This window comes from Flavobacterium azizsancarii (assembly GCF_027980145.1).
Classification (GTDB): domain Bacteria; phylum Bacteroidota; class Bacteroidia; order Flavobacteriales; family Flavobacteriaceae; genus Flavobacterium; species Flavobacterium azizsancarii.
Genome location: NZ_JAMZNK010000031.1, coordinates 1 through 57,671 on the forward strand (window position 1 = coordinate 1; position 57,671 = coordinate 57,671).

Annotated in this window: 47 protein-coding genes (1 of these 47 running past the window's edge); 21 read left to right on the forward strand and 26 right to left on the reverse strand. The window is 34.4% G+C overall.

What is annotated here, in order from left to right; translation table 11 throughout:
- The coding region (locus NJT12_RS16640) for a hypothetical protein (protein WP_271337058.1) at positions 1-272 on the forward strand (272 nt) is incomplete at its 5' end.
- Positions 273-389: 117 nt separating this feature from the next.
- On the opposite strand, the gene NJT12_RS16645 is transcribed toward NJT12_RS16640, so the two are convergent.
- The 3 genes from NJT12_RS16645 to NJT12_RS16655 all read right to left on the reverse strand — a co-directional run bounded on the left by NJT12_RS16645 (position 390) and on the right by NJT12_RS16655 (position 4,788).
- Positions 390-2,195, reverse strand: coding sequence for a T9SS type A sorting domain-containing protein (locus NJT12_RS16645; protein WP_271337059.1), 1,806 nt, complete (start codon positions 2,193-2,195; stop codon positions 390-392).
- A gap of 174 nt (positions 2,196-2,369) precedes the next feature.
- A complete protein-coding gene (locus NJT12_RS16650) occupies positions 2,370-3,338 on the reverse strand; it encodes a TerC family protein (protein WP_271337060.1) in 969 nt (322 codons plus the stop codon).
- Between the two features lie 433 nt (positions 3,339-3,771).
- Complete coding sequence (locus tag NJT12_RS16655; protein WP_271337061.1) at positions 3,772-4,788, reverse strand: glutamine synthetase beta-grasp domain-containing protein; 1,017 nt, start codon at positions 4,786-4,788, stop codon at positions 3,772-3,774.
- A 425-nt stretch (positions 4,789-5,213) separates the two neighbouring features.
- On the opposite strand from NJT12_RS16655, the gene NJT12_RS16660 reads away from it, so the two are divergent.
- The 12 genes from NJT12_RS16660 to NJT12_RS16715 all read left to right on the forward strand — a co-directional run bounded on the left by NJT12_RS16660 (position 5,214) and on the right by NJT12_RS16715 (position 17,109).
- The gene (locus tag NJT12_RS16660; RefSeq protein ID WP_271337062.1) at positions 5,214-7,403 is read left to right on the forward strand and encodes a glutamine synthetase III family protein; all 2,190 of its coding nucleotides are present in this window, start codon (positions 5,214-5,216) and stop codon (positions 7,401-7,403) included.
- A gap of 396 nt (positions 7,404-7,799) precedes the next feature.
- A complete protein-coding gene (locus NJT12_RS16665; RefSeq protein ID WP_271337063.1) occupies positions 7,800-8,651 on the forward strand; it encodes a hypothetical protein in 852 nt (283 codons plus the stop codon).
- 70 nt (positions 8,652-8,721) lie between these two features.
- Positions 8,722-9,243: a hypothetical protein gene (locus NJT12_RS16670; RefSeq protein ID WP_271337064.1), complete on the forward strand. Its 522-nt coding sequence runs from the start codon at positions 8,722-8,724 to the stop codon at positions 9,241-9,243.
- An 8-nt stretch (positions 9,244-9,251) separates the two neighbouring features.
- Positions 9,252-9,656, forward strand: a complete 405-nt coding sequence (gene csgH, locus NJT12_RS16675) for a curli-like amyloid fiber formation chaperone CsgH (protein ID WP_271337065.1) — start codon at positions 9,252-9,254, stop codon at positions 9,654-9,656.
- A 23-nt stretch (positions 9,657-9,679) separates the two neighbouring features.
- On the forward strand, positions 9,680-9,982 hold the full coding sequence (locus NJT12_RS16680; RefSeq protein ID WP_271337066.1) for a CsgE family curli-type amyloid fiber assembly protein: 303 nt from the start codon (positions 9,680-9,682) through the stop codon (positions 9,980-9,982).
- A gap of 15 nt (positions 9,983-9,997) precedes the next feature.
- The gene (locus NJT12_RS16685) at positions 9,998-10,402 is read left to right on the forward strand and encodes a curli production assembly/transport component CsgF (protein ID WP_271337067.1); all 405 of its coding nucleotides are present in this window, start codon (positions 9,998-10,000) and stop codon (positions 10,400-10,402) included.
- 1 nt (position 10,403) lies between these two features.
- Positions 10,404-11,765 (forward strand): CsgG/HfaB family protein, encoded by a 1,362-nt coding sequence (locus NJT12_RS16690; RefSeq protein ID WP_271337068.1) that lies wholly within the window; start codon positions 10,404-10,406, stop codon positions 11,763-11,765.
- Between the two features lie 61 nt (positions 11,766-11,826).
- Positions 11,827-13,311: a carboxypeptidase regulatory-like domain-containing protein gene (locus NJT12_RS16695; protein WP_271337069.1), complete on the forward strand. Its 1,485-nt coding sequence runs from the start codon at positions 11,827-11,829 to the stop codon at positions 13,309-13,311.
- Positions 13,312-13,476: 165 nt separating this feature from the next.
- Positions 13,477-14,655, forward strand: a complete 1,179-nt coding sequence (locus tag NJT12_RS16700; protein WP_271337070.1) for an AIR synthase related protein — start codon at positions 13,477-13,479, stop codon at positions 14,653-14,655.
- Between the two features lie 363 nt (positions 14,656-15,018).
- Positions 15,019-15,375, forward strand: coding sequence for a hypothetical protein (locus NJT12_RS16705; RefSeq protein ID WP_271337071.1), 357 nt, complete (start codon positions 15,019-15,021; stop codon positions 15,373-15,375).
- Between the two features lie 28 nt (positions 15,376-15,403).
- A complete protein-coding gene (locus NJT12_RS16710; protein WP_271337072.1) occupies positions 15,404-15,937 on the forward strand; it encodes a hypothetical protein in 534 nt (177 codons plus the stop codon).
- A 569-nt stretch (positions 15,938-16,506) separates the two neighbouring features.
- Complete coding sequence (locus NJT12_RS16715; RefSeq protein WP_271337073.1) at positions 16,507-17,109, forward strand: GNAT family N-acetyltransferase; 603 nt, start codon at positions 16,507-16,509, stop codon at positions 17,107-17,109.
- Between the two features lie 153 nt (positions 17,110-17,262).
- Here NJT12_RS16715 and NJT12_RS16720 read toward each other — a convergent pair whose 3' ends face one another.
- A complete protein-coding gene (locus tag NJT12_RS16720) occupies positions 17,263-17,886 on the reverse strand; it encodes a M949_RS01915 family surface polysaccharide biosynthesis protein (protein ID WP_271337074.1) in 624 nt (207 codons plus the stop codon).
- 178 nt (positions 17,887-18,064) lie between these two features.
- Here NJT12_RS16720 and NJT12_RS16725 point away from each other — a divergent pair, with 178 nt between their 5' ends.
- The 3 genes from NJT12_RS16725 to NJT12_RS16735 all read left to right on the forward strand — a co-directional run bounded on the left by NJT12_RS16725 (position 18,065) and on the right by NJT12_RS16735 (position 21,418).
- Positions 18,065-20,392: a GH92 family glycosyl hydrolase gene (locus NJT12_RS16725; protein WP_271337075.1), complete on the forward strand. Its 2,328-nt coding sequence runs from the start codon at positions 18,065-18,067 to the stop codon at positions 20,390-20,392.
- Positions 20,393-20,503: 111 nt separating this feature from the next.
- Positions 20,504-20,863, forward strand: a complete 360-nt coding sequence (locus NJT12_RS16730; RefSeq protein WP_271337076.1) for a hypothetical protein — start codon at positions 20,504-20,506, stop codon at positions 20,861-20,863.
- 111 nt (positions 20,864-20,974) lie between these two features.
- Positions 20,975-21,418 carry a hypothetical protein gene (locus tag NJT12_RS16735; protein WP_271337077.1) on the forward strand — a complete coding sequence of 148 codons (444 nt, stop codon included), beginning with the start codon at positions 20,975-20,977 and terminating at the stop codon, positions 21,416-21,418.
- 182 nt (positions 21,419-21,600) lie between these two features.
- Here the strand turns inward: NJT12_RS16735 and NJT12_RS16740 are convergent, their stop codons facing one another.
- The 15 genes from NJT12_RS16740 to NJT12_RS16810 all read right to left on the reverse strand — a co-directional run bounded on the left by NJT12_RS16740 (position 21,601) and on the right by NJT12_RS16810 (position 35,158).
- Complete coding sequence (locus tag NJT12_RS16740; protein WP_271337078.1) at positions 21,601-23,460, reverse strand: M61 family metallopeptidase; 1,860 nt, start codon at positions 23,458-23,460, stop codon at positions 21,601-21,603.
- 100 nt (positions 23,461-23,560) lie between these two features.
- Positions 23,561-23,839 (reverse strand): DUF2805 domain-containing protein, encoded by a 279-nt coding sequence (locus NJT12_RS16745; protein ID WP_213297686.1) that lies wholly within the window; start codon positions 23,837-23,839, stop codon positions 23,561-23,563.
- Positions 23,840-23,959: 120 nt separating this feature from the next.
- Positions 23,960-24,787: a sterol desaturase family protein gene (locus NJT12_RS16750; protein ID WP_271337079.1), complete on the reverse strand. Its 828-nt coding sequence runs from the start codon at positions 24,785-24,787 to the stop codon at positions 23,960-23,962.
- Between the two features lie 143 nt (positions 24,788-24,930).
- Positions 24,931-25,173: a GlsB/YeaQ/YmgE family stress response membrane protein gene (locus NJT12_RS16755; protein WP_271337080.1), complete on the reverse strand. Its 243-nt coding sequence runs from the start codon at positions 25,171-25,173 to the stop codon at positions 24,931-24,933.
- A 32-nt stretch (positions 25,174-25,205) separates the two neighbouring features.
- Entirely contained in the window at positions 25,206-25,913 is a 708-nt protein-coding gene (gene aqpZ, locus NJT12_RS16760; RefSeq protein ID WP_271337081.1) for an aquaporin Z, read from the reverse strand.
- 30 nt (positions 25,914-25,943) lie between these two features.
- Complete coding sequence (locus tag NJT12_RS16765; RefSeq protein WP_271337082.1) at positions 25,944-26,300, reverse strand: DoxX family protein; 357 nt, start codon at positions 26,298-26,300, stop codon at positions 25,944-25,946.
- A gap of 87 nt (positions 26,301-26,387) precedes the next feature.
- Positions 26,388-27,284, reverse strand: a complete 897-nt coding sequence (locus NJT12_RS16770; RefSeq protein ID WP_271337083.1) for an EamA family transporter — start codon at positions 27,282-27,284, stop codon at positions 26,388-26,390.
- Positions 27,285-27,496: 212 nt separating this feature from the next.
- A complete protein-coding gene (locus NJT12_RS16775) occupies positions 27,497-28,639 on the reverse strand; it encodes a peptidylprolyl isomerase (RefSeq protein WP_271337084.1) in 1,143 nt (380 codons plus the stop codon).
- 41 nt (positions 28,640-28,680) lie between these two features.
- Positions 28,681-29,760 carry a peptidylprolyl isomerase gene (locus tag NJT12_RS16780; RefSeq protein WP_271337085.1) on the reverse strand — a complete coding sequence of 360 codons (1,080 nt, stop codon included), beginning with the start codon at positions 29,758-29,760 and terminating at the stop codon, positions 28,681-28,683.
- A 16-nt stretch (positions 29,761-29,776) separates the two neighbouring features.
- Positions 29,777-30,430 (reverse strand): gliding motility-associated peptidyl-prolyl isomerase GldI, encoded by a 654-nt coding sequence (gldI, locus tag NJT12_RS16785; RefSeq protein ID WP_271337086.1) that lies wholly within the window; start codon positions 30,428-30,430, stop codon positions 29,777-29,779.
- Positions 30,431-30,436: 6 nt separating this feature from the next.
- Complete coding sequence (locus NJT12_RS16790) at positions 30,437-31,441, reverse strand: DHH family phosphoesterase (RefSeq protein ID WP_271337087.1); 1,005 nt, start codon at positions 31,439-31,441, stop codon at positions 30,437-30,439.
- A gap of 452 nt (positions 31,442-31,893) precedes the next feature.
- Positions 31,894-33,129, reverse strand: a complete 1,236-nt coding sequence (locus tag NJT12_RS16795; protein ID WP_271337107.1) for a voltage-gated chloride channel family protein — start codon at positions 33,127-33,129, stop codon at positions 31,894-31,896.
- 132 nt (positions 33,130-33,261) lie between these two features.
- A complete protein-coding gene (locus NJT12_RS16800) occupies positions 33,262-33,648 on the reverse strand; it encodes a RidA family protein (RefSeq protein WP_271337088.1) in 387 nt (128 codons plus the stop codon).
- Positions 33,649-33,939: 291 nt separating this feature from the next.
- Complete coding sequence (locus NJT12_RS16805) at positions 33,940-34,245, reverse strand: chaperone modulator CbpM (protein ID WP_271337089.1); 306 nt, start codon at positions 34,243-34,245, stop codon at positions 33,940-33,942.
- Positions 34,238-35,158 (reverse strand): J domain-containing protein, encoded by a 921-nt coding sequence (locus NJT12_RS16810; RefSeq protein WP_271337090.1) that lies wholly within the window; start codon positions 35,156-35,158, stop codon positions 34,238-34,240. Before NJT12_RS16810 ends, NJT12_RS16805 begins: the two co-directional genes overlap by 8 nt.
- A gap of 305 nt (positions 35,159-35,463) precedes the next feature.
- Here NJT12_RS16810 and NJT12_RS16815 point away from each other — a divergent pair, with 305 nt between their 5' ends.
- Positions 35,464-36,180 carry a hypothetical protein gene (locus tag NJT12_RS16815; RefSeq protein WP_271337091.1) on the forward strand — a complete coding sequence of 239 codons (717 nt, stop codon included), beginning with the start codon at positions 35,464-35,466 and terminating at the stop codon, positions 36,178-36,180.
- A gap of 375 nt (positions 36,181-36,555) precedes the next feature.
- Here NJT12_RS16815 and NJT12_RS16820 read toward each other — a convergent pair whose 3' ends face one another.
- The 3 genes from NJT12_RS16820 to NJT12_RS16830 all read right to left on the reverse strand — a co-directional run bounded on the left by NJT12_RS16820 (position 36,556) and on the right by NJT12_RS16830 (position 40,824).
- Positions 36,556-37,815, reverse strand: a complete 1,260-nt coding sequence (locus NJT12_RS16820) for an MFS transporter (protein WP_271337092.1) — start codon at positions 37,813-37,815, stop codon at positions 36,556-36,558.
- A gap of 166 nt (positions 37,816-37,981) precedes the next feature.
- Positions 37,982-39,718, reverse strand: a complete 1,737-nt coding sequence (locus NJT12_RS16825) for a thiamine pyrophosphate-dependent enzyme (RefSeq protein ID WP_271337093.1) — start codon at positions 39,716-39,718, stop codon at positions 37,982-37,984.
- Positions 39,719-40,296: 578 nt separating this feature from the next.
- Positions 40,297-40,824: a hypothetical protein gene (locus tag NJT12_RS16830; RefSeq protein WP_271337094.1), complete on the reverse strand. Its 528-nt coding sequence runs from the start codon at positions 40,822-40,824 to the stop codon at positions 40,297-40,299.
- Positions 40,825-41,114: 290 nt separating this feature from the next.
- Here NJT12_RS16830 and guaA point away from each other — a divergent pair, with 290 nt between their 5' ends.
- The 4 genes from guaA to NJT12_RS16850 all read left to right on the forward strand — a co-directional run bounded on the left by guaA (position 41,115) and on the right by NJT12_RS16850 (position 47,194).
- Complete coding sequence (gene guaA / locus NJT12_RS16835; protein WP_271337095.1) at positions 41,115-42,644, forward strand: glutamine-hydrolyzing GMP synthase; 1,530 nt, start codon at positions 41,115-41,117, stop codon at positions 42,642-42,644.
- Between the two features lie 61 nt (positions 42,645-42,705).
- Positions 42,706-44,616, forward strand: coding sequence for a lytic transglycosylase (locus tag NJT12_RS16840; protein WP_271337096.1), 1,911 nt, complete (start codon positions 42,706-42,708; stop codon positions 44,614-44,616).
- A gap of 98 nt (positions 44,617-44,714) precedes the next feature.
- The gene (locus NJT12_RS16845; protein ID WP_271337097.1) at positions 44,715-46,793 is read left to right on the forward strand and encodes a LysM peptidoglycan-binding domain-containing protein; all 2,079 of its coding nucleotides are present in this window, start codon (positions 44,715-44,717) and stop codon (positions 46,791-46,793) included.
- Positions 46,793-47,194: an OsmC family protein gene (locus tag NJT12_RS16850; RefSeq protein WP_271337098.1), complete on the forward strand. Its 402-nt coding sequence runs from the start codon at positions 46,793-46,795 to the stop codon at positions 47,192-47,194. The genes NJT12_RS16845 and NJT12_RS16850 overlap by 1 nt, the downstream gene beginning before the upstream one ends.
- A gap of 58 nt (positions 47,195-47,252) precedes the next feature.
- Here NJT12_RS16850 and NJT12_RS16855 read toward each other — a convergent pair whose 3' ends face one another.
- From NJT12_RS16855 to NJT12_RS16870, 4 genes are all read right to left on the reverse strand, one after another.
- Positions 47,253-49,112, reverse strand: coding sequence for a glycoside hydrolase family 35 protein (locus NJT12_RS16855; RefSeq protein WP_271337099.1), 1,860 nt, complete (start codon positions 49,110-49,112; stop codon positions 47,253-47,255).
- A 277-nt stretch (positions 49,113-49,389) separates the two neighbouring features.
- Complete coding sequence (locus NJT12_RS16860; RefSeq protein WP_271337100.1) at positions 49,390-51,510, reverse strand: M1 family metallopeptidase; 2,121 nt, start codon at positions 51,508-51,510, stop codon at positions 49,390-49,392.
- Between the two features lie 204 nt (positions 51,511-51,714).
- Complete coding sequence (locus NJT12_RS16865) at positions 51,715-54,810, reverse strand: DUF5107 domain-containing protein (RefSeq protein WP_271337101.1); 3,096 nt, start codon at positions 54,808-54,810, stop codon at positions 51,715-51,717.
- Positions 54,811-55,279: 469 nt separating this feature from the next.
- A protein-coding gene (locus NJT12_RS16870; RefSeq protein WP_271337102.1) for a glycoside hydrolase domain-containing protein crosses the window boundary here: on the reverse strand, positions 55,280-57,671 show its 3' portion. The gene runs 614 nt beyond the window's last position; only the last 2,392 of its 3,006 coding nucleotides appear in the window; its start codon lies beyond the right edge, outside the window; its stop codon occupies positions 55,280-55,282.

A 57,671-nucleotide genomic window follows, 5' to 3' on the forward strand; every position in this document is an offset into this window, starting at 1 on the left:
GCCTGATTGCTATTGCTCACAACTTTTCTAAATGGATCGCTAAAATCCGTTTGGGCAATTTTAACCTCATTTTTGATCTCGTAGAAGCTTTAGAAAAGTTTATAGAAGACCCCATTTTAGCCCAAATTTACATTTTTCAAGAAACACTCTGTAAATCTACTAGTATAATAAAAGAAAGAGGTCGTCTTTTCAGACAACCTCTTTTGTTAAAGTTTTACTGGTCTCAGATCACGGCGAACTCTTGCAGTACTTTAGTAATGCGTAAAAAATAAAACATTAACTTTTCAATTAACTTAGACTAGTTTTTAAAATTGCTATTGAGGTTTTAAAATAGATAGACTTTTAGTCTCTCCTCAAACAAACCTCTGCAATTTCAGTGCATAGTTTGTTTAGTGTTTTATAAATGTACTATTAAAATTGTCTCTAGTATCAATACTGATGAAATATGTACCAGTTATTAATTGTGAAACATCTATGCTAATTAAATTTGAATTTATTATTGAGAAATTATAGTTAGATGTAATTCCCATAATATTTGTAATTCTTATTTTTGCATTTGAAATATCTTGCATACTTTGAATATTTAAAGTTGATGATGTAGGATTTGGGTATATTTTTGTGTAAGGCTCATTAGCGCTTCCTGTTAAAGATGTTTCATTGCTGTAGCTTGAAAGAGTTCCATAAATCCATTTTGTATTAAATACTCTATATTGAATTATTGCTATTCTTCTAAAATTAAAAGAAGATTCAAATTTAAAGGCAGAAACACCTCTACGTCCTCCATTGCTGATTACTTTTAGTGAAGATGATGGAGGAAGATAATCTTTTGATGTTGCACTAGGGATATTCGACCAAATAGATTTTCGATTTTCAGTTGTTTGGCTTTGCCATTGATATGAAATAGATGTGATCAGAAAATCAGTTCCAACAATATTTATATTATCTACTATGGGAATTGAGCCAGTTATTGTAGCAGGACTTTCGTATTCAGTAAGAGAGGATATTTTTAAAGTCTGGTCGCAACATATAGTATTCTCATAACGCACCCCTCTCATTAAAACTTTTAGGGGCTCACTTACTCTTGTTATATTTTTGTAAACTGCAATTCTTCTTATTAAGTAATAATTATCTTCTAAACTAGAATCTTCTAAAGGAATTCTAAAATCTAAACTACCAGAATTTTCGTTTGGTATGGTAATCCATGTTCTGTGTCCTCCAAGTGCTATATTTGTTTTGGTATACTCCCATTTATACGCGTCTACATTCACAATATTATCAGTTCTTCCAGCAATATGATATGGATCCTGTAAAATATTTAAACTTACTGATGAGCTAGTTCCATCAATACTCAATTTCTTTACACTTGACAATTCAATGAATCCATCTGAGTTTAAAGGTTCATTAGTAAAAATGTTAGTTTTAAGGATTGGATTAGGAACTACAGTAATAGTTATAGTATTACTTTTGTTTGGGTATTCATTATTCCCTTTATATCCTAATTCTCTTGTTACTGTTATATTTTTGAGTTCTGTTGTGTAATCTAAGTATAAAGTTTTAGTATTATTATCTAAATTTAAAACACTAGCATTGGCAGCGTTCCATCGACTATTTATACCATATATGTAGTTTTCATAAGGATCTAAATATTGAGAACCTGTAATAGGTGCGGGTCTGTCTCCCTGTCTTATGGTTTGATTACAACATAAACTATTCGGTATTTTTGAAGGGTTAAGAGCATCTGCAGGCGGGTTTACAACTCCTCCACCTATTGTCGCATTTTTTATAACAGCAATATAACCACTTTTATAAGTAACACTACCACTTGTTTTGTATTCTGCATAAATAAAGCCTCCTGAAGTAGGAAAGTCACCCCAGTTTAAGTTTACTACAAAACTTCTCGAAGCTACATTGCCTTCGTTAAAAATTAGAGATCCGCCATTACCTCCAGCAACGACATTGGCATTTAGTCCATTTAAAGAATAGATGCTAATGGTTCCGGTATTACCAGGAATTGACGGCATCTCAACTCGTATGCCTAATGAAACGGTCGAATAAGGTGTGCCTCCTAAATTAATTGGTCCGCTACTGCTTACACTTGCTCCATTTACTGCTGTGGGTGTTAGGATAACTTTTTGCGCGAATATTCCTGTATTGAATGCAAGTAATAGAACGAGATAAATGTAATTTTTTCTCATGATAAAAGGCTTTTAAAAGATTTATAATGAGTTAAATATATTTATTATAAAGGTATAATCTTAATTTTTAGTGTTAAATAATAAGATTATATTTATTTTTATTTAATTTGCTTATAAAAAAAAAGGAAATCGTAATGATTTCCTTTTTTTTATGAATATATCTTTCTAATAAACTTACTCGTCTAATTTCTGAGTTTCCTCATTATTCTTTCCATATTTCAAAGAAACCAAAATCCCCACTAGAAGCGAAAGAGCAATAAAACCTAATGAAACCCATTCCGGTACCTGGATAAAATCGTGGAGAATCATTTTTAATCCCACAAAAGCTAAAATAGCAACTAGACTGTATTCTAAGAAACTGAATCTTGCCAGCATATTGGCTAAGAAAAAGTACATAGAACGTAACCCCAGAATTGCAAAGATATTAGAACTGAATACCAAAAAAGGATCAGATGTAATTGCTAAAATTGCAGGAACACTATCTACGGCAAAAAGAACGTCCATAACCTCGATAACAATCAAGGCAACAAATAAAGGTGTTGCGGTTCTTCTCGCAGTTTTTGTACTAATAAAAAACTTTTCACCATCCATTTCAGCAGTGATCGGAATAATTTTTCCAAGTGTTTTGTATACAAAAGAATCTTTGGGCTGAAAGTCATCATCATCGCCGGAGAATAACATTTTTAAGGCAGTAAAAATCAAAAATGCACCAAACAAATAAGTCGTCCAGGCAAATTTATGGATCAGCATTACACCAAAGAAAATCATTAATCCACGAAAGACAACTGCGCCTAAAATTCCCCAGAATAAAACACGGTGCTGGTATTTTTGAGGTATTTTGAAAGACGCAAAAATAATCGCAATTACAAAAATATTATCGACACTTAAGGACAGTTCAATCAAATAACCTGTAATGAACTTCATCGAAGCTACGGCTGGTTTTAGATTATCCGGATTCTCAATATAATCTGTAGTATAAAGCCAATAAATGACTCCGGAAAACAGGAAGGATAATGTTACCCAAATAAGAGTCCACTTACTTGCTTCTTTAGTACTGATAATATGTGGGTTTTTATTAAAAACACCCAAGTCTAAAGCAAGAATCAAAACAACACCCAATAAAAACAAAGTCCAGACTATCATAATGCTTATTTTAAATGATTTACAAAGATAGTTTTTGAAGTTTAACGTTAAAAATTAATTATCGAAAAGTTGACTTTTTAATTGATATAGTTTGTTACATTGAGCGAAGTCGAAATGCTTGCGATGACTGATTTTGTTCAGGCACTATAAAGGTTCTCGACTCCGCTCTAACTGACAATCGGGATTTGATTGTTTTTTTGCTTCTGAGAACGTTCTGTCCCATTGAGCGAAGTCGAAATGCTCGCTACGATCGACTTTATTGAAAACAATGAAAATTCTGGATCCCGCCCGAACTGACAATTGGCTTTCTAAGGTATGTTTTGTAACCCGACAGGTTTTTAAAACCTGTCGGGTTTGAACCTGATACATGATTAAACAAAAAAAAGTGCCATCAATTAAGAGGACACTTTTAAGATATAATATAAGCTTTAAATTATAGCGCTGATTTTACAGTTTTGATAATTCTTGCAGCAATTTTGTATGGATCACCGTTTGAAGCTGGTCTTCTGTCTTCAAGGTATCCTTTCCATCCTTTTTGAACTGTGTATAAAGGAATTCTGATTGAAGCTCCTCTATCAGATACTCCATAAGAGAAATCGTGAATAGAAGCAGTTTCATGTTTACCAGTTAAACGTTGGTCGTTGTAAGCTCCGTAAACTTCAATGTGTTCTTTAACAACAGGACGGAAAGCTTCACATATTTTTTCGTAAGTTTCTTTAGAACCACATGTTCTTAATATCTCATTAGAGAAGTTAGCGTGCATTCCAGAACCATTCCAGTCAGTATCTCCAAGTGGTTTTGGGTGGTATTCGATATAGTAACCATATTTTTCAGTCAAACGATCTAATAAGTAACGGGCAACCCAAATTTCGTCTCCGGCTTTTTTAGCACCTTTAGCGAATAATTGAAATTCCCATTGTCCGCAGGCAACCTCTTGGTTAATTCCTTCAAAGTTAAGACCAGCAGCAATACATAGGTCAGCATGTTCTTCTACTAATTTTCTTCCGTGAGTGTTTTTTCCACCTACAGAGCAGTAGTACATACCTTGTGGAGCGGGATATCCTCCAACAGGGAAACCTAATGGCAATAAAGTTTTAGTATCCATGATGAAATACTCTTGTTCGAAACCAAACCAAAAATCATCATTATCATCATCAATTGTAGCTCTACCGTTAGAAGGGTGTGGTCTTCCGTCAGCAAACATAACTTCTGACATTACCAAGTATCCGTTTATGCGAGTTGGATCAGGATAAATAGCAACAGGAACTAATAGACAGTCTGAAGATCCTCCTTCAGCTTGTTTTGTAGATGAACCATCAAATGACCAATTTCCAAGTTCTTCTAATGTTCCTTTGAAATTTTCATGCTCTTCAACTTTAGTTTTACTTCTAAGATTTTGAGTTGGTTCATATCCATCTAACCAAATGTACTCTAACTTAATTTTAGCCATAATAATATAAATTAATTTTTTTGTTTTTTTCGTTGGGTCAAATATAGATTTATTTTTTTAGCCGTAAAAATTAGGGGGCTGTTTTGTTTAGTGGACTATTATTTTTTAGATAAGCGCAATTTTGAGAGGGGTATATTTTTAAAAAAGCAATTTTTAACACCTTTAAAAAATAAATTCGTAAAAATTACTCTTCTTTGCCGGGATTTAGGGTTAAGGAATTATGAAAAAATGTTTATTTAATGAAGAATACTAAGCTATTTTGTTATATTTCTTAAAATCAAATTCATTATTCTTTGTGAAAAGCTTCTAACGTTGAAAAATCATCGAAGAAAATTCTGAAATTTATCTTTTAAACAGGGTTTTTATTTGTTTATATTTGTTCTTCTTTTTTACTAAAAACTATTATAAATTTTAAACTTAAATACATGTCAACATTACGTTTCCAAGCTTTACAAGAAGCTTCTACAAGAAAGCCAGTACATTTTGAAGAAATAGACAGAAAATCTAACATTTTTGGTTCAAATGTATTTAATGAAAAAGCGATGAAGCAGTTTTTGACTTCTGATGCTTTAAAAGGAGTTAGAGATGCAATTCAGCATGGAACTAAAATAGACAGAAAACTGGCAGATTATATTGCCATGGGAATGAAAGAATGGGCATTATCTAAGGGTGTTACACATTATACACACTGGTTTCAGCCTCTTACAGGAACAACCGCAGAAAAACACGATGCTTTTTTCGAAGTTTCATATGACGGGAGTGATCCTGTAGAAAAATTTGGCGGAGCACAACTCGTACAACAAGAACCGGATGCTTCAAGTTTCCCGAATGGCGGAATCAGAAATACATTCGAGGCCAGGGGTTATACAGCATGGGACCCAACTTCTCCTGCATTTATTTACGGAACAACTTTATGTATTCCAACCGTTTTTATTGCTTACACGGGTGAGGCTTTAGACAATAAGATTCCGTTATTAAGAGCGCTTTCTGCAATAGATGAAGCTGCTACAGAAGTATGTAAGTATTTCGATAAAAATGTAAAAAAAGTAACGGCAACTTTAGGTTGGGAACAAGAATATTTCCTGATTGATAAAGCACTGGCAAATTCTCGTCCTGACCTGATGATGACCGGAAGGACTTTATTAGGACATACCTCTGCAAAAGGACAACAATTAGACGACCATTATTTTGGATCAATCCCAACTCGTGCCTTAACGTATATGAGAGATCTCGAACAGGAATGTATGTTGTTAGGAATTCCGGTAAAAACGCGTCATAATGAGGTGGCACCCAATCAATTTGAGCTGGCACCAATTTTTGAAGAAACGAATCTTGCCGTAGATCACAACTCTTTATTGATGGATGTGATGCAGAAAGTGGCAGAACGTCATGATTTTAAAGTATTATTTCATGAGAAACCTTTTAAAGGAGTAAACGGTTCAGGAAAACACAATAACTGGTCGTTGGCAACAGATACAGGAGTTAATTTATTGAGTCCGAGTAAAACGCCAATGAGTAATTTGCAATTTCTTACTTTCTTTATTAATACCATAAAAGCAGTTAATGATTACGAAACTTTATTAAGAGCTTCTATTGCAACAGCAAGTAATGATCACAGGTTAGGAGCAAATGAGGCACCGCCGGCAATTATTTCTGTTTTTATTGGAGCACAACTAACCAAAGTTTTATCTGAGTTAGAAAGCGTTACAACTGGAAAATTATCTCCAGAAGAAAAAACAGATTTAAAACTGAATGTTGTTGGGAAAATTCCGGACGTATTATTAGACAATACAGACAGAAACAGAACATCGCCTTTTGCCTTTACAGGAAATAAATGGGAGTTTAGAGCTGTGGGTTCAAACGCCAACTGTTCAAACGCGATGACAACTCTTAATGCAATTGTAGCAAAACAATTAAAAGACTTTAAAATGGAAGTAGATTCTTTAATCGACTCGAAAGACATGAAAAAAGATGATGCTATCTTTAATGTATTAAGAGAGTATATCAAACAATCTAAAAAAATACTTTTTGAAGGTGACGGATATAGCGAAGCTTGGGAGAAAGAAGCAGCAAAAAGAGGTTTAAGTAATTTTAAAACGACTCCGGAAGCTATAAAAGCCAAAGTTTCTAAACAGGCATTGGATTTGTTCTCTGAATTAGGAATTCTAAACCATGTTGAAGCCGAAGCGCGTTACGAAATAGAATTAGAAGAGTATACTAAGAAAATTCAGATCGAAGGAAGAGTTTTGGGAGATATCGCAAGAAACCATGTTATCCCAACAGCAATTCGTTACCAAAATACATTAATCGAAAACGTAAAAGGATTAAAAGAGATTTTTGGTAAAGAGTTTGAAACGATTGCAAAAGAGCAAATTGTTTTAATAAAAGAAATTTCTGGTCATATTGAAGGAATCAATTCTAAAGTATTGGCCATGACAGATGAGAGAAGAACGGCAAACCATTTAACCGATGCACAAAAAATGGCAGAGGCTTATTGCAATAAAGTGAAGCCTTATTTTGAAGATATTCGCAACCATTGTGACAAATTAGAGCTATTAGTTGACGACGAAAGTTGGACATTAACTAAGTACAGAGAGCTATTGTTTACAAAATAAATAATAATTTAACAGTTCTACCAAGCCCATCGAATTAAGGTGGGCTTTTTTTTGCTTTAATGTTAAAATAAAGCACGATCAATATGTTTTTTAACAGATCTAATGGGGTAATTGTAAATAAATTGCAATAATAAAGTAATTTCCTACTTATGTTTTTGCAGATGTTAGTAGTTCGTCGAGATAGTTTTACAGTTCATCGAAAAGTGGTTATGATATTGTAAAATAGGTATTTATACTTGATTTGATTTTGGATAAGTTTTCTAATTTTGGTCATGAAGAAAGAAAATAAAGGGTTGTAATTTTATTTTCGAATGAAAATTTTTGATGCGATGATTTCCCCAAATCACACTGACCTACATAATAAGTTGTATTAATAACCAATTAAATATATCTATTATGAAAAAAGTAATTTTAAGCGTCTCAGCGATGCTATTTGTAGGGGCAGCGGCTTTTGCACAGGGAAACACATCATCAGTAAATCAAGTGGGTAACACTGACACTGGTATTGTAAATCAACACGGAACAACAAATGGTTCTACTGTTGATCAATTAGGAGATAATAACAAATCAGAAGTTTATCAGGGAATTCAGCCAGGGCTTTATACAGCTGTAAGCAATTTAGCTGATGTAAAACAAAAAGGAGATCACAATGGTGCATTTATTTCTCAGAGTAATCATGATAACAAAGCGTATCAAACTCAAACAGGAGATTGGAACAAAGCTACAGTTTGGCAAGATCAAATAGCTGAAGCTTCTCATCCTTCTGCACTTGGAGGGCATGATACTGCAACTCAAACTCAAACAGGAAATAATAACACTGCTACCGTTGACCAGGGTACAACAGGAAATGAGAAACCAACAGGGCTTCCTTTCAATGCTACTCAGTTAGGGCATGTTGCAGGAGTGCTTGTTCCGTTTGGACCTCATAGCGAGAACTCAGCAACTCAAATTCAAAACGGAGATAACAATGTAGCTTATGCAAGTCAGGGAGGGGTTAAAAATGTTTCTTTACAAACTCAAACTTCTCCAAGCGGTACAACTGCAGCTGATAAAAACACTTCGAACCATTATCAATATGGAGATGAAAATAATGCAACATCAACTCAAAACGGTACTAAGTTAACTGAAGATGTATTACAAATAGGTAATAAAAATATTGCAACTATTTTACAAACAGGAGCTTCTCACAGCAGTATTGCATTTTCAAAAGGAAATACAAATACAATAACTGTTACTCAAAGTAACTAATACTGTAAAAAAACAAATGAGATAGTTGCAGAACGTAACTATCTCATTTTTTAATTTTAAATAAATAAAGATGAAGGCTTTCATTTTAAATAGTATAATTCTGTTACTTTTTTTGCCAGTGCTCAATGCGCAGGAAAAAGAGGATGATTCAGATTTTAAAAACTATAGTTCGGCTGTTTTTAATTCAAAACAAGTCGCATTTAGTGTCGTTTCCTCAATGGATAAAAAAGCTCAAAATGATTTAAATCAAAAAATCCAATCCGGTATTAACATACAGCAAATAGGAGATTTAAATACAGTGACAGCATTTTTAAAATCAAAAGAAACCAAAGTTGCTGTCAATCAAATTGGAGATAGTAATCAATTACTTTTAGATAAAAATGCTAAAACAATCACGCAAAATGTAGTGCAAAGAGGAGATAATAACAAAATTTCAGATTTTACATTGTATACCAATTATAATGTAAATATGGAAATGATCCAAAAAGGAGACAATCAAAACATTCAAAATATCGGAACCAATTCAATGTCTAAGAATATGAAAATTACCCAGACAGGAAATGGAGCTTCGATAATTCTTATCAATAAATAAATTTAAACATGCGTTTTCTATACCGACATATTATTTTCTTATTTCTGTTTTTTACTGCCATACTATATGGTCAGGTTCCCCAGGACAAAATAAAAGCAAAACTGGAAATAGAGAAAATCGAAGGCAATGTAAAAATTACAGGTACTGCTGAAAATCTTACAGATGTAATCAGAAGTGCTGCCTATAAAATGTCTGTTATAAAAAACAATAGTAAAAGTAATAATCAGTCTAATAATGACCAAGTTGGTGTTTTTACCTTACAGCCCAATGAACGACAAAAGCTATCAACCTCACAAATCAATCTTTCAGAAGATGATGAGGTAATCGTTTTATTATTGTTTTATGATGAAGACAAGCAAATAATAGCAAAAGATCGTGTAGTTCTGGGTGAGGAAAAAAAAAAGCCGATGTAATAGTTCTTCCTGTTGACGGATTTGTGTTAAGAGGAATTGTTACGGATGACACCAAAACAAAAATTGGTAAAGATTTTTATGATCGGTATTATTACAGGTACAATGATATTGGAATAAATGCTGAAAAGATAGTAACAATAGGTGAAGAATATAGTTTTGCAAGAAATACAGCCATAACAATAACCATCGATAATGAGGTTATTTATGAGTTTTTAGCCAGACCGGATGACGAATTTTTAGACGCCGTTGCAGAGGAATCTGTAAATGCCACCTTTACTTATTTTAAAGAAAAAGAAAAACAGCGAAAATATTTCACTCAGTATTAATTTATTATTAGCGTCATGAAATTTATTATAACCCTCGTAGTATCGCTACTACTTTCTCCGTTTATAAACGCGCAGGCTTTAGTTTATAAACCGGTAAATCCGGCTTTTGGAGGCGATACATTCAATTATCAATGGCTCTTGAGCAGCGCAGAAGCTCAAAATAAGCAGAAAGATAAAACTGCCGTAACCACACCACAAACTGATTTAGAACGATTTAAAGCAAATTTAAATGCCCAGTTATTAAGTCAGATTTCCAGTTCTCTCTACAAACAACAATTTGGTACTGATGGTATTAAGGAAGGTTCCTATACTTTTGGAAGCTATTCTGTAGATGTTTACCCATCTGCAGACGGACTCACACTAAATATTTTAGATACCAATACAGGAGAACAAACCCAAGTCATCATCCCAAATAAATAATATGAGATTACATCACTACTTACTTATTCTATTCGGATTTCTTTTTTCGGGTTGCGGTGCCTATTTTAATCAGCCAACCGGAGTCGAAAAAGCAATTTTAGGAGAAGGAACTCCTGCTACTTCATTGCTAAAAGATTTGCCAAAACCAAAAGAACCCGTTGTCGTTGGTGTCTATAAATTCAGAGACCAGACAGGACAATATAAACCTCAGGAAAACGGAAGCAGTTTTAGTACTGCCGTAACTCAGGGCGCAACATCAATATTAATAAAAGCGCTTGAAGATTCGAAATGGTTTGTGCCTATTGAGCGCGAAAATATTGGTAATCTATTACAGGAACGAAATCTGATTCGGGCAACACGTCAGGAATATGTAAAAAACGCCAATCCTAACGAACCCCAGTTAACACCTTTATTATATGCCGGAGTTTTATTAGAGGGTGGAATCGTTTCGTATGATTCTAATATTATCACCGGAGGTTTTGGGGCCAGATATTTTGGAGCCGGGGCTTCTGTAAAATACCGTCAGGATCGTGTTACGGTTTATTTAAGAATGATCTCAACATCGAACGGAAAAATTTTAAAATCAGTCTATATCTCCAAAACCATTTTGTCTCAGGCAATTGATGAAAGTTTATTCAGATATGTAAATTTTAAAAGATTGCTAGAAGTTGAAACAGGATATACTACAAACGAACCTGTGCATATGGCAGTAACAGAAGCAATCGAAAAAGCTGTTGAATCTCTTGTTTTAGAAGGAATAAAAGATAATATCTGGCAGGCAGATGCACCAAAATGGGAAGTTGATAATTTGCTGAAAGCTTATGCTGAAGAAACTAAAACTGCCGATGTTACATCACTTTACGGACGAGAATTAGAAAACAGAAGAAGTAAATTTGCTATCGAAATTTCAGGTGGGGCAACATTGATGGACGGAGATTATCAGGATCCGCTTTTAAGACCTTTTGGGCGGGGAGCTTTAAAATTCTTTATAACGCCCGGTTTTAATATCAGTGCATCTACAAATGTGGTCAATCTCGCCAATAAAAATTTACTCGACGTTGGTTATATCACCTATGATCTTAATCTCGAATGGCTTTTACTCCCTAAAGATCGTTTTACACCTTATTTGTATGGCGGAGGAGGATATGCCACAAATAGAAAATTTGAAAATGGATATAGTAAAATTCAATACGGTTTAGGTCTTGAATATCTGGCCTCAGATAAAATAGGAGTAAAGTTATTTGCAGAGCAAAATATTAATTTTAGTGATAACGTCGATTATATAAAGGCAGGAACACGAGATGATTACTATTATAAATTTGGGATAGGACTTACTTATTATTTCGCAAAAAAGAAAAAATAAAAGTCTCAAGACTAAATTTTAAGATATAACTAAAGATTTTAAATTTAAAAACAAATTAATAATGAAGTATTTATACAAAATAGCAAGCGTACTTTTTTTATTGTTTTTGGTTTCATGTAGCGAAGAGAAAATAGGAGAACTGGGATATGGTACCGTTAGCGGAAGAGTCGTTAATGCAGATACCTTTGAACCTATGGAAAATGTAAAAATACTCTCGAGCCCAACTACAAGTACAGTTTTTACAGATGCTGAAGGGAAATTTACGGTTTCCAACGTAAAAGTGGGAGAATACTCCTTTCAGGCTCAAAAAGATGGTTTTGTGGCAAAATTTGAAGCCACAACCGTTACAGCAAACAATACTTCAGAAATTGTTTTTGAACTTAAAAAAGCTACAGCTAACAACAAACCACCAACAGTTCCCGTATTGGTAAGTCCAATTGATAATAGTACAGCCCAGGCAGTATCATTAGATCTAACATGGACAGCTACAGATCCGGATAAAGATGAATTAACTTTTAAAGTTACTCTTAGAAATGATAGTAACAGCGATATAAAAGTTTATGATGCCATAAAAGGACCAAAATTAACCCTGACAGATTTAATTTATGGTACAAAATACTATTGGCAGATTGAAGTTACTGATGGAGTAAATACTCCTGTTTTAAGCGTTGTAAGTTCGTTTACTACCCTTGCTTTTCCGGCAACCAGATATTTGTTTGTCAAAAATATAAACGATAACAATGTCATTTTTACTGCTGATGATGCCGGTAAACAATATCAATTAACAAGTGCTGCTAAAAACTATTGGCGCCCACGAAGAAACAATCAGGCAAAGAAAATTGCCTTTATAGGAACAAATGGTTCTCAAAATGATATCTATACAATGAATTTTGACGGAACCGAAGTTAAGAAAATAACAAATTCTGTTCCTGTTGCGGGTTTTAATTCAGATTATATAGGCTATTCCTGGAATGCTTCAGGAAGTGAAATTATCTATCCTAACTTCGACAAATTGTACAAAATTAATAATGACGGAAGTGGTTTGACTAAAGTATTCCAAACACCTAATGGTAAATTTATATCCGAATGTGATTGGAGTGCCGATGGATCAAAAATTGCTTTAAAAGTAAATGATGCCAATGGTTATAATGCTGAAATTTATATCATAAATCCATCAGGAGTTGTAACAGCTACAATTTTGTCAGGACAAACAGGAGCGGTTGGCGGATTAAATTTTTCAGTTACCGGACAAAAGTTAGTTTATACCAGAGATGTAGCAGGCTTCGAAAACTTAAACTATCGTCAGCTGGATTCTAAAATTTTCGAATATAGTTTTGGATCCGGAGTTTTAACTCAAATCCTGACAGAAAAAACTTTAGGAACAAATGATCTGGATGTTCGCTATTCTCCAAACGAATCAGAATTAATTTTTACTAATACATCAAATGATGGTCTTTCGACAAAAAGCATCGTAAAAACGACGATAGGAGTTGTCAATTCCAGAACAGTCTTGTTCTCTGGAGCGGCAATGCCAGATTGGGAATAATTTATAGTAACCAAAATTTTAAACCGGTTTTACTTAAGAAATTCGGCAGCGTTATCTAACCTGCCGAATTTTTTTATGAATCAAAATATTCAATTTTAAATAGTATAGTCCAAAGAATTAAAAAAAGGGATTATCTTTGCACCACATCAACACAAACTAAGTTTCATGAGTTCAGATTCTAGCAAAAGGTACGCACAAAGAGGTGTTTCGGCATCAAAAGAAGACGTACACAACGCCATAAAAAATATCGATAAAGGTTTATTTCCTCAAGCATTTTGCAAAATCGTTCCGGATTACCTTACCCAGGACGAGGAATATTGCTTAATCATGCACGCTGACGGAGCGGGTACAAAATCGTCTCTGGCGTATATGTACTGGAAAGAAACAGGCGATATTTCGGTTTGGAAAGGAATTGCTCAGGATGCTTTAATCATGAACATCGACGATTTATTATGTGTTGGCGCAACAGATAATATCTTACTTTCATCAACAATAGGAAGAAACAAAAACTTAATTCCTGCCGAAGTTATCTCGGCAATCATCAACGGAACAGAAGAATTAATCAACGAATTAAAATCTTTTGGAGTAACCATTCATTCAACTGGCGGAGAAACTGCTGATGTTGGGGATGTTGTTCGTACTATTATCGTAGATTCTACCGTAACGGCCCGTATGAAACGCAGCGATGTTGTAGACAATGCAAATATCAAAGCTGGCGATGTAATTGTTGGTTTGACATCTTTTGGTCAGGCAACTTACGAAAAAGGCTATAATGGCGGAATGGGAAGTAACGGATTAACATCTGCCCGTCACGACGTTTTTGGAAAATATTTAGCAAAAAAATACCCTGAAAGTTTCGATGCCCTTGTTCCGGAAGAATTAATATATTCAGGTCAGGTAAACTTAACTGATGAGGTAGAAAATAGCCCAATAAACGCAGGTCAGTTGGTACTTTCTCCAACAAGAACCTACGCGCCAATTATCAAGAAAATTTTAGACACTTATACGCCAAACGAAATTCACGGAATGGTGCATTGCAGTGGAGGAGCACAAACTAAAATTTTGCATTTCGTACAAAATTTACATATTATAAAAGACAATTTATTTCCGGTTCCGCCATTGTTCAAATTAATCCAGGAACAATCAAAAACAGATTGGAAAGAAATGTATCAGGTTTTCAATTGCGGTCACCGTATGGAAATCTATGTTCCTGAAAACATTGCACAAGACATTATTGCGATTTCAAAATCGTTCAATGTCGATGCACAAATCGTAGGTAGAGTAGAAGCAGCAGATGCTAAAAAACTTACTATTACCAGCGAATACGGAACATTCGTATATTAATATTTTAAAGGTTCTAAGGTTCTGAGTTGCTAAGATTCTAAGTTATAAAGATTCTGATCTCTATTAAAACAAAAATTAGAATTTAATCATCATCTAAGGTGTAGAGGCGCACAGCAGTGCGTCTCCCTCAAAGTTGATAGAAAACTATGCGAATTCAAATGCCGAATGTCAGGCTGAGCGAAGTCGAAGCCCTCGAAATCCATTTTCAGTCTTCAATTTAGTTAAGATTAAGAATGATTACGTTATAAAAATAATAACCATTAGCTTTTTTAGGAGCTAATCCCGCTATCCGTTACAATCTTTCGTGCCGAACCCCGGCACAAAAGGATTTTCACTACTATCGGGGCTAAAAAACACCAGGCTATGTACGAATTACTTTTTTGGAGATATTTAGAAGAGGTTTACCTAAACCATCAGGAAGTTTATGAAGCTCTTGTAGAAAAAGAACACGTTGAAGGTCTTGAAACGCTTCCGGTTGAGGTGATCATGAACAGAATCGCTTCGGTATTCTCTAAATGGGAAAAAGTCGATGAAAACAGCTGGCAAAATACTTCAGGAAAAGGCGCTTTTCAGGTAATCACAACACCTCAAAGTGTCAAAATCGACTGTTACGGAACCGAAGGCAAAACCATGAATAAATTGGTAGAGGTGATGGAAGAATTCAAATGTCCGTTATATGATCCGCAAGTTCCCGAGCGTTATGATGAAATGAGTGAATAAGTAATCTTGATATTATACTATTTGTAAATTGATAAAAAAAACACTCGTATTTATAACTTCTATTTTCCTGAGTATTATCATTGCAATGTTTTATGGTGCAATTCACAATCAATTTACATATTCTGTTTCTAATGAGTTTTTTACAGAAGTATTGTTTGAAAGATTTGGCTTTGTTCAATATGGTCAGGACACTCCGCGATTAACAGCTTCAATAATTGGTGCCTGGTCAACTTGGTGGATGGGATTAATCTCAGGTCTTGTATTTACCATTATAAGCTTATTTTATTCAAATATCAGGCAAATGATAAAAAGCATAAAACAGGCAACTTTAGTTATCTTAGGGACATCAATTACATTTGGTTTGATAGGATTATGTTATGGGTTTCTTGGTTTTTCAAGATTATATTCGACTTGCTGTTTTCCACTTCAAATTCATAATGTAAAAAGTTTTATTGCAGTTTCTGAGATGCATAGTTTTAGTTATTTAGGAAACGCAGTGGGATTATTTCTGGGAATCCTTTGGCAAATTAAAGGCATTAAGGATAATAAACGATTTCATTAATTTGATGTATAACTTTACGAATCTTTGAGTATTTTTTTTGATATTAGTGAAATAGTTATAATACATAACATAAATATTTTATAGATTAGTAAGTGTAGTCCCTACGGGACAATTTTACGGATCCTCCTTTTGTTTTCTACCAATATATAACTCCTATCGGAGTAAGTATTTTGTTAAAGAAAATATCAGGTAATTAAATTTAAATTAAATCCACGAATATGTCAATAAAAGTAAACATATTGTAGAAATTAGATGTCGCTAAATCTAGATCAACGAAATATACCAAACAAAATAATTATATCTTAGAGATTAGATATTGGGAGATGTAAATCAACGAAATATGACAATCAAAGTAAAATATATCGTAGACATTAGATGTTGTGGAGATGTAGATCAACGAAATATACCAAGCAAAATAATTATCTCGTAGAGATTAAATATTGGTAGAAACATATTTTACGAATTCCTCATTTGTGCCGTAGGGACAACATTAGTAAACCAGAAAACACTAACATTAAAGTTTTTTTTAATCTTTAAAATCAATTTTATCTGTCGCAAAAAATAAAAAAATGAATATAAATTTCAATTTCTCAGACAATATAATCCTGGAAGACGAACAAGTTTTATTACGTCCATTACAAGAATCCGATGTCTATAATCTATTAGAAATTTCGATCAATGAACCCGAAACCTGGAAATATTCATTAGTTGGAGCAGACGGAAAAGAAAATCTGATCAAATACATTCAATCGGCAATAAAAAACCGAGAAGATAAAAGAGAATTTCCGTTTATTGTCTTCGATAAAAAAACTCAAAAATACGCGGGTTCAACGCGATTTTACGATATGAATCTGGAGTTCAAAACCCTTCAGTTAGGATTTACCTGGTATGGTTCAGCTTTTAGAGGAACCGGACTCAACAAACATTGCAAATATTTATTACTTCAATTTGCTTTCGAAACACTTGGAATGGAACGCGTAGAATTTCGTGCTGATAACGCTAACGAACGAAGTATTGCCGCCATGAAAAGTATTGGCTGTAAAGTCGAAGGCGTTCTAAGAAATCATATGCCAACAATAAATAAAGAAATACGCCGTGATTCGATCGTTTTAAGTATTCTTAGAAACGAGTGGTTCGATGAGGTAAAAGAAAACCTAAAACAAATACTCTAACAAAGAACCGCAGCTTCGATCCATATTATAGGGCTGGACTTTAGTCCAGTTTAGATATAAATAATAAATAATGATTTGGCCATTCCCATTCCCATTTCCATTCCCATTCCCATTTTGGAATTTGGAATTAAAAAAATTGAAATTTAATCTTTGCTATCCATCCTGCAAAATAAGACCTTGTTCTTTTCTCATTTTTACAACTAAATTATCAATGTGGGTTTTTATTTTTTGAGGTAATAAATTCCAGTCTTTATCTTTTTTGAAATTTCTGCAGTAATCCAGGTCACATTCTACAGCCCGTATTACATATTTTTTGTTTTTATAGACAGTAATAATTTTAACGCGTCTTATTCCTCCATACTCCGTTTTTGTTCCGTACACAATTACAGGATCTATGTAGCCATCGCCATCAAGATCTTTTGTGTTGCAATATTTTGTCCAGAACCAAATCGTAGTTTCTTTTGGATCAGTGGGTTCAAGCAGATCGTTGATTCTCCATTTTTCAAGAAAACCCCCATGATCAGCCATGACACATATTGCCTGAATTTTAGTGTTTAAAGTGTCATTTTGAGTAATATTCTTTTTGTTTTCACACAAAAGCAATTCATACACACCACTTTTATCATCTAATTCAAATGCTTTATAAATCGGGAAATCAGAAAGTTGATTGAGCTCCTTTTGATTGATTTCTTGTTTTGTCAATCTGTAACTGTCTGTTTTTTGCGAAAAACCAAATGTAGTATAAGAAAGCATTAGAAATAAAATGTAATTTTTCATATATAAATGATGTTTTTGGATAGTTCAAAGATATTTAAAAGCATTTTAGTCTGGAACAATTTATATTTTTTAAAAAGCATATTTTATTGTAATTTTCTATCCTGAAATTATTGGTAAATCGTTTTAGTAAATATCTGATACAGCTTTTAGGCAAAAAACAATGATTAAAAAATATCTTATGAATAGAATAAATTGCAAAAGTTTTCTTTTTGGATTGTCATTTTTGATGTTTGGTTATGGTGCAAATGCACAGAAAAAAACAATCGGGAAACGCAATCTGATTCAGTACGTTGATCCCATGATTGGCACGGCAAAAATGGGGCACACTTACCCTGGAGCAACGGTTCCGTTTGGGAGTGTGCAGTTAAGTCCGGAAACCGATACGATTGCTTACAGTTTAAACGGAAAATACAATGGCGATGTCTATAAATTTTGTGCGGGATATCAATACGAAGACAAAACGATTGTGGGATTTAGTCACACCCATTTTAGCGGAACAGGACATTCTGATTTAGGAGATTTTTTGATTATGCCCACAACCGGAAAACTGCAATTGAATCCGGGAGTAGCTTCAAAACCATTATCGGGTTATCGATCTGCGTTTTCACATACAACCGAAAAAGCAGAGCCTGCATATTACAGCGTCTTTCTTGAAGATCATAAAATTAAGGCTGAACTTACGGCAACAACGCGAGTTGGAATGCATCAATATACGTTTCCAAAGTCAGATGAAGCGCATATTATTCTCGATTTGACCTCCGGAATTTACAATTACGATAAAAAGAATGTCTGGACATTTGTTCGCGTTGAGAACGATACTCTGATTACAGGATATCGCCAGACTAATGGTTGGGCGAGAACCAGAACAGTTTATTTTGCCATGTCTTTTAGTAAGCCAATTAAAAGCTACGGACAAGCGCCTCTTGAAAAAAGTGTCTACAAAGGTTTTTGGGGAAGGTTTGATCAAACCAAAAACTTTCCAGAAATGGCAGGTCAGAACCTGAAATTGTTTTTTGATTTTAATACTGAAGAAGGAGAGAAAATCAAAATAAAAATGGCTTTATCTCCTGTAAGTTCTGCCGGAGCATTGGAGAATATGAAAAAGGAAGTTCCGGGTTGGGATTTTGAAAAGGTAAAAAAACAAAGTCAGGAAGTTTGGAATAACGAATTGAATAAAATTCAGATTGAAACTATTCAGAAAGAAGATTTAGTCAATTTCTATACATCAATGTATCATGCCTTTTTGGGTCCAACAGAATACATGGATTTAGACGGAAACTATAAAGGTCTGGATATGAACGTTCATAAGGCGGAGAACTTTAAAAATTATACGAGTTATTCTTTGTGGGATACTTATAGAGCTTTACATCCTTTATTTAATTTGGTTCAGCCCGCCCGAAACTCAGATATGATCAGTTCGATGTTGGCGCATTCAGATCAAAGTGTGCACAAAATGCTGCCAATCTGGTCGCATTATGCCAATGAGAATTGGTGCATGATTGGTTATCATTCTGTTTCAGTAATTGCTGATGCGATTGTAAAAGGGAATGGAAATTTTGACAGAGAAAAAGCACTTCAGGCTTGTGTTAATACGGCTAAAGTGCCTTATTATGACGGGTTAGAGTATTATATGAAAATGGGGTATGTTCCGGAAGATAAAAACGGATCTTCGGTTTCTAAAACCTTAGAATATGCTTATGATGATTGGGCGATTGCTCAGGCAGCAAAAAAGTTAGGGAAAACCGATGTTTATAACGAATTCATCGAAAGATCTAAAAATTATAAGAACGTTTACGATTCTAAAACTGGTTTTATGCGTCCTAAATTAAATGACGGAACTTTCAAAAAAGAGTTTGATCCATTAGACACGCACGGACAAGGTTTTATCGAAGGAAATTCATGGAATTATAGTTTGTATGTTCCGCAGGATCCTACCGAAATGATCAAAATGATGGGAGGAAATGATAAGTTTAACGTAAGATTAGATTCTTTGTTCAGTATGCATTTGCCGGATAAATATTTTGAAAACACAGAAGATATTACAAGAGAAGGAATCATTGGGAACTATGTTCACGGAAATGAGCCTTCGCATCATGTAGTTTATTTATACAATTGGACAAATTCGCCCTGGAAAGCACAAGACAAAATCAGAATGATCCTGAAAAAAATGTACCGAAATGGTGCTGACGGTTTAGGCGGAAATGACGATTTTGGGCAAATGAGTGCCTGGTATATTTTTAGCAGTTTAGGATTTTACCCAGTTGCGCCGGGTTCTGATGAATATGCATTGGGAAGTCCGTTGGTAAAGAAAGCTGTTTTTAATTTAGATAACGGAAAAACTTTTGAAGTTGAAACCGTAAATCAATCGGATAAAAATGTGTTTGTGAGTAAAGTACTTTTGAACGGAAAACAATTAGACAAACCTTTCTTAAAACATGCAGATGTTATTAATGGTGGGAAAATTACGTTTTATATGAGTGCCAAACCGAATAAAAAGAATTATTAAAATTAAAGTTTGCCCACGGATTTATCGGGCTAAACGGATTTATACTGATTTCATTTTAGTGTCACCCTGTTCATTCGGCCATTTAGAATTATTAGCAAGTTAAATTTTGATATGAAAAAGAACATAATAATTGAAAATGTAGGTGTTTGTATGGATGGTGGGACTCTTATATTAGAAATAAAAAAGAATCAATCAACCTTTTATGAAGTTCAATTTGTACAAAAAGTTATTTTTTCAAGTCGGGCTTTGAGGGAGCAATTACCAGGCAGTCTGGTTTTGAATGAAAAGGAGGTTGAAATAAGATCAGAATTGGAAAAAGAAATACTTTCAGAGATTAAATCTGCTGAATTTGGAACAAAGATATCTGAAAAAGAAAGAGGTTCTTTAAAACAAATAATTTCAGAGCACATAGATTTTGTTGAATCTGAAGATTATATAAAAGTTGCTAAAAAAGTTGGACGAATAAAATAACAATATAATTCGTAATTAAGTTTTTTAGTTTTAGAATAATTGATAAAAAGTAAACAATATGGTTTAGTTTGCAAAAACTTCCCGAAATTTGCACTTTAAATAAAAGTAAATATGAAAATAAATCTAAAATCAGGAATTGATAAATTGCTTTTCGGAATGAAGCAAAATGATGTAACGGCTGCTTTGGGAAAACCGGACAAAAATTATGTAGACGAAGATGACAATGTGATTTTTGTATACAATGCACACAAAATCAGATTGACATTTTATCAGGAAGAAGACTTGAAATTAGGTTATTTAGTAGCTTCAAGCAATGATCTTGAAGTTTTCGGGTTCAAGTTAATCGGAAGAAAAATTGCGGATGTAAAGAAAGATTTGGCAACAAAAGAAATTACAAAATACACTCAGGAAACTTTTGATACTTTCGAGAACTATTTCAATGAAGACAATTGGTTTATTCTTCAAACAGAATTCGACGAAGTGGTAAAGTTCGAAATCGGTGCGATTATCAACGGTAAAGACGAGTTTGACTGGAAGTTTCCGGTGAAGAAATAAGCATGATTTTGTCAGAGTGAGCGAAGGGAGAAATCACACGCGTAAATCGACAAAGATTGGCGAACTACTTTGCGGAATTTCTAGTGTGATTTCTCCCTTCGGTCGAAATGACAAATAGGACTTAAATAAACAAAAAAACCGACAATCACTTGTCGGTTTTTTTATGTTCAGATGAAAAGAAATTATCCTTTTAACCATGCATTTTTAAGTTTCTCTTTTGAAGCATCAGTTGCTTTAAAAGTTTCTTTTTCTTCAAATGGTACTTTCACGGTTCCTTTTACAGTTTCTTCTTTACCATTACGTTTTATTTTAAGCGTAATCGGATCGTTTTCTTTCCAGTTTTCACTTTCAGAAATCAAGTCGTAAATGTTATCTAAGTTGTATGTTTTTCCGTTTACAGCAACGATTACATCGCCGGCTTTAAGCTTTAAGTTCGTAAAGAATACATTCAGGTCAACATCAGGACGTACGCTTATTATTTTAGTCGCCGGATCAACACCAATATAAGGAGTTTGTCCTTTGATGAAAATTGATGCCGGAACTTTTTCAGACGCTTTTGTAACGCCCACTTTTGCCAAATAAAAATCGTATGGAATTGGCGTTGTTCCTGCTACATATTTATTTAAGAATTCGCCAACTTCAGGATAAGTCAATTCTGTAATTTTAGCAAAAAGTTCATTGTCATTAAATGGTTTTTCAACACCATATTCGTTTGCTAATTTATGCATCAGGTCCAGAATACCTCGTTCGCCATTACTTTTTTCTCTGATGATAATGTCAATACACATCCCAATTAAAGCTCCTTTTTGATACACATTTAAGTATTGGTCTTTGTAAGGCTGTACCAATACGTTTGCACTCATTTTGGTAAATGACATGGTATCGTTTAACGTTTTTGCTTCTTCGATTTTGCCTGCAATACGGGTATAGAATTCGTTTTCATCAATTAAACCCTGATTGATTTGAAAAAGATTCGCAAAATATTCTGTTACACCTTCATACATCCATAAATGCTCAGACATTTTTGGTGCGTTATAATCAAAATACTGAATCTCTTTTGAGTGCACAGTAAGTGGAGTCACAATATGAAAAAACTCATGAGAAACGACATCTTTCATCGATTCTATCAGTTTTTCTTTTGGCATAGATTCCGGCAGAACAACTGTAGTTGCTGTAGGATGTTCAAGAGCTCCAAAACCGTGTGCATCATCTTTTGCCATACTTGACAAATACAATAAAACGGTATATTTTTTAGTTGCATTTACTTTGCCTAAAAAGTTTTTTTGCGCCGTCATTATGGTTTTCATTTCCGGGGTAATACTTTCAGCAGTAAATTTTCCGGTAGGAGAGTAAACAGCGATCAGGATATCCATCCCGTTTACGTTAAAAGTGGTGTAATCCGGTTTAGAATACATGATTGGGTTTTCGACCAGAACTGCATAACGAGGTGTCGTAAAAACGTCGCTTGTATTGCTGGCATCTTCATCTGTCATTGAAGTTGCTCCCCAAAGTGTTTCAGGGTGGGTAATGGTAACTTTGTACGGAATATCTAATTTATCCTGAAAGTAACCTACAAAACCGTGTGTATTGATCATGAAGTTAATTCCTGCATTAATGTTGGTTCCGGCTGGCGAAAAAATATCGTCATTACCAAATCCCGTTCCTTTTTCAGTATCAAAAGTATCATTTACTAAGTAAGTGATTTTTTTTAATTTTTTTGCATCAGAAATCGACCATGAATTATCATCGATTCTTTTTACTGTCAAAGGATTTCCTTTAGCATCAAAAGCTTTAAAATCTTCTGAATTTTTACCGTAGTTATCTGTAGAATAGGTGCCCGGAACTGTTTTAGGGATACTATAAATTATTTCGTCGGTTTTGATTTGTGGAGGCGTAACAGTTACCAAAACTTTATCGTCTTTTACATCGATAAGATTAATGGTAACATCTACAACATTGCTTTTTGCAGCGCCGGATGAACTTCCTGTTTTACAGCTCCAAAGTGTTACTGCAAGAACCAAGGTATAAAGTATTTTTTTCATTTGTTTGCGTTTAGTTATTTGTATTTGACTTGTAATGTCTGAAAAAGTTACATTGACATTAAAAATATAAAAAAAACTCCTGAATTTCAGGAGTTCTGTCTTAGTCTAGTTTGTTTTTTATATAATATTTACCATCCAAATCTTCATCAAAATCATCTATTTTAACGGGTTTTGGTTTTGGTTTATTTGCAACTGCCTTCTTTTTCCACATCTCAAATTTTTCAAGTGGCATCTTCTTTTTCATGATTTCCAGAACTTCTTTTTCTGCCAATCCAAATTCCTTTTTAATGATCTCAAATGGATTTTTTTCTTCTAAGGCTAACGAAACAAGTTTTTCGGTTTGTTCCCAATTCAATTCTTTACGGTTACTCTTTTTCATCACGTGAAAATTAATTCAAAATAGGTGTTAATGATTAATAGATTGATTTTCAATTTAAGTATCAATATTAATAAAAAAAATAATTAGTTGGTGCGATGTGGGAGTTTTTTTTTAATGATTTTAACTGTTTTTTATGGATCTTGATTTTTGAAACGGAATTTGCAATAAATTTTTCAATTTATTGTTCTCTTCGGCTGTCATGTGAGTGTCTAATCCATAAATTAATTCTTCTTTTGGCAAGGTGGTAAAAGTGCCAAAAAGACGATCCCAAACCGAAAAAATATTTCCGTAATTGCTATCTGTGTAGGGCAGCACATAATGATGATGAACTTTATGCATATTGGGAGAAATGATAAAATAACTTAAAAAAATATCTAATTTATTGGGTAAAGAAATATTCGCATGATTGAACTGCGAAAAAATAACAGATAAACTTTGATATAAGAATACCATCCACATTGGGCTTCCTACTATTAATACACCCAGAGTTGTAAAAACGAAACGAATGACACTTTCTCCGGGATGATGTCTGTTGGCAGTTGTTGTATCAATCCAGGTATCAGTATGATGTACAATATGAAACCTCCATAAAAATTTTATCTTGTGCTGAACAAGATGTGCTAAATAAGCTCCAATCAGGTCTAATAAAAGTAATCCGATAATGATGTAAAGCCATATTGGTATTTGAGGCAGCCAATTCAGGATTCCAAAATGATTTTTAGTTGCCCAATTTGCAGTTTGAATCAGGATGAAAGCAAGAACAAAATTGACAATTATAGTGGTAAATGTCAGAAAGAAGTTAATTCCTGCGTGCTGCCACTTTTGATATTTCATTTGAAACAATGGGAAAGTGTTTTCTATTAACCAAAACACAGTGATTCCGCCAACCAAAATTAAGCTTCGGTGCAAAGACGGGATCGTACTAAAATATGCTGTAATATCATTCATAAATTAAAAAAATTAGATTAATAAAGTTTTAATCTGTTTGTTATGAGTAGATTGTTCTGAATTATTGGCATATAAAAAAGAGAAAACCAAATATAAATATATTCGATTTTCTCTTTAAAATGTAAATTATAGTGTGAAATATTTTATGATTTTTTAATGAGGCTTATTATAAACAATAATACCCAGGCGCCTCCAACAGCAATTAAAATTTGCCAAAGAAGACCTCCGCCTCCAATACCAAGATTACCGGCGATCCAGCCACCAATAACTCCGCCAACAATTCCAACAATAATATTACCCAGCAGTCCAAATCCTGCTCCTTTCCAGATCTGACCAGCCAGCCATCCGGAAATTGCTCCTATAAGTAAAAAATACAAGAATGCCATATGATTTTTTTTTAAGTTACAAGTAGATTTGATTAAGCCGGATCGTGATTCTGTAATAATGTTTTATACAGAAAACCGGCTACAATTGCTCCTAAAATTGGTGCAACCCAAAATAACCAGACTTGAGACAATGGTTGTCCACCAGCAAATATCGCTTGCGATAAAGATCTTGCAGGGTTTACAGAAGTATTCGTGATTGGAATACTGATTAAGTGAATTAAAGTTAGTGCTAAACCAATTGCAATACCGGCAAATTTGCCATTAGCAAACTTATCTGTAGCACCAAGAATGACCAATAAGAAAAATAAAGTAAGCACAAATTCAGCTATAAAAGCAGATTGCAATGAATAGCCATCAGGAGAAAAATCTCCGTATCCGTTCGAGGCAAAGACTCCGGCTTTTGTATTGTCGATTGCATGGCCAGCTTTACCTGTCCAGATAATAAATAACGTTCCGGCAGCAGCAAGAGCGCCAATACACTGCGAAATAATATAAGGTAACAAATCTTTTGCAGGAAATCTTCCTCCGGCCCATAAACCAAATGATACGGCAGGATTAAAATGTCCGCCCGAAATGTGTCCAACGGCATATGCCATTGTTAAAACAGTTAAACCAAAAGCCAGCGCAACACCAGCATATCCAATTCCTAACGTAGGAACTCCAGCGGCAAAAAGAGCGCTTCCACAACCTCCAAAAACTAGCCAATAAGTTCCAAAAAACTCTGCAAATAATTTTTTCATAATAAAATAATTTTAATTAATAGTTGATTGTTAAAGGGTATATTGGTATGCCCAAAAAATCAAAACGATCTGTAGGGGCAAGCGTACAAATAAAATCCACTTTGGTAAACTAAAACTTGCTTTTTTATTTTGATACATGAAAAGATTGGCAGGAAATACAGCAATTAACAATGCTATAATTCCCCATGCAGCAAAATGCATAGTAAAGGGAACAATTAAAAGGATGCCTAATATAAATTCGGCACCTCCGCTTAAAATATTTATTAATTTGGGGTTTGAAAAAAAAGGCGGAATGATTTTTATGTACATTCCGGGGTTTCGAAAATGATTTAGTCCGGCAATAATATAGAGCAGTGCCATTAAATATAAATGCCAGGGTAAATTCATGATATGTAATTGTTTATCACGAATTTATAAAAAAATTAACAATTATTACATTACAAGTAGTTTTTTTTTAACAACACATAAAATAAGTTAATTTTTACGCTTGAAATTTACATTCATAATAATGATGGCAAGAATAATTAAAACGATCCCAATCCATTGAGAAAGAATTACTTGTTCATCTAATAATACATAAGCCATCATTACAGAAACAGGAAGTTCAAGTGCAGAAACGATACTTCCCAATCCAATTCCGGTTAAGGGAAAACCTGCAGTCATTAACATTGGAGGAATAATAGTTCCGAATAAGGCAAGGATAATTCCCCATTTCATAAAAATCTCAAAGTTAAAAGGAGTAACCTGAGTAGCAATTGCAAACGAAAATACAATTATGGAACCTCCTAAAAGCATGTATAAACTTCTTTGTGCAGACGAAATCTCTGTAGCAACGCTATTTGCAGTAAACATAGTTGTAGTAAAAGATGCAGCTGCCAAAACTCCCCATGCAAGGCCGCGCCAGTCCAGAACTACATCATTATGAATGATATTGGTGGCTAAAACGGTACCAACAAGCACTATAAGTACAGCAATTACTTTTTGTTTAGAAGGCAGTTTCTTTTCTAAAATCATTTCAAGTAATACACCCATCCAAACGGTTTGCATTAATAAAACGATACCAATCGAAACCGGAATATATTTTACGGCTAAGTAATAAAACAAACTTGTCATTCCTAACGAAGTTCCTGCAATCATTAAGCTTAAAATATTTTTTTTGGTTGCTTTTTTAACTTTGTCTTTGTGTTTAATTTTCTGGAATGCATTGATTATTAAAATACCAATGATTCCTAATATGAATTGAGATGTAGTTACTTCGGCAGTGGTGTATCCTTCTGTATAGGCCATTTTTACAAAAGTGGCTAACATTCCGTAAGTTGTAGCGCCTATTGCTACTAAAAATACTCCCTTTAATACGTTGTTTTGTGACATCTTAACTTGTTTGATTAAAAAATTAAAGCCGGCAAAGGTAAGTTATTTTGTTTAGGATTTAATAAAATATGAGTACAAACATTATTATGCATTTAGTTTTATACTTGATTTCTATTGTATAATTATGAATTTGACAGGATTACATGAAAATAAGAAACCCATCAAAAAATTATATTTTGATGGGTTTGACTTTCTATGATAAGGTAAAAAAACTATTTTGCGGCAGGTTGAGTCTGATATGTTTCGATTTCGAAAATCAAAGTCGAATTTGGCGGAATTACACCTCCGGCACCTTTTTCTCCGTAAGCTAAGTTTGAAGGAAGAAAGAAAATTGCTTTTTCTCCGTCAGTCATCATATCTAATGCTTCGATAAAACCAGGAATCATTCCGTCTTTTTTACCTACAGAAAACGGAAAAGCCTGATATCCTTTTTGGGCATCACGGTTTGCATCGTATTTACCATAAGCTTTTGCTACGCTTGCTATACTGCTGTCAAAAAGATTTCCATCTTCAAAATATCCTGCATAGTGAAAATAAATGTTTGATCCTTCAGCTCCTTTTATACCAGTTCCTTTTTTAGTAATTACATATTTTAAACCAGATGCAGTTGTTGTAGCTTTAGCTTTATTAGCAGCAAAATAAGCAAGTTTTTCAGTCACTACTTTTTGAGAATCAGCTTTTTTAGCTTCTTGTTTTTTTGCATCATCTGCTAAAACTTTTACGGCATTGAATTTTTTAGCGGCATCACCTTTTCTGGTAATGGTAATTTTTGTCATAATATCATCCTGCACAATTTTGTTTACATTGTCCATTCCTGAAACTACATGACCAAAAATAGTATGTTTTCCGTTTAACCATGGGGTTTCTTTGTGCGTGATGAAAAACTGGCTGCCGTTTGTAGCAGGCCCTGAATTTGCCATAGCAAGAACGCCTCCTTTTTCAAATTTAAGTTCTTCTACGAATTCATCTTTAAAAGCAAATCCCGGGCCTCCTGAACCATTTCCGTCCGGATCTCCACCCTGAATCATAAAATCATTGATTACCCTATGAAATTTTAAACCGTCATAAAAAGGCTTGCCTTTAAGTTTTTCTACTTTTACATTAGGATTATTTCCTTCTGCCAAAGAGATAAAGTTAGCAACGGTTACAGGAGTTTTTACATACTCTAAAGATAAAACGATGTCGCCTTTTGTAGTTGATATCGTGGCAAAAATACCATCGTTAGGATTTGTAGCAGGTGCTGCTTTTGCTGCAGTTTTAGCTGCCGGAGCCTTTGGTTTTGCCACAGGCTTTTTTGTCTGAGCCTGAATATTTACTACTGCCAGGCAAAATAAAAATAAAAATTTAAACTTCATTATGTTAAGGATTTACGTTTATGTTAATCTTTTATATATAATTATTGTGGCTTTTCTAATAATTGTATTTCGAAAATAATGTTCGCATTTGGCGGGATAACTCCTCCGGCTCCGGTTGTTCCGTAAGCTAAATGAGAAGGAATAAAAAGAATCGCTTTATCTCCAAATGAAAGTTGTTCGATTCCTTCAATAAATCCGGGAATCATACCGTCTTTACGGCCTGCCTGAAACGGTATTGGCTGGTAACCGTGTTGTTCTGCTCTTGCTGCATCAAATTTTCCAAAAGCTTTATTAACGTCTTCAACGCTAGAGTCAAACAAAGTACCATCTTCAAGAAAACCTGAATAGTTAATGTATAATTGAGCTCCTGCAGCAGGTTTTTTACCTGTTCCTTTTTCGGTAATTAAATATTCTAAACCTGAACTTGTTTTAGTTGTTTTTGGTTTCACAGAAGCAAAATAGGCTACTTTTTCTTTTTGAGCTCCGCTATATTTACCTTTTTCTTTAGCAATTTCTGAAAAATAATCGCTAAATACTTTTACTGAATCAAACTTTTTAGCAGCTTCTCCATTTCTTATAATAGTTACGGCAACAATAGTATCACCTTGTTTTACCTGATTTACAACTTCCTGACCTTTTTCTACAACATGGCCAAAAATCGTATGTTTTCCGTCTAACCACGGAGTCTCAACATGTGTGATAAAGAATTGACTGCTGTTGGTTCCCGGACCATTATTAGCCATTGCTAAAACACCCGCTTTGTCAAATTTTAAATCTGTAATCTCATCTTTAAACTTATATCCTGTATCTCCTGAACCAGTTCCTTCTGGATCTCCGGTCTGAATCATGAAATCCTCGATAACTCTATGAAATTTTAGTCCGTTATAAAAAGGTTTATTTTTTAAGTAATCCTTTGCAACAAACTCATTTTTACCTTCGGCCAAGGTTACAAAATTGGCCACTGTTACAGGTGCTTTTTTATAATCTAATTCTACAATAATATGTCCTTTATTAGTTTCAATATCAGCATATAAACCATCAGGTAAGTTGCTGTGCTCGTCCTTACAAGAATATAATGAGCTAACAGTAACAGCTAGTAATAATAAAATACTCTTTTTCATTTTTAAAATGTTGTTTTTATGGGTTTATTGTATCTTTTTTCGTTGGGGCTGCAGCTTTTGGAGCTACGGTTTTTGGTGCTGAATTTTGAACTTGTCCTGTTGCAGGTGCAGTTTTTGCTGTTGGGTCCGGTACAAAATTACGAAGCGTAACAGTACAGATCAAAGACTGATTTGGACCTATTTTTTTGTTATCTCCATGATATCCGTAAGCAATATGCGAAGGAAACAGGAATGTTACAGTTTCATTTTTATGCATCATTTTAATACCATCACGTAATCCCATCATGATATCTTGCTTGTCTACATAATAAGTCTGCGGACCAAGATCAGCTTCAGAGTAAATAATTTTACCGTTTATGTCTTTTACTTCCAGATTAAAATAAGCGATATCTCCTTTTCTTGGTGTTGCAGTATCTGTCGTATTTTGTTCGTCATAATACAGCCAATATCCCTTTCTTGTGGCGTAATATTTTATCTTGGGATTACTTTTGATTATTTTTTTAATCACATCCTCTTCATTGGCTACCAGTTTTTTATTACGGTCAGCCGATTTTTTCATAAAAATACCGGAAGCTTGAGAAATAGGGCGTCTCGCTTCTTCGTGTTGTTTACAGCTTACCAATAAAACAGCAAAAAACAGGGTATAGATGCTTCGTTTTAAGTAGTTCATATGAGGTTATATTTTTAGTTTATTTACTAAATCTTCAAACTTCTTCAGGGTTTCTTCCATCGAAACTTCTGATCTTCCACCAGCAGCATTGCTATGTCCGCCACCATTAAAGTGATCTCTTGCAAATTGGTTTACATCAAAACCTCCTTGCGAACGGAAAGAAATCTTGATGATCTTTTCGTCTTTATTTTCGATAAAAATAGCAGTAAAAACAATACCTTTTATACTAAGGCCATAATTTACGATGCCTTCAGTATCACCTTTTACATAATTAAATGAATCCAGTTCTGCCTGAGTAAGCGACATATATGAAGTTTTATGTGCTTCCAGCACTTTCATATTCTGTAATGCGCGACCCAATAATTGCAAACGGCTGTATGAACTGTTATCGAATAATAAAATTGGAATCTGTGTATTTTCAACTCCCAGATCAATTAATTCAGCAATGATCCTATGCGTGTTTCCCGTTGTTCCCGGAAAACGAAATGAACCAGAATCAGTTAATATTCCAGTATAAATGCATGTTGCAATAGTTTTGTCGATATCTTCTTTTTTTCCTAAAAAAGAAATGAAGTTATAAACCATCTCGCAAGTCGATCCAAATGAAGTATCAGAATACGTATAGGCAGCATAATCATCCGGTTTTTGATGATGATCGATCATAATAAACGGAGCCGTAAGCTTCGTTAAAGTATGTTCCATTTCACCCGTACGATGAAAAGCATTAAAGTCGAGTGTAAAGATTAACTCAGCTTCTTCTAATATTTTGGTACAGTTTTCAGTGTCTTTTTCAAAGATTTTTACCGTTTCAGAACCTGGTAGCCAGGCTAAAAAATCAGGGAAATCGTTTGGCGCAATCACAGTTGGATGATGATTGTTTTTTAATAAAAAATGGTATAAACCTAAGGTTGAACCCATAGCATCACCGTCAGGACCTCTATGCGGAATTATGGCGATTTTCTTTGGGGTTGCGAGTAACAATTGTATCGCTTGAATATCTTGTATTTTCATAGTGTGCGAATTTACATTTTTTTAATGTAATGTTGAAATCATTTTACAGATTAACACACTTTTATGTCGGTTGTGAATTGTAAGATGTAAATTGTAGGTTTTGAAATTTTATTTTGCAGAGATTCTCAAAGAAATCGCAGAGATTCAAAAAAGAAATGGAAAGAAGATTAATTTGGTTTCTTTTGGAATTTGGAATTTAATTTTTGGAATTTAAATTGGTACGCGGATGAAACAGATTCGCTAAAGCAAAAACGCAGATTTAAACGGATTTTTTAGTGCTGGATTTATTTTGTTAGAAAATTATAAATCCAAAATATTCAATTGATTGTTTGGTGTTTAATGTGTTGAAAATATAAAATGATTCGTTGAGTTTGCACTGAAAACTGAGACTGTAACTATGACTAAGAAAGAGACTGAGACTGAAAACTGAAAACTGCGGCTAAAAAACTATATTAAAACCATTTCTGGTACAACTTATATTTTGCTCCCTTAACAATTTGTGATTTATAAATTCCCACAGAACCTGAAGAAAAATAAGCGATTGTACAAGCGATAGCAATGAAAATCCCGGGTTGAATGCCAAAAAGTTCCATACCCATAATCGTGCAGGCGATAGGAGTGTGGGTAGCTCCTGAAAAGACAGCTACAAAGCCTAAACCAGCCAGGAATGCAATTGGCAGCGGAATAATTAATGACAAAGCACTTCCTAAAGTAGCACCTACAAAAAATAAAGGAGTTACTTCTCCGCCCTTAAAACCTGCTCCTAAAGTAAATCCGGTAAACAAAATCTTAAGCAGGAAATCATACCATGGGTTGGCATTTGAAAAGGAATCTACAATTACCGGAACGCCTAATCCGGCGAATTTTGTAAACCCAAAACCTGCAATCGCAATCGCTAAAATAATTCCGCCAATAAATGGGCGTAATGGGGGATATTTAATGTTTTTTGAAAAAATAGAACTCCAAAAGTGAGTACTTCTCGAAAAGAGCAAAGCGGCCAAACCAGATAAAAAGCCAATTATAATCACATAAAATAAAGTGGTCGGGCTAATTTCTGGAACGACAGGAATGCTGTAATGCGTATGTTTTATCTGCCAGAATTCGACAGTAAAATAAGCTGTGTACGCCACCAGAAAAGATAAGATAATACTTTTTAGATTGATTTTGCTGAAATATAAAACTTCTAAGGCAAAAATAGCTCCAGCGATAGGAGTTCCAAAAACGGATGCGAAACCAGCACTGATTCCAAGGATAATTAAAATTTTGCGTTCAGCATTGTCTAAATTAAAAAGTCTGGTAAACTGGTCAGCAATTGCGCCGCCCATTTGTACGGCAGTTCCTTCACGACCTGCAGAACCTCCAAATAAATGTGTGAGTAAGGTTCCTAAAAGTACCAGAGGAGCCATCTTAAACGGAATAACTTTTTTGGGCGTTTCATATTCTTCCAATAATAAATTATTTCCCTTTACAACAGATTCGCCCCAATAATAGTAACTCAGCCCCACTAATAATCCTCCAAAAGGTAAAAGCCAGATAATCCAGTCGTGGTGAATTCTAAATTGTGTAACCCATTCCAGGGCAACTAAGAAAAACGCAGACGCAGATCCTGAAAAAACACCTATAAAAATGCATATCAAAATCCATTTGAAAGTGGTCAGGAATATATCTTTTAGTTTTGAAAATACCATTAATTGTAAAAAGTTTTTTGCCACGAATTTCACGAATTTTCACGAATTAAAGCCTCTTAATTAAAAAAAAACCAAAAAATATTTTTAAATCTTTTAATCTGTGGCAAAAAAATATTCGCAGCAAAAAAAAAATTATCCCTGCACTACAGCTGTAAATTCAATTTCAACTAAATATTCAGGTGCCACCAGTTTACTGATTTCATAAAAACCCGTTGTAGGTTTTATATCTTTAAAAAATGAAGCGTGAGCTCTTGCCACTTCTTCAAAAGAAGTGATATCCGTTGTAAAGATTCTGGTTCTGATGACATCTTTCATTCCAACATTCAGATCTTCCAAAACTTTTTCAACACGTTCCAGGATGTTATAGGTTTGAGCATAAGCATCGTCAGCTTTTACTTTTTCGCCATCAACAATTGCTACAGTTCCAGAAACTTCGATGATATTGCCAATTCTTACCGCACGGCAATATCCCATTTTGTCTTCCCAAGGTGATCCTGTTAAGATATTTTCTCTTTTCATTTCTTCTATTTTATAGAATTTGTTTTATTTCTTTAAAATCAAATTCAGGTTAGTTAATTTCGCTGCAATTTATAAAATATGAGGATGAAAAGGAGTACGATTCATTTGAAATCCCTTCGTAAATCATTCTTTTTTGTGATATTTTTTGGGGACAGAATTATTTTTCTTCGCCTGTTGAGCGTAATGCTAAAAAAATGTTTTAACACATAGAAATATAGATATAACGCCTCTTTTACACCAACAATAGCTATGTTTCTATGTGTTAAAATTAATTTGAACAAAATATCTTCCTTATTCTATTTGATAGTGTTCATAAAGGCGAAGTTTATTTTGAGTAGCTGTAAGATTTTGTTGCAGGACTTCGATTTTATTTAATAAGTTGGCGATCGCGTCAATACCTTCTAAGTTAATTTTAAGATCATAATGAAGGCGGATCATTTTCTCGACAGCTGGCAATTGTTCAGGTTGTAGATATTCGTCTTCTTCGAGAATAATAATTTGCACCAACCCATAATTGTGTAAATCTGTTATAAACGTATTGTCAATTTCGTGATACAGACAAAACTGTTTTATTTGAATTAAGTTTTTACTATTCATGATTTCTTAATTTAGCTAATTCCTGGAATAATTCTTTTTCTTTTGCGGATAAGTTTGTTGGGATTTTTATGGTATACGTGATGTATAAATCTCCAAATTGATTTTCTTTTTTATAAATAGGAAAACCTTTTCCCTTCAATTTAACCTTCGTTCCCGGCTGAGTTTCCGGAACTACTTTTATTTTTACTTTTCCATCAAAAGTATTTACATAGATTTCTCCACCTAATATTGCGGTGTATAGATCAAGATCAACATCGGCGTATAAATTATTGCCTTCTCGTTTAAAATCGGAGTTATTTTCAATTGAAAAAGTAATGTATAAATCGCCATTAGGTCCGCCGTTTGCTCCCGGTGCACCATGATTTGGAATTTTTATAATTTGCCCGTTTTCAACTCCTGCCGGAATTGTAATTCGGATATTTTTACCGTTTACAGTCAGGTTTTGTTTGTGAGTTGTATAAGCAGCTGTAAGATCTAATTGTAATTCGGCATTAAAATCCTGTCCTCTGTATTTTGCCTGTCCTCTTGAGCTCCTTCCTGCAGAACCATACATAGAATTGAAGAAATCAGAAAAATCGCCACCGGCAAAATCGCCTCCAAAATCTGAATAACTCTGACCTCCGTCTTGTTGTTGTCTTGAATATTGTTGCTGGTTAGGATCGTAACCAGCTTTTTCGAACTCATCAGCATGTTTCCAGTCTTTTCCGTATTTATCGTATTTTTTGCGATTTTCAGGATTACTCAAAACTTCATTTGCTTCATTTATTTCCTTGAATTTTTTCTCGGCTTCCTTATCATTCGGATTCAAATCAGGATGATATTTGCGGGCTAATTTTCGATATGCTTTTTTGATCTCAGCTTCTGTAGCTGATTTCATGATTCCTAATGCTTTATAATAGTCAATGTAATCCATTTGCTTGTGTTTTAATAAAGATAAATTAAAGCCTTGAAGTTAAGGAATAAGTTGCTAATTATCAAAATCATGAAGCTCTTTTTAATATAAAAAATCGGATAAAAAAATCGGATGCTGTTTTTGGTAATATTTGATTTTAATTTGGGCTTCTTGTTTTTTGGCAGGTTTTTTGATTCCAAAAAATTGCCTAATATATTGTTATAATAGTCTTAAAGTTGTAGAGCCAAACTAAATTATGCTATTTTTGTGATGCTATACTTTGATTTTATAAAAATTATAAAAGCCGATTCGATAATACTTTTTCAATGAAGCACATTTTATTTTTCATATTATTTTTTACAGCTGTCACCGTATCAGCTCAAACTGAATTTAGTACTAAATTCAAGAGTATTCCGGCACCTAAGTTTAGTGCAAAACCCAAAAAAGTGCCTTTGCCGGAAGTCAAAGATCCTCAGGCTGATAATATGGATATGCCAAGTATTAAGACGCCAAATGTTTTTGAACATACCAGTATTACTCCCAAATCTCAATTGCAGGTAGGAGCAGAGAAAAGTAAATTTACCATGTCTACAGAAACTGAATTTGCCAATCCGGGAGATCGTTTTGTACCTAAAATGGAGAAAGATCTGGACAAAGCATTAAAAGATGCCGGACTAAAAGAAGGTCGTGGACAATTGGTGAGGCGAAATATTTCGTTAGGAGATTTTAGAACAAAATCGAAATTTTTTATTGTGAAACTAAGGGATTTTGGTGCAATCGATGGTGACCTGGTAAAAGTATCTTCTAATGATAAAGTGATTAAAGACCAGATATTTTTAGAATCCAATTTTAAAGAAGTCAAGATTATGCTGGACAACGGCTTTAATAAATTAGATTTTGAAGCGTTAAATATTGGTTCCCTTGGTGGAAATACTGCCGAAATCAGGGTTTATGATGACAAAGGACAATTGGTTACCAATGATTATTGGGACAATCTTGCAGCAGGTTTTAAAGCTTCGATAGTAGTTACTAAAGAAGAATAAAACAGCTAATTGCTTTTACATAAAAAAAACATAGTCCCTGGGCTTTGGTCAATGTCATTAATTTAAGCTTTTTTAAGGCAATTATCACCAACCAATTTTCAAACAAATAGTCGCTTGATTTTTAATCGTTTAGTTTATTTACTAGTATTGAATACGCGTAATAAGATGGCTTTAGCCAAATCAAGTATTTTTGGTTAAAGCCATTCAGATTGATATTATATTAACTCCAGCTAAAGCTGGAGCCAATTCAAAAAAAACTTAACTTAATGAAATCGAACGTCGGGATGGGATGTATTATAAATAAGCGAATCGTCTGGTTTTGGGTTTCAAATAGCTATGTTTCTATGTGTTTCAATTGTATTTTCTGTCTCTTGCTTATTCTTTTGCAATGACAAGTTCATTTTTCTCTTCACCGGTTTCTTTCAGCATAAAACTTACTATAACAGCAATTGAGATTCCTATAATCCAGAATAAACCTGCTTGCTGAAAATGAAGCGTTTTATCAAGATTACTTGCAAGGGTTTTGCCAAATAGGTGACTGAATAATGGACTTAAAAGTGTTGTAACTCCAAAAGTTATAAAGTTAATAGCTCCTGTAGCACTTCCTTTTACATGATCGGGATTCGCTTCTTTGATTATAGAATAGGGAATCATTGCGGCTCCGGAAGCGACGCCTAATAAAAACATACTGATTTTTACAGGAAGCACGTCCGGGAAATACAATAGCTGGACGAAACTTAAAATCATCATTACTGCACCAAATATTAAGACGGGTTTTCGTTTTTTTATCTTATCTGTAATATATCCCAATAGCGGACATCCGAATACCCAGCCAAAAGCTACCATTGCACTAGAAATTGTTGCCGTATGAAAATCTAAAGCTCTGTCTTTCTGAAAAAAGTCAACGGCCCACGTCATGGCAAAGATAGTTGTAGGCGCAAATAATAATCCTGAAACTATACCGCATAACCATGATTGCGGATTACTAAAAACAATTTTGTAAGGACTTAATATGCCTTGTTTCTTTTGATCGGGTACTGTCTTTTCTTCAATTCTGTTTGCAGGAGTTATAAACCAAAGTCCAAAAGCAACAATGATAGTAAAGATTCCAACGGATAACCAAAAGGTATTAATATCCATTCCTTTTTCAATCAAAGGCCCTACAACAAATTGTCCTGCTGAGCCTCCAAGCATTCCAAAACATTGTGTAAATCCAATTGCAGTCGCCAAAGATTTTGCCGAAAAACCTTTACTGGCAAGATATACACAACCGGGAAACGCAAAGGCACATCCGGCGCCCTGAAATAATCGTCCTGTTACACCACTAAATTGACTTGAAATCATGAATAGTAAACATCCACTTCCTAAAATAAGCGCTCCGGCAAAAAGCGAGTATTTTGCTCCAAAACGATCCAAAGCAATTCCTGCAATTAAACTACAGGTAGAATAGGTGTAATAATAAGTTCCAATTATGGTTACCAGTCTTATCTCACTGACAGAAAAACTATGAGAAAGCTCCGGGAGCATTACTGCAGGAGCAGAGCGTATTACATAATCTAAAAAATAGAAAACCAAACCAAATACCCATGCGATCACGTAATATTTGGTGTATGATTTATTAGTATTGATATCCATAAAATATATTTCTTTTTATTTGAGGTGTAGGTATTAAAATGAACACGAATTTCATGAATTTGCACAAAACTAAATGGAGAAATTTTGTTTGTGAAATTAATTCTACAAATTGAATTTCACAAATTGAATAAGTGAAAATTAGTGAAATTCGTGTTTAAATCTGTTTTTAAATGCCTTCTTTCAGGTGTTTGTAATTGGATTTAACAGTGTCGAAAACTTCATCCATTTTGCCGCCAAGCATTAATCTCGTCATTGATTTTGCCATACCTACCACTTGTTCCCATTCTACTTTTGGAGGCATTGCAAGGGCATTTGGATTAGTAAAGATATTCAGTAAAACAGGACCGTTATGCAGGAATGCATTTTCAATTGCTCCCTGAACCTCTTCGGGTTTGTGAACATTTACACCCTGAAAACCCATTGCCTGAGCAATCAGTCCAAAATCAGGATTGACCATATCAGTTTCGTTATCTGGCAGTCCGCCAACTTCCATCTCCAGTTTTACCATCCCCAAAGCACGATTATTAAAGACAATAATTTTAATGGGAATATTATATTGTTTAATGGTTGCTAAATCTCCTAAAAGCATCGACAAGCCGCCATCACCACACATAGCAATAACTTGTCTTTCAGGGTGTGCGAGTGCTGCACCAATCGCCATTGGCATTGCATTGGCCATCGATCCGTGATTAAACGAGCCCAGCATTGTTCGTTCTCCTGTGCCTTTTATAAAACGGGCTCCCCAAACGCAGGTCATTCCGGTATCAACCGTAAAAATGGCATCTTTAGTTGCTAATTTATCGATAATATGTGCCACATATTCCGGTTGAATGGTGTCTTCTCCGCCGTTATCTTTAATATAGATGTTCATGTTTTCTTTTACACTGGCATAAAATTTAAGTTGTGCCTGTAAAAAACTATCATCTGTTTTGTTTTCTAATAATGGTAATAAAGCTTCAATGGTATCGCCCACATCACCGCATAATCCCATATAGAGATTGGCTCTTCGTCCTAAACGTTCCGTGCTGGTGTCGATTTGAATGATTTTATTATCTGTAGGCATGAATTTATCATAGGGAAAATCAGTTCCTAATAATAAAACCAAATGAGACTCATGCATGCTGTGATAAGCAGAAGGCTGCCCGAGTAAACCTGTCATTCCTATTTCGTTAGGATTATTGGGTTGGATGCTCATTTTTCCTCTAAAAGAATATCCTACAGGCGCTTTGATATGTTGTGATAATTGTACGACCTGATCGTGTGCTTTGTCAGAACCAATTCCGCAGAATAAAGTGATTTTTGTACTTTCGTTTATAGCTTTTGCTAAATGTTGTAATTCCTGATCAGAAGGTCGGATAACGGGATTACAATGAAAATACTGAGTCGAAATATTGCTTTCAACCGCTTTTAACTCAGAAACATCTCCGGGTAAACCAATAACAGCGACACCTTTTTTGCCTAATGCATGTTGTATGGCGGTTTGTATAATTCGCGGGGCTTGCTCAGCAGTCATAATCATTTGATTATAGTAACTGCAATCGTCAAAAAGTTTGATTGTGTTTGTTTCCTGAAAATAATCCATACCCATTTCGTGGGTATTTATGGTGGATGCGATGGCTAACAAAGGCACATGTGAGCGATGTGCATCATATAAACCATTTATTAAATGAACATGTCCGGGACCGCAACTTCCGGCGCAAACCGCAAAACCATCCAATTCAGCTTCGGCAGCTGCGGCATAAGCGCCAACTTCTTCATGCCGAACATGAATCCATTTTATCTTTCCGTTTCTTCGTATTGCATCATTAAAATGATTTAAACTATCGCCGGTAACCGCATAAACGCGTTTTACACCAGCTTCTACCAACATGTCAACTAATTGTTCTGCAACTATTTTACTCATGGATTATATTTTTAAAATTAATATTAGATCGTATAAACATTGGTTATGGTTTACTTTCTTAATGATTACTTTTTAAGATAAACTGGGTTATGATGTAAAAATGATTTGGTATGGTTTTATAAATTTAAGGATTTTTTTTGAAGATTCTGAGAGACTAAGGTTCTAAGTTACTAAGTTTTTTTTTGAAGGCACAAAGCGACAAAGGTTCAAAGGGACAAAGTTTTTTTTTTTAGGTTCAAAGCAACAGAGGTTCAAAGGGACAAAGTTTTTGCACTTTGTTTACCTCTGTCCCTAAACTTCGGGATTGTTGCTTTGCAACTCAGTCCCTACGGGCAATGTCATTAAGTTAAGGGGGAATCTATAAAATTATTTAACAGTTTAATCAAGAAAATAATTAGAAAAATCCGTTTTTACCAGCGTTTTCGCTTTAGCGAATCAGTAAAATCAGCGTCTAATTTTGACGCGGATAAGAGAGATTTACTTCGTAAAAACGCGGATAAAAACGGATTTGAGCTGCAATAATTTTATTAAAAGCTTAACCTTAGCAACTCATTCCCGAAGCCTCGGGATAGCAGCTTTTAGAAAGGATCTGCCGTTACTCTGAACTTCATATCTGCTTTTACGGTTACATCTTTCGTAAGGGTTTCTTTTAGGGTAACTTTTGTTCTTATTTTATATTTATCAGCTTTAATGTATTGATCTAATCGGGCATCGGTACAAATTAAGTCAATTGTATTCGTGCTGGAATTGATATTGTCCTGATAAGCCAGTTCTATTTCATCAGAATCTGTTGTTGAGATGTATAAATGTATGGACTTTAAAAATGTAAATGTTTTATCTGAAGGATCAGTGATTGATAATTTAAGCGATTTTATTTTGACATCTTTTACTAAACCTGCCTTGGTTTTATTGTTTTGAAATTCGGCTGAAGAATTTGTCGTAACATCTGGTGTAATAATCTCTGATGGCAGATTGACAGGAAAAGTGCTTTGAATTTTAATCGAGGTTGAGTTAGAAATATTAAAACTCAATAGGTCATCAACGGTACTGCAAGAATTTAAAAATAAAGACAATAAAAGGGTAATGACAATTAATTTTGATTTCATAGGTATGGTTTTTTCTTAAATACGATTTTTGGCGAGTTATGGTTTTTTTTGAAGGTACTAAGATTTGAAGGTTCTAAGGGATTAAGTTTTTCTTTTTTTAGGTTCAAAGCGGCAATCCCGAAGCTTCGGGATAAAAGAATAAAGAAAAGACTTAATAAAATTGTAGATTCTAAACCTCTGAACCTTTGTCCCTTTGAATATTTATACCTAAAAATCGGAACAATGAAAAAAAATATTATTTTTTCACAGTTCCGATTTTTCATTTTGGAATATAAAAAGTATTTTTGCGCATGCAACACAACGTACTTATTTTAGATTTCGGATCGCAATATACTCAGCTTATTGCGCGTAGAGTTCGCGAATTAAATATATTCTGCGAAATTTTCCCTTACAATCACTTTCCTAGTGATTTATCACCTTATAAAGCCGTAATTTTAGGAGGAAGCCCATTTTCTGTTCGCGGAGAAGATGCTCCACATCCTGATTTATCTCAAATTCGAGGCAAGCTTCCCTTATTGGCAGTTTGTTACGGAGCACAATACCTGGCCCACTTTAGCGGTGGAGAAGTAGCGGCTTCGAATACCAGAGAATATGGCAGAGCTAATTTGTCTTATATTAAGGAAGGAGAAACTTTCTTTAACGGAGTTTCAGAAAACAGCCAGGTTTGGATGAGTCATAGCGATAGTATCAAGGCTTTACCAACAAATGCAGTAAAATTGGCAAGTACTCACGATGTAGAATTTGCAGCTTACAAAATTGAAGGAGAAACGACATATGCTATTCAGTATCATCCGGAAGTTTTCCATTCTACAGATGGATCAAAAATGCTGAAAAACTTTCTTGTAGATATTGCCGAAGTTCCTCAAAACTTTACACCAGGTGCTTTCGTAGAAGAAATGGTGGGAGAATTAAAAGAGAAATTAGGAAACGATAAAGTGGTTTTAGGACTTTCTGGCGGAGTAGATTCTACTGTTGCGGCAGTTTTATTGCACCAGGCTATCGGTAAAAACTTGTATTGTATTTTTGTAAATAACGGTTTATTACGTAAAAATGAATTCCAAAATGTATTAGATCAATACAAAGGAATGGGATTGAACGTAAAAGGAGTAGATGCCGGAGATCGTTTCTTAGGTGAATTAGCCGGAATTAGTGATCCTGAAACCAAACGTAAAACAATTGGTCGTGTATTTATCGAAGTTTTTGATGATGAATCACACTTAATCGAAGACGTAAAATGGTTGGCACAAGGAACTATTTATCCAGACGTAATCGAATCTGTATCTGTAAAAGGACCATCGGCAACAATTAAATCGCACCATAACGTGGGTGGATTGCCGGATTATATGAAATTAAAAATTGTAGAACCACTTAGAATGTTGTTTAAAGACGAAGTTCGAAGAGTTGGGGCTACTTTAGGAATAGATCCTGAATTATTAGGACGACACCCTTTCCCGGGACCAGGATTATCAATTAGAATTTTAGGAGATATTACTCCTGAGAAAGTTCAAATCCTTCAAGATGTTGATGCCGTTTTTATCGACGGATTAAAATCTTGGGGACTTTATGACAAAGTTTGGCAGGCCGGAGCAATTTTACTTCCGGTAAATAGTGTTGGTGTGATGGGCGATGAGCGTACTTACGAAAAAGTAGTAGCGCTTAGAGCTGTAGAATCTACTGACGGTATGACTGCTGACTGGGTTCATTTGCCTTATGATTTCTTAATGAAGGTGTCTAATGACATCATCAATAAAGTAAAAGGGGTAAATCGTGTGGTTTACGATATCAGTTCAAAACCGCCAGCAACAATTGAGTGGGAATAAACTATATTTCAAATTAAGGCGTTACATTTGTAACGCCTTAATTTTTTATAACCTACTATTTATGAGAGAACTTTTAAAGATTTCTCTTGTGCTTATTTTGTCTTTTAATAAGATAATTGCGCAAGATTCGATAATTGAACACAAAATTCAAAAGGGAGAAACTGCTTATTTTATTGCCCAAAAATATAAGGTTTCTATTGATGAAATTTACAAACTCAACCCTGAGTCGCAAAACGGAATCAAAGACAATCAAATTATTAAGATTCCCGTTCACTTCGTAGAAAAAGAAAATTCAAACCAGCAAATTACCCATATTGTTGGTGCAAAAGAAACTCTTTTTGGCTTATCAAAACAATACAATGTTTCGGTTGAAACCCTTCAGAATACAAATCCGGTTCTTGCCAACGGACTTCAGATTGGTCAGGAATTAATTATTCCTAGTGCAGTAAATCTTCCAAAAACTGAAATTATAACTTCTTCAAAGGCAATTCATCAGGTTGTTGCCAAGGAATCCTTATTTAGTATTGCGAGACAATATAACGTTTCTGTTCAGGATTTAGAAAATTTAAACAAAGACCTTCTTATTAACGGATTGCAGATTGGTCAGGCAATTTCAATTCCAAACAAAAGAAAAACTTTAGACGGAAGAGTTCGCGTGATTAATCAGGAAACTATTTTTCATGTGGTTGTACCTAAGGAGACCAAATTTTCGATTGCTAAAAAATACGGTATCTCAATCGATCAGTTAGAATCTCAGAATCCTGAAATTGTAAACGGACTCATTGTTGGCAATAAATTAGCGATCAATACTAAGGAAGTAAAACCGGCAAATGAAGGTGAAGAACTGATGCTGGCTCTTGCAGAAAAACAAGTTGTAGTTGAAAAAGGTAAAGCCAAGACAGTTGAACTTGAAGATCTAAAGGACCGATTGGTGGTTCAGAAAGAAATGAACCAGAAAATTATAAAGATTAATGATTTAAAATTGAATCTGAATGATATGAACGGTTCGAGAGAAAATTCAGTCGAAAAATTGCGATTGGTTCTCGAAGCGAATAAAAATGTGCAGGATATTTTAATGGCAAAATTAGATTCGTTAGTCAACACAATGAATAATGATTTAGTTGATTTAAAAAGAATGGATATTTTGAATGTGGATGAATCAAAGAGATTAGAGAAACAATCTTATCAAAGCATTGGAAAAACAAGTGAATTATCTTCTCAATTAAAGAAAGAACTGGCTGAAAACCGAAAGGTATACGCTGGCTTAATGAATAAAGTAGAAAAAATTGCGCTTGAAGAGAATCAGGAATACAAGAAGAAAATTAGGGAAAACGAAAAGAATAATAATGTAGCATCTTTACAGCAACGTCTTTCGCTGGAAGATGTAAAGCGGTATAAAATACAGCAGGAGCAAGGCGATGCACAAAATCAAATTTTAATTGCCAAAATCGATTCGCTGGATACTCAAAAAACAATTGAAATAAAACGTCATATTAGTAAAGCCACCTATTATAGTATGGAAGCACGAAAGTTTGATGATAAATTAGCCTTGCTAAAATTGAAAAAGTATCAGGATGAGGCGATTAAAAATCAGGATAAAACCAAGTCAGCAGAAAATTCAAAACAAGTTTCACTGGAAGAAATGCAGCGCGAGCTAAAAGAAAATCCGCTTAGAGCCGATAAAACGGTTAAGGTTGAAGTTTATGATAATCTTAGAGAAGTTTCAAACGGCTATTACTTAGTTTTAGGTATATTTACAGACTCTTCTTTAAGAGATAAGTTCATTATGAAACTCATTGATTCTGGTGATTTTAACGCTAGTTTCTTCTTTAATATAAACAGCCTTTCGTACTATGTTTACTCAGATAAGTACCAAAATATGGAAGAAGTGCTCTATAAATGCAAGAAAAAAGAAGAAGATGAGTTATATAAAGAGATAATTATTGCTAAGGTAGAAATTGATCTTAGATAATAATTTGCGCAGAATTAACAAGTGGCAGGAATCTTGCTTTTAAGAAAAATTAGTAACTTGTTTTTGAATTAAAAATTAAATTGTTTTAAGTCTTATTTATGAAATATTATTCAACATTATTATTTCTTGTTTTTTTTGTAACATTTTCTGCTTTCTCACAAGAGAAGGTCATTAAATATACCGTTGCGAATGGAGAAACTATTAACCAAATTGCTGTAAAATTTAAGGTTACACCTTATGATATTTATGCACTAAATCCAGATGCGAGAAGAGGGATTTCAGCCAATACAGTTTTGCTGATTCCAGCCAGTAGTACAAAATCTGCTGCGGTTAAGCCTGAAACAGCTGTGGCAAAATCGGTTAATAATACAAAAGAAATAATTCATGAGGTACAACCAAAGGAGACTTTTTACAGTATCGAAAAAAAATATGGTATCTCTGACGGAGCTCTGAAAGCTGCAAATCCTTTTTTAGAAAAAACTGGTGTTCAGATTGGACAGAAACTGGTGATTCCTGCAAAAGGATCAACTGCGAAACCTGTATCAGCAACTGAAAAAACGGTTAAAGAGAAAGTTCAGGAAAAATATGTATATCATGATGTTGTAGCAAAAGAAACTAAGTTTTCGATCGCAAAACAATACGGAATAACAATTGAAGAATTAGAAAAACGCAATCCTGAAATTGTTTCTAATTTGCCAATTGGTTACCGATTAACGATAAAAGGAAAAGCTCCTAAAGCTGAAACATCAGTTCCGGCAGTTACCAATGCTGTAAAACCGGCTGAAACTTCTAAAAAAGCGACTAGCTATATGGAGTATCAGGTAAAACCAAAAGAAACTTTTTATAGTTTAGGAAGAACATTTCATATTACTCAGGAAGAACTGACGGCATTAAACCCGGCGCTTGCTGAAGGTGTAAAAGAAGGAATGGTTTTAAAAGTTCCTGCAGGATATTTAGCACCATCTCCAATTATTGCACAACAGCAACCTGTAGCACCAGCAATTGAAAAACAAGCAGAAAATACCGGAGGTGGTATACAAATAGTAGATCGTGTAAAATCTGAAACAGTTTCTGCTAATCCAGAAGTGGTGGAGCTGACTAAAAAGAGAGGTGAAAACGAACGTAAAAAATTAGTTTTATTATTGCCATTCAATTTAGCTAAAATGCAAAATGATACAACAAGTACAGCTACACGTATTAAAAATGATAAGTTTTTGAATATGACTCTTGACTTTTATTCAGGAGCAATGATGGCAATTGATTCTGCAAAAACTTTAAAATTACCAATTGATGTTGCGATTTATGATTCTCAGGAAACTAAAACGACATCGAATGTTTCGAATTTAATCTCTCAAAACAAATTGCAGGATGCCAATGCGATTATCGGACCATTTTATCAAAACAATGCAGAGGCTACAGCCAATTCATTACGTATGTATAATGTTCCTGTAATTTCTCCATTGTCTAAAGATAAGGCAAATCCAATCGATAATTTGTACCAGACAATCCCTTCGAATGATGTTGTAAGAAATGCCATTTTTGATTATATGCGTTCTAAAAACGGAAACATAGTGGCTGTTGTAGATAAAAAGAAAGAATCAGTAATTAGTTATATCAAACAAAACCAAAAAGGAGTTGTTTTTGCTGCTTTGACAGAAACAGGCGGTTTGGATGTAGCCAATCTAAAAAGTTTGCTGTTACCAAACAGAATGAACTATGTAGTAATGGAAACAGGAAATACTGCTATGGTAAAAGCGACTATAAAAGCGCTGATTGATGCTAAAAAAACATGTCAGGTACAACTGGTTATTTTAGAGCCAAACAGTACGCTTGATACGGATGAAATTAGTTTTGATAATTTAGTACAACTAAAATTAATGTATCCTTCTGTAACCCGCGAAAGTGATGAGCCAGGAGTTTTAATTTTTGATAAAGAATACAGATTAAAAAATAAAGTGAACCCTAATACATATGCAACACGCGGATTTGATGTGACTTTTGATACGATGATGCGTTTGGTACAAGGAAAAACATATCAGGAAACAGCAGATTTAATGACAACGGAACAGGTTGACAATAAATTTCAATTTTATAAAAAAGAAGATGGCGGACACGCCAATAAAGGAGTATACATTTTATATTACGATACCGACTTAACTTTAAAAGTAGCAAATTAATGACATCAAAAGTAACCTATTTAGGAGATTTAAGAACAAAATCAATTCATGTGCAATCAGGAAGCGAAATCATCTCTGATGCACCATTAGATAATAACGGAAAAGGAGAAGCTTTTTCGCCAACAGATACAGTTGCAAATGCTTTAGCAAGTTGCATGATGACGATCATGGGAATTAAAGCTCGTGATTTAAATGTAGATTTTATTGGTTCGACTGCCGAAGTAACGAAAATAATGAATGCTGAACCAAGAAGAATTGGGGCAATCAAAATTGTTTTTGACATGCAGGGTGTTGACGATGAAAAAAACAAAACTATCTTAGAAAGAGCAGCAATGACTTGTCCGGTGTTTTTAAGTTTAAGCTCAGAAATTGAAAAGAAAATTACTTTTAACTGGAAGTAGTTTTAAGAATTAAATATATCAAAAAGCCATTCGACATCGAATGGCTTTTTGATTTAATTTATAAACCTTTTTCAGGTTTTAGATCTTCCAGGATAGGAGTAAGGATCGACTTTACAATTTTCTGAATGGTTTCATTTTTTTGTTCAAAAATCACAATAGTGTTTTTGCCTTTTTTAAGCCAGCATCCCGGTAAGTATAATGTTTGCTGAGGACCAACACTCCAATATCTGCCAATGTTTATTCCGTTTATAAAAACAATTCCTTTGCCCCAATCCCGCATGTCCAGAAATGTATCTCCGGTTTTAGCAAGATTAAATGAGCCTTGGTATAAAGTGGGACGGTTGGGTTTCGCAGAGTTTTTATAAGACGTTAGATCAGGCGCGTCAGTCATAGGTAATTTATACATCTTCCAGTCTCCGGTAATTGTTTCTCCGTTAATAATTACAGGGCTGATAATTCCTTTATTGTTGTCATTAATTTGTGAACCATAATTAATACGGCCCATATTTTCAACTACAATATCCAGAGTAGCATTAAAGGGAACCTCAATTTCACAATCGTACTTTTTATAGTAACGATTCAATTCAGCCACTTTTTTTCCGTTAACATAAACGATGGCATAATCACGTAATCCTTTTAATTCTAATTTTCCGCTAATAGGCTGTGTGAATTTTTTACTATACCAAACATAACCGTCACCTTGATTTAATTGTTCAAATGTTAGTAGGTTGGCCTCAATTACCGGAGTTATTTTTGATTTTAAATCAGCTAAATCAACGGCACTTGTTAATGTAATATTCGGAATTGTAATTACGGGTATTTTTGCGGGAACATTTGGCGTTTTATCTGTTTTTAAGATTTCTCTTAAAGCATTGTATTTAGGAGTTGCCCATCCGGCCTCACTAATTGGAGCATCATAATCGTAAGAAGTCATGTCAGGCTGAATGTCGTGTTCTTTATCATAGTTTGCACCTGATGTAAAGCCAAAGTTTGTTCCTCCGTGCACCATATAATAATTAAAAGAAACCTGATTGTCTAAATATTTCTTTGTCTGGCGCACTGTTTCTTCTGGAGTTTGTGTTGGGAAAGGTTCTGCCCAATGATCCAGCCAGCCCGGATAAAATTCAGCAACCATATAGGGTCCCTGACCATTATTGAATTTATTGACAACTTCTTTTAGTTTGGTGATATCACTTTCGCCATTGGCAGTTGGTAAAGCACCGGGAAGAGCCCCGCCTTCAAACAACCAACTTCCGTCTGAAGTAAAGAAAGGAACTTCAAAACCAATATCTTTTAACTGCTGAAAAACGGCTGCGCTGTATTTTTTGTGGTCAGCCAACGCAATATCTTTACGTTGCGCAACATAAGAACCAAATTCATTTTCGCCCTGCACCATAATAATAGGTCCGCCTTTGGTAATTTGTAAAGCTGCGACCTGATTATATAGTTCGGTAAAATAGGCTTTTGTAGCGGCTAAATATGCTGCATTGTTGCCGCGAATAACCATGTTGGGCACATTTTGTAAAAACCACGGATAACCGCCAAATTCCCATTCGGCACATACATACGGACCCGGACGAAGAATGACAAATAAACCTTCTTCCTGCGCTGTTTTGATATATTCAGCTAAGTTTTTATTTCCGGTTTTAAAATCCCAAACTCCCGGAGCTATTTCGTGATAATTCCAGAAAACATAGGTTGCAACGGCATTTAACCCCATTGCTTTCATCATTTTTAAGCGATGACGCCAGTAAGGCTGAGGAATTCTTGAATAATGCATTTCACCGGAATGAATTTGAACCGGTTTTCCATCCAGTAAAAAATTTCCATCTTTTATAGCAAAAGTTTGCTTTTGCTGTGCCGATACAGCGAATAAAAGAAAGAAAGTAAAAAGGAAGGCAAGGTAAACTTTTTTCATTTTTTATTATTTTAAGTATTACTTGGGCAATTTGTATAACTAAAGAAGAGAGCGCTCAGAATTGCGCTCTCTTAGTGCTACTAACTAACCAATAAATATTTACTCTGAAAACTCTAATTTTTGCGTTTAGTTTTTTGTGTTTAGGTTGAAAGTTGTAAGGAATTATTCTTTTTTTGAAAGTACCTCTCTAATGAACCAGATAAGAGAGGGCTTCAAAAAACAAACAATATTTAAAAAATACTAATTGCAAGACAACCTTACTTGACTCTAAAGTTGCCTAATATTTTTGGTTGTTAAATTTTTTAATGATTGGATTTACATGATTTTTTGTATCCTCATCTAATGCCGCTAAAGCTTTGTCAGCTTCGTCAGTTGAGAATTTTGATAATCCGCAGATTCCGGCAGCAATTACATTATACGATTGATTTTTGGTACTTTCAATTATTAATGTTTTATATGAATTATCATTTGTCGAAGCTAATTTTATAATTGCAGCTGCTCGTGCAATTGTCTTTTTATCGTTTTTAGCAATGTTCAGCAAGGTTTTTATTGCAGCATCTTTTATTTGATTATCCCCTAAGTCAATTGCTTTAATACTAAGTACTCTCAAATCATCTTGTTGATCTTCTAAACCTGCCAATACTATCAATTGTGCTTCATGGCTTTTATCTTTTGAAGCAAATTTTATAGCTTCAATTCGATTATAATACGATGGGACCTTTTTGTATTGATACCAATAATCGGCTACTTTTTTGTTATCGATAACCTGACCAACCAAAATTTTGTCAGGATCAAGATCTATAAAATCCGGTTGTGACGGAATGTCATAACTGAAATTTTGTTCGCGTTTTTCAATCAAAATATCTTTTCTGATTTTAGTTCCGTTTACATAAAAATCAACTTTAAGAGGAAGTGTAAAGGTCTGAACCGAATTATCCTGAACTTGTTTTACCGCAATTGTAGCTTTTCCGTTGGCATATCCGTATTCAATATTCAGGATTGGATTTCCTCCCTGATAATACCATTGGTTAAAATAAGGACTCCAGTCTTTTCCGGTTATTTCTTCCATTGATAAACGCAATTGATGTGTTTCTCCTGATTTATAAGCGTTAGTGGTCAAATAATGATTAAGTGATTTGAAAAACGCTGCATCGCCCATTTGGTTTTTTGCTGCATATAATATGATAGAACCTTTTGAGTAGCTGATATTATCAAACATATCATCTCTGTTTTTATAATGAAAACGAGCTAAAGGCGGACTTATTCCATCTTTGGATGAACGCAAACAGTTTTGTAGTTTTTCATAACGAGATCGGTCTTCTGCATCTTGTCCTGCATCATGACCATGCCAAAGTACTTCTCCAAAAGTGGCAAACGATTCGTTCATGGTCAAGTTCGACCAGGATTCAGCGGTTACATAATCTCCAAACCATTGGTGAAAAAGTTCATGTGCAACAGTACTTTCCTGATTATCATCCAATAATTCCCTTTCAGTTTTCTGTACATATTCCCCGTGTAAAGTGGCAGAAGTATTTTCCATTGCACCCGAGAAATAATCTCTGCAAACAATTTGTGCGTATTTTGCCCAAGGATATTCTACGTCTAACATTTTGCTATAGAAGTTCATCATATCTGGAGTTTTTCCGAAGATCTGTTTGGCGTAAGGCGCATATTTTGGCTCCAGATAATAATTTACTTCTTTACCATTATAAGAGTCTTTGTAGATTTTGAAATCTCCAACAGCCATCATAAATAAGTACGGAGCGTTGGGTTGTTCCATTTTCCAGATATCCGTTCTGGTTCCGTTTTTATTGTCTTTTTGCGAAGCCAATTTACCGTTAGATAAAGTCGTGTATTTAGATTGGACTGTCATTGCAATCTCAGATGTTGTTTTCTGGTTCGGTTTGTCAATCGTAGGAAACCAGCACGAAGAAGCTTCAGTTTCGCCTTGCGTCCAGATTTGTACCGGTTTATCGCCTTTTCCGTCAGGATTTACAAAATACAATCCTTTTGAATCCGTGATAGATTCACCGCCTTTTGTTTTTAGTTCCTCTGGTTTTGCGGTATAATTAATGAAAAGTGTATACTTTTCTGTGCTTTTGTATTTTCTGTTTAAAGTGATAAAAAGCTGTTCGTTATCATACGTATATTTTAACGGAATAGTTTTTTTTCCATCGATAATAGCAATTTCTTTAAAGTCCATTCCTTTGGCGTCTAAAGTAAGAGAATCGGTTTCGTAAAAGTGAGGTTTTAGCGTCAGCCACTCTTTTCCGTACAAATAGCGTTTGCCATAATCAAAAGAGACTTCTAGTTTGGTGTGAACTAAATCATTCACTTTTAATGCCGTAACTCTATAAATAGATAATGGATCTTTGATTTGGTCTGCACTTTGAGCCATTGTTTTTTGACCTATCAGGCAGATAAGGCTAAAAAAGGAATATTTTATAAATAGCTTGTTCATTTTATTTTTTTGTAAAGTTTATTTTTTCGGTAAGTGTATTTTTTAAACACATAGCTATATGTGATTTATTTTGAGTGAAACATCTTTTTAAAATGCTATAAACTATGTTTCTATGCGTTTAAATAGTATGCTCAACAGCGCTTAAAGTTTTTCGATAATTCGTACTTCACCATCTTTTTCATCCGCAGTTAAAATATCTGATGGTTGTTTCGTGTAAACCAATAAACTCCATTGAACAATTTTATTGTCCGGATATAATTTAGCCTGATTTTGGAGCCATTCTTTTGCTTTTTGTGCTGACGAAGTTTTCTCGATCGCCCAGGCAGAAACCAATTGATTTGCCGGTAAAAAATTCAATACAGTGTTGTCTAGTTTTGGCTCAAAAGAAACAATTTTTTGTAATGATTCCGTTGCCTTGTTATTATTACCAAGACTTGTATAACAGAGATAATCCATCCAGTTTTCCATTCTTTCGTCGATATCCTGCTCATATGGTTTTCCTACCCCTAAGTTTTGAGGCCACAACTTCGCATCAGCAATAAATTGCAAAGCTTTTTTGTATTGCTTGTTTTTCATTTCTGCCAAAGCCTGCATTAATTTCGCTTCATGATATAATTGTCTTCCTGCTGTGGCTCCTTCAAATGGGAGAATTTCCAGTTTGGTAAGGAAAGCATCTGCAGCAGCATATTTTTTATTCAATAACAATGTTTTAGCATACAACATTCCCAGTAAATAATTCTCTTTATGTTTTTTGTAAAATGGTTCCGTAACAGCCAATGCTTTATCATATTGTTTTTGGATAATATAATGTTCTGCCAATAATTTATAATACCTCCAACCTTGATTGTCTAGTTTAATGGCTTGCTGAAGACTGGAAATTACCAATTGAGAATCATCTTTGAACAAGGAAGCTTTCGCAGCATAAAATGCAGGATCGTTTGGCTGATTAGCGCATTGTAAAAACAAATCTTTCGCCTTTACAATATTATTACGATTCCATTCGATCAATCCCAGATGGTATTTTAATTGCCATTGCTTATTTTTTGTAATTAAGTCTTCAAGAATAACAGCCGTTTCTCCTCGGAAAGGAAAACTAATTCCGGGTTGAATTTTGCTCAAATCAACTGCTTTATTTTCCAGAAATGCTTTCCAATATATGATTTCAGGATTTGGAGCTGCAAGAGAAAAAACTTTTAAAGCTTCCTCTTTACGTCCTAATTGCTCGTACCAAATTCCTAATTCAAGATAGGTTTGTTCCGGCATTTCATTTTTTATTAAAGAAGCGAAATGTTCTTTTGATGCATCTGATTTGTCCCAAAGAAACTTTTCAAAACCAACAAAATGATTTAGAGGATCAACAGTATTAATCTTATTTAGAGTTTCGGTTGCTTTTGATGTGTTATTTTGCAGGCGATAGATTACGGCTAATAATTGCAAACTTTCTAAATTATATTGATTGCTCAACAGACTTTTCTCCGCATATTCAAGAGCTTTTGTCTGATCATTTTCACTAAAATAAATTTTACTTAAAGCCGTAAAAGCCGGACTGCGAAATTCAACACTTGAGGCAGCAATATCAAAACCATCTTTTGCATCGATGCTGTTTCCTAAATGTAAATTTGCAAGACCATAATAATAATTGGCGGCAGGATCGTAAGTATTTATTGCCAAAGCTTTGCTTGCCGAAACAACTGCTTCATTATTTTGCAATTTGCGAATTTGTAAAGAGGCAAGATCTGACAGAGCAGGAGCATAGTTTGAATCTTTTTTAAGACATTCGTTTAACTTTTCTTCTGCTTTTATATAGTCTTTAAAGGCAATATAATTTTTTCCCTGAAGGTATAATCCATAAACCGAATTGTTGTCAAAATCTTTAGGGATTTCTACCGGACGATTCAGGTTTCCATCTTCGGGAGCTGAATTCCAAACCAGTTTATTTTCGCCAAGTGTTAATCTTAATTTATTCTCGTCAACCGTAACCTGAATCGAATCTTTGAATAATTGCAGGGTATTAACCGAAATATCTTTAGAATAAATTTTCTTTCCGTCATCAAAAATTTCCAGTTTTTCATTTAGTTTCTGAAGTGGAGAAAAATAAATTTTCAACCAGCCATTTTCATTTTTTACGTTTACGGCACCATAATTATTGGCTTTTACAAAACCCTTAGTTTGTTTTACCGGAAACCAATATTCAGTCCAGGAATCCGTTTGATAAGGGGCGAAAGAGCGTTGTTTGAATGGGGTGTAAATGCTGTTTTCGCTCGCCTGATTGAACAATCTTCCGCTTTGTACTTCTACATATTGACCATCAGTATCAGTTAATAATTTTTCCCAAATCATGCCTTGTTGTGACAATCCCCAGATCCATATTTTTTTACCGGGTTTGTCATCGTGATTGCCATATCGTCCCATCCCAAAATCTTCGTCGTGATAATATCCGCCAAAGAAATCATCATACTTAGCAAATACGTGATAGGATTTGTAACCGCCAAAATCATTGTTTTTATAAAATGACAAATCTTTGCCATTTTCTTTATCAATTGGCCAAGGCTTATGCTCGCCGTTATGACCAATATAACTTTGACCTGGATAAATAAATTGTAAATCGTTTGAAGCTTTAATTCCTGTGTTCATCCAGGTATAATAAGGCTGTTCTGCTTCTGTTGAGTTGAACCAAAATGAATTTGTAGTAAAATAAGCTTTGTCTTTTGGTAAATTGATGTCTAGTTTCCACGAAGTTCGGGTCAATAAATCTAACACTCCAATCACGCAACTTACACTTCCGTCTTCTCTGGTGATGGTGGTATAATCTACCGGAGTAGCGCAATTAGGCGTGTGTCCAATAATACCATAATTGCCTTCAACACCACCGCTTGTCCACGGACCTCGCATTGCGATATCCCTAAATTTGATGACATGATTGTTGTAGACAAAATCTTTTCCGGTAGACTTTTCTATCGCCGACCAGACTTTTCCACCAATTTCAGGAAGAATCGTTAATTTGATATAATCGTTTTCTAATTCGATTACTTTCCATTCCTTCTGAACCGGTTTATCTGTAAAACCATCAAAACGGAAATACGGATAGGTTTTGGTATCTGGTTTAGGAATTGGATCCGGATCTGAAAATGGATAGGTGGTGAATACTTTTTTGTATTCCTTTATGGTTGGTTTATTTTGTGCGTTGACAAACAGGCTTCCAAAGAGCAAAATGGATATAAATGGTTTTAGTTTCATATGGAGCTATTTTTGGTTTTTTAGATAGTATGAAGTCCCAGCGGGACGTTATATTTATAGAAATAAAAATTTATTTCAGTTAAACCCCCATCGGGGGTGACATATTTTTGGCAATTATAATAAAAGCCTATATATCGCTGCGCTGGAGCTTTTGACTCAACCGTATAAATTTGGCTATAAATATTACGCTCCGCCGGAGCTAATAAAAAAAATAATTTGTGCTAATTAGCGGAATTTGTGTTATTAAATTCCACTAATGATTTATTATTAATATGAATCAAGATTTGAAATGTGCCTTTAGGTACTAAATTTTGGTAGAAAAAATGAATTGAGATAAATTTAGCGTGCCGTAGGTACGAAATGATTATCGTTTTGTCGCGTACCTACGACACGCCTACGTATTCGAATCGAATTTTTTCTTCCAACATTTAGTGCCTAACGGCACAAAAAATATACATTCAATTCTTCATTACTTAACAATCAATAACCACCCTTTTCCTTTTGTTACCGGTATTTCGTCCGTTGCAGTAAATGTTTGAGCAGGTTGGAACTTTGTAATTTCAGGAGCTATGATTGTTGCTTTTGCAGGATTGATACCTAGTTTTTTCCAATCGATATTCAGTTTTACTTTTACATCAGTATCTGCCCAGCTTGCAATAGAAATTAAAGCCGTTCCGTTCTTTCTGTAAACTGTTGCTAATACTTTATCATTAGAAGTTTTTACAGGACAATTTTCACTCCAATAACCAATCATTTCAGAACCTTTGATTCCAAAAGTGTCCCATAATTTCCAGATGGCTCTTGGATCTGCGTTACCGCTCCATGGTAATCTGTTTGTCATTCCGTAAACCATTCCTCTCCAGGGATTTCCTCCGTCTTGCAGCATTTCGCCCATTAACCCAAACGGGATTCCGCTTACTTCCGTTAAGAAAAAGTCAGGTTGGCCTTTTTCATAATCAAAATATTCTCCAAACCATAGTTTATTTACATAAGGAAAGTGTTCCATATATAAATTGGCACTATTATTAAATCCGTCACTTTTGTTGTACTGATTTGCACTGTGTAAATCGATAATTCCCGGATGTCCGTCTTTTGTTAATACTCTTTTTACACGTTTCATTGTGATCCTGTCAAAAGCAACATCATCAAGATAAATACCGTCAATACCAACGTTTTGAGTCAGCCAGTTCATTCCTTCAACATAATAATTGTGCCAACGGTTCATACCGCTATTTACGATTGCTGCATCTTTTATTTCGGGAACAAACCAGGCTGCGATATAATCATCGCCAACATGTTCCTGTAACCATGAGAATCCGCCGCCTTTTCCAGGAGAATAAATTTCATGACCTAAACTTCTTAAAGCAAAAGTTTCATAAGCTTTATTAGAAACTTCTCTAACGGTATTGTAAATCTTAACTTTTAATCCTTTTTCATGTGCTTCATCGATATAACTTTTCATCTTTTTAAATTCAATAAAAGGATAATTAATATAAGGATTAATCGCGTTTGCATGGTGTATATTGATTACGGTTGCACCAGTTTGAGCAATAGAATCGATTGGGCTGTATTTGTGATAGAATTTAGTATCCCATTGAAAATCTGTGTTTATAGTATGGAATGGTGTAATTAGCAATGTAAAGTTGTAATACAAAATATCTCCTTTTTTCATGCTTCGGGCTCCACTATACGCATTTACCAAAACTGATTTTTGGTTGGTTGTAATCGTGATTCCGCCTTTGTTATCGTTACCCCAGGAAGTTGGTAATAATAAAGGTTTTTGCAAATAGAAATTGGTGTTTAACGGACGGCTGTATTTTTCGTCTCTTAAAGAAAATTGCAATCCTGAGTTTACATTTCCAATCCATGCACCATCTTGATTCTTGTGTGCTACATCCCATTTCCAGTCAAAAGCTGCAGGACGATCGCCTCCTTTTTGACCTAGTCCCATCATGTATTTTGCAGAGGAAGGCTGAAATGGCATTTGAAAATTAATATCATTAAAAGCTGCATCTTCAAGAGCTGTAATTTTTACTGTATAATGTAAAAAACCATCAAATTCAATTGAAGCATTTACATCCATTTGAAGTGATTGAGAGGTAGAAGTACTTTCCCACGAAACAGTTCCTGCTTCTTTTTTAGTGAATTTGATTCCTGTATTTTTCCATTTTAAAGTTTCTTTTCCTGCAGCATCTATAAAATGAAATACTATTGGCGCACTCAAAATATCATTTGCTTTTGTACTTGTAGTAGTCATTTCAGGAGTAAAGAAAGTTTGAATCTGGGTTGGAAAACCATTCGTTCCTAAAATCAATTTTCTGCCTAATAAAGATATTTCGCTATCTTTTACGATTAATGGGGTATAAGGTGCAATTACTGTATTTTCCTGGGCTAAAGTTGAGTTTAACCATTTAAGGCGTGTCATTTTTTCCGGAGAATCGATTCCTCCGTTTTTAGTAACCTCATTTTTTACAGTTATCTTAAGTGTAATTGCGGTAGATTTTCCATCAGCGGTAACGGTCGCTTTTCCTGTATAATTTCCTGCAGCAGCAGTTTGGGGAACATCGATTCCGCACCACAATGCCTGTACTTTTCCTTTTGAAACGGCAACGTTTGCAGCAAAAAGATTTCCATCATATTTTACTCCATCTGTATTAATACAATTGATATTTTTTGATGAAATGGTTTCTCCGTTACTACTTTTTAAATCCGAAAAAGTAACTTTTACATCTTTTAAATCCTGCAAAGCATAAACACCTAATTGAAATGCCAGATATTCGCCTTTTAATGCCGTATCTGAAAAAGTGCTTTGAACTCCTTTTTGAATCCATCTTTGTGGTAAATCATTTTTCATTCGGATA

Excerpts from the sequence above, each read along its gene's own strand:
- NJT12_RS16845 (WP_271337097.1), top strand. The coding sequence starts at position 44,715 with ATGAAATATTATTCAACATTATTATTTCTTGTTTTTTTTGTAACATTT.
- NJT12_RS16765 (WP_271337082.1), bottom strand. The coding sequence starts at position 26,300 with ATGAATTTACCCTGGCATTTATATTTAATGGCACTGCTCTATATTATT.
- NJT12_RS16775 (WP_271337084.1), bottom strand. The coding sequence starts at position 28,639 with ATGAAGTTTAAATTTTTATTTTTATTTTGCCTGGCAGTAGTAAATATT.
- csgH (WP_271337065.1), top strand. The coding sequence starts at position 9,252 with ATGCGTTTTCTATACCGACATATTATTTTCTTATTTCTGTTTTTTACT.
- NJT12_RS16690 (WP_271337068.1), top strand. The coding sequence starts at position 10,404 with ATGAGATTACATCACTACTTACTTATTCTATTCGGATTTCTTTTTTCG.
- NJT12_RS16705 (WP_271337071.1), top strand. The coding sequence starts at position 15,019 with ATGTACGAATTACTTTTTTGGAGATATTTAGAAGAGGTTTACCTAAAC.
- NJT12_RS16790 (WP_271337087.1), bottom strand. The coding sequence starts at position 31,441 with ATGAAAATACAAGATATTCAAGCGATACAATTGTTACTCGCAACCCCA.
- aqpZ (WP_271337081.1), bottom strand. The coding sequence starts at position 25,913 with ATGAAAAAATTATTTGCAGAGTTTTTTGGAACTTATTGGCTAGTTTTT.
- NJT12_RS16860 (WP_271337100.1), bottom strand. The coding sequence starts at position 51,510 with ATGGCTCAAAGTGCAGACCAAATCAAAGATCCATTATCTATTTATAGA.
- NJT12_RS16685 (WP_271337067.1), top strand. The coding sequence starts at position 9,998 with ATGAAATTTATTATAACCCTCGTAGTATCGCTACTACTTTCTCCGTTT.
- NJT12_RS16730 (WP_271337076.1), top strand. The coding sequence starts at position 20,504 with ATGAAAAAGAACATAATAATTGAAAATGTAGGTGTTTGTATGGATGGT.
- NJT12_RS16715 (WP_271337073.1), top strand. The coding sequence starts at position 16,507 with ATGAATATAAATTTCAATTTCTCAGACAATATAATCCTGGAAGACGAA.
- NJT12_RS16745 (WP_213297686.1), bottom strand. The coding sequence starts at position 23,839 with ATGAAAAAGAGTAACCGTAAAGAATTGAATTGGGAACAAACCGAAAAA.
- NJT12_RS16770 (WP_271337083.1), bottom strand. The coding sequence starts at position 27,284 with ATGTCACAAAACAACGTATTAAAGGGAGTATTTTTAGTAGCAATAGGC.
- NJT12_RS16865 (WP_271337101.1), bottom strand. The coding sequence starts at position 54,810 with ATGAAACTAAAACCATTTATATCCATTTTGCTCTTTGGAAGCCTGTTT.
- NJT12_RS16660 (WP_271337062.1), top strand. The coding sequence starts at position 5,214 with ATGTCAACATTACGTTTCCAAGCTTTACAAGAAGCTTCTACAAGAAAG.
- NJT12_RS16655 (WP_271337061.1), bottom strand. The coding sequence starts at position 4,788 with ATGGCTAAAATTAAGTTAGAGTACATTTGGTTAGATGGATATGAACCA.
- NJT12_RS16800 (WP_271337088.1), bottom strand. The coding sequence starts at position 33,648 with ATGAAAAGAGAAAATATCTTAACAGGATCACCTTGGGAAGACAAAATG.
- NJT12_RS16740 (WP_271337078.1), bottom strand. The coding sequence starts at position 23,460 with ATGAAAAAAATACTTTATACCTTGGTTCTTGCAGTAACACTTTGGAGC.
- NJT12_RS16650 (WP_271337060.1), bottom strand. The coding sequence starts at position 3,338 with ATGATAGTCTGGACTTTGTTTTTATTGGGTGTTGTTTTGATTCTTGCT.
- NJT12_RS16645 (WP_271337059.1), bottom strand. The coding sequence starts at position 2,195 with ATGAGAAAAAATTACATTTATCTCGTTCTATTACTTGCATTCAATACA.
- NJT12_RS16820 (WP_271337092.1), bottom strand. The coding sequence starts at position 37,815 with ATGGATATCAATACTAATAAATCATACACCAAATATTACGTGATCGCA.
- NJT12_RS16825 (WP_271337093.1), bottom strand. The coding sequence starts at position 39,718 with ATGAGTAAAATAGTTGCAGAACAATTAGTTGACATGTTGGTAGAAGCT.
- NJT12_RS16780 (WP_271337085.1), bottom strand. The coding sequence starts at position 29,760 with ATGAAAAAGAGTATTTTATTATTACTAGCTGTTACTGTTAGCTCATTA.
- NJT12_RS16815 (WP_271337091.1), top strand. The coding sequence starts at position 35,464 with ATGAAGCACATTTTATTTTTCATATTATTTTTTACAGCTGTCACCGTA.
- NJT12_RS16665 (WP_271337063.1), top strand. The coding sequence starts at position 7,800 with ATGAAAAAAGTAATTTTAAGCGTCTCAGCGATGCTATTTGTAGGGGCA.
- NJT12_RS16735 (WP_271337077.1), top strand. The coding sequence starts at position 20,975 with ATGAAAATAAATCTAAAATCAGGAATTGATAAATTGCTTTTCGGAATG.
- NJT12_RS16795 (WP_271337107.1), bottom strand. The coding sequence starts at position 33,129 with ATGGTATTTTCAAAACTAAAAGATATATTCCTGACCACTTTCAAATGG.
- NJT12_RS16695 (WP_271337069.1), top strand. The coding sequence starts at position 11,827 with ATGAAGTATTTATACAAAATAGCAAGCGTACTTTTTTTATTGTTTTTG.
- NJT12_RS16850 (WP_271337098.1), top strand. The coding sequence starts at position 46,793 with ATGACATCAAAAGTAACCTATTTAGGAGATTTAAGAACAAAATCAATT.
- NJT12_RS16830 (WP_271337094.1), bottom strand. The coding sequence starts at position 40,824 with ATGAAATCAAAATTAATTGTCATTACCCTTTTATTGTCTTTATTTTTA.
- NJT12_RS16805 (WP_271337089.1), bottom strand. The coding sequence starts at position 34,245 with ATGAATAGTAAAAACTTAATTCAAATAAAACAGTTTTGTCTGTATCAC.
- guaA (WP_271337095.1), top strand. The coding sequence starts at position 41,115 with ATGCAACACAACGTACTTATTTTAGATTTCGGATCGCAATATACTCAG.
- NJT12_RS16855 (WP_271337099.1), bottom strand. The coding sequence starts at position 49,112 with ATGAAAAAAGTTTACCTTGCCTTCCTTTTTACTTTCTTTCTTTTATTC.
- NJT12_RS16725 (WP_271337075.1), top strand. The coding sequence starts at position 18,065 with ATGAATAGAATAAATTGCAAAAGTTTTCTTTTTGGATTGTCATTTTTG.
- NJT12_RS16750 (WP_271337079.1), bottom strand. The coding sequence starts at position 24,787 with ATGAATGATATTACAGCATATTTTAGTACGATCCCGTCTTTGCACCGA.
- NJT12_RS16810 (WP_271337090.1), bottom strand. The coding sequence starts at position 35,158 with ATGGATTACATTGACTATTATAAAGCATTAGGAATCATGAAATCAGCT.
- NJT12_RS16670 (WP_271337064.1), top strand. The coding sequence starts at position 8,722 with ATGAAGGCTTTCATTTTAAATAGTATAATTCTGTTACTTTTTTTGCCA.
- NJT12_RS16700 (WP_271337070.1), top strand. The coding sequence starts at position 13,477 with ATGAGTTCAGATTCTAGCAAAAGGTACGCACAAAGAGGTGTTTCGGCA.
- NJT12_RS16720 (WP_271337074.1), bottom strand. The coding sequence starts at position 17,886 with ATGAAAAATTACATTTTATTTCTAATGCTTTCTTATACTACATTTGGT.
- NJT12_RS16840 (WP_271337096.1), top strand. The coding sequence starts at position 42,706 with ATGAGAGAACTTTTAAAGATTTCTCTTGTGCTTATTTTGTCTTTTAAT.
- NJT12_RS16755 (WP_271337080.1), bottom strand. The coding sequence starts at position 25,173 with ATGGCATTCTTGTATTTTTTACTTATAGGAGCAATTTCCGGATGGCTG.
- gldI (WP_271337086.1), bottom strand. The coding sequence starts at position 30,430 with ATGAACTACTTAAAACGAAGCATCTATACCCTGTTTTTTGCTGTTTTA.